Source organism: Tardiphaga sp. 42S5, from assembly GCF_034044155.1.
Lineage (GTDB): Bacteria > Pseudomonadota > Alphaproteobacteria > Rhizobiales > Xanthobacteraceae > Tardiphaga > Tardiphaga robiniae.
The window spans coordinates 2,169,548-2,224,779 of the sequence record NZ_CP139027.1 but is presented as its reverse complement, the minus strand read 5'-3'; the positions used below and the strand labels follow the sequence as shown (position 1 = coordinate 2,224,779).

Here is a 55,232-nt window from a genome sequence, read left to right as displayed (position 1 = left end):
AAGTTTGAAATGGTTAAGCCGCGTCGCCCCGTTGCGGCAGGAAGACCGAACCAAGGAAGCTGTAAACCTCCTCGCCGCGCTGATTAACGGCAACGTTCTTCGACTGCAAGATCCCCCAACCCGGACGCGTCGCGGTCGCGCGCACGGACACGACCTCGCTGCTATAGGTCAGCGTATCGCCGGCGAGAACAGGCCGGGTCCAGCGCAAATCACGAAAACCGGGAGATGGGCCGCCGACTGGAGGCTCTTCGCCACGCGCCTCTGCTTCCGCCTTTGCGCGCTGGCCGTCGGCGACCAGCAACTTCATGCACACCGACGCCACGTGCCAACCCGACGCAGCGAGACCACCGAATAGCGATTTGCGGCCGGCCTCTTCATCGAGATGGAACGGTTGCGGATCGAATTGCCTGGCAAACGCCTTGATCGACTCCGCCGTGAACGTGAACGAGCCGAGCTCGCGGCGCATACCGATTTGGATGTCTTCCAGATAGCGCATGCTGCGACCCTAGTTCCCGGAGGCCGGTTCACGCACCCCGATCATGATCGGGGTGATCATCTCGGAAATCGTCTGCCCCTTGGCATTGCGTGTGCTGAACTTGAATTTAACGATGCCCAAGGTCGGCCGGCTTTGCGATACGCGCGCCTCGACCACTTCGACATCCAGCGTCAGATCGTCGCCGGGGCGAAACGGCGCGAGCCATCGCATCTGATCCACACCCGGCGAGCCCATCGATGCGGTCTTGTGCAGAAACCCGTCATAGATCATCCGCATCATCAGCGAGCACATGTGCCAGCCGGAGCCGGAAAGTCCTTTGAGCATCGATGCGCTTGCGGCAACTTCATCGAGATGCATCGGCTGCGGATCGTATTCTTTCGCATAGGCGATAATCTCGTCGCGCGTAATATGGCGCGGCCCGAAGGTCCCGAAGTGGCCGGGCTTAAAATCTTCAAATGTCAGGGTCATAATGGGGAATGCCGTCGAGGAAGCCTGATTGTGGCCGTTATTTGCAGCAATCTCAACCCGGTCGCTTGCATGGCTTTCCCGCGATCCTGCCCGTCAATGTGGTCGGGCCGGGATATTTGAAGCCGTTTCTCAATGCAATTGAATTTGTCACTCATCTACACGGCGGGGGATTTCACCGATGTTCGAATTTCGGGATCTGTTTCAGTGGGACCGTTTCATCACACCCACAATCATCAAGACGTTCTACTGGCTGGTGATCGCACTGATCATTCTATTCGGCATTTCCGGGATCTTTTCCGGTCTCGCCGCAATGGCCATCAGCCCGTTCGGCGGTTTCGTCCTCGTGATGTCGAGCCTCGCCAGCGTGATCGTCGGCATCATCTTCGCACGTATTGCGGCTGAGTTCGTTCTGATCGTGTTCCGCATCAACGAGCATCTCGGCGCGCTACGGGATCAGGGGCAAAACCTCGGGCAGGATCACGGCCACGGCCAGCAGTACTGAGTGCAGAAAAATACGCCGTCATCCTGAGGTACGAGCCTCGAAGGATGACGGCGTGGATTTCAAGCGCCCTACTTACGTGTTGAACCGGAAATGCAACACGTCGCCGTCAGCGACGACATACTCCTTGCCTTCCAGCCGCAGCTTGCCGCCATCGCGCGCCCCGGCTTCGCCGCCGAGCCTGACATAGTCTTCATAGCCGATCGTTTCCGCGCGAATGAAGCCCTTCTCGAAATCCGTGTGAATCACGGCCGCGGCCTGCGGCGCCTTGGTGCCCTGCGTAATGGTCCAGGCACGGGCTTCCTTGGGGCCGACCGTGAAGTAGGTGATGAGGTGCAGCAGCGAATAGCCTGCACGGATCAGGCGATCGAGGCCCGCTTCTTCGAGCCCGAGCGTATCGAGGAATTCCGCACGTTCGGCACGTGACAGCGTCGCGATTTCGGATTCGATCTTGGCCGAGATGGCGACCGCAACGGCGCCCTCCTTCTCAGCATGTTCTGCAACCCGCTTCGAGTATTCGTTGCCTTCGCCCGCCGCGCCTTCTTCGACGTTGCAGACATAGAGAACAGGCTTGGAGGTCAGCAGGCCGAGCATGCCAAAAGCGCGCTCTTCCTCGGGCTTGCGCTCGAGAAAACGCGTCGGCTTGCCGTCGCGCAGCAGCACCAAAGCGCGCTGGACCAGATCGAGCTGTTCCTTGGCATCCTTGTCGTTGCCCTTGGCCTTCTTGGTCAGGTTGTCGATGCGTTTCTCGCAGGAATCCAGATCCGCGAGCATCAGCTCGGTCTCGATGATCTCGATATCGGCGAGCGGATCGATCTTGCCTTCGACATGGGTGATGTCGTCATCGATGAAGCAACGCACCACATGGGCGACGGCATCGACTTCGCGGATGGTGGCGAGGAACTGGTTGCCGAGGCCTTCGCCCTTCGACGCGCCTTTCACCAGGCCCGCGATGTCCACGAAGGTCAGGCGCGTCGGGATGATCTGCTGCGACTTGCCGATCTCGGACAGCTTGTCGAGCCGCTTGTCCGGCACCGCGACTTCACCGACATTCGGCTCGATGGTGCAGAACGGATAGTTCGCAGCCTGCGCCGCGGCAGTTTCGGTGAGCGCATTGAACAGCGTCGATTTGCCGACATTCGGCAGTCCGACGATCCCGCATTTGAATCCCATGACCCTGTCCTAATTCTTCGACGGCTTCTCAGCGGAGCCGTTGTCGTCCTTCGACGTGAAACCCTTGGCCTGCATCGTCAGATGCACCTTGTTCTGAAACGACGAGTCCTGACCACCGACCAGCAGGCCGACATGGTCCGACACCGCATCGTTGAACGCTTCGAGCTGAGGTCGTTCGGCCTTGGCGAAATCGCTCAGCACGTGATTATGAACCAGCTCCTTGGCACCGGGATGTCCGATGCCGAGGCGCACGCGCCGATAGTCGTTGCCGACATGCGCGGAGATCGAGCGCAAACCGTTATGTCCGGCAATGCCGCCGCCGACCTTCACGCGCACTTTCGCGAATGGCAGTTCGAGCTCGTCATGAAACGCGGCGATGTCGCCGAGTGAAATCTTCAAATAGGCGGACGCTTCCTGCACCGAGCGGCCGGACTCGTTCATGAAGGTCATGGGCTTCAGCAGGATGACGCGCTCACCAGACAGCGTGCCTTCCGAGGTCTCGCCCTGAAAGCGACGGCGCCACGGTCCAAAACCGTGACGCCGCGCGATATCATCGAGAACCATGAACCCGATATTGTGCCGGTTGCCCTGGTATTTGGCACCAGGGTTTCCGAGTCCAACAAAGAGAAGCATGACGCGGAGCTCCGCGCCGGATTACTTCTTCTTCGCCGGAGCGGCGGCAGCGGCCGGAGCCTTTGCACCAGCGGCGGGGGCCTTGGCGCCGGCAGCCGGAGCCTTGGCACCAGCAGCCGCGGGAGCCGCAGCAGCAGCCGCAGGGGTCGCAGCTTCTTCACCGTAGCCCGACGGCGGCACGATGGTGACCAGCGTCAGGTCGGCATCGCGAGCCAGCGTCTTCACGCCCTTCGGCAGAACAACGTCGGTGATGTGCAGCGACGTGCCGATATCGAGCTGGCCGACATCAACTTCGAGGAACTGCGGAATGCTCTCGGCTTCGGCTTCCAGTTCGATCGTGTGGGTCACGATGTTGATGGTGCCGCCACGCTTCACGCCCGGAGCGCCTTCAGCGCCCTTGATGTGCAGCGGAACGCTGACGCGGATGGTCGCGCCTTCGCCGAGGCGGAGGAAGTCGACGTGGAGCGGGAAGTCCTTGACCGGGTCGAGGTGGAAGTCGCGCGGAATCACGCGGTGCTTCTTGCCCTCAAGCTCGATGTCGTAAATCGTGGTGAGGAACCGGCCTGCCAGAATGCGCTGACGCAGTTCGGCATCATTCACCGAAATCGCCACCGGGGGCTTGTTGTCACCATAGATCACTCCGGGCACTCGGCCGGCGCGACGCTCTGCCCGTGCGGCCCCCTTGCCGCCGACCGGACGTGAGGTCGCCTTCAATTCCTTGACGGTCGCCATCGTTTAAGTCCTTGTTTTCTAAAAGTTAAAGGCCGCAATGCGGCCCGTTTTCACGCTGCAGCAAGCCTCCAGGGGTGCGGGGGCTGCGGACGTGGGCGGCTTCTACCGCCGAAACGCCAAAAAGACAAGGAAATGACAGGCTTTTTCTTCGTCGGCGGGCCCCTTCCAGGGGCTTATTTTGGCCGTCTATGCACGGGTAGCCGATGTCCGGCGCGCCGTGCAGGCCACCGCAGGCTTCCACTCAGCCGCCGAGCTTGGCTTCCAGCGCTGCGATCCGAGCCTTCAGCGCTTCGTTCTCCTCGCGGGCGAGCCGGGCCATATCCTTGACCGCCTCGAACTCCTCACGCTTCACGATATCGAGGTCGCGCAGGATCTTCTCAGCCTGGTTGCGCACAACCGTATCGACCTCGCGCTTGACGCCCTGGGCCGCGCCGGCGGCATCATTCATCAGGCGGCCGATCTCGTCGAAGAACCGATTGTTGGTCTGGGTCATGGCAAGAACTCCGGTCGGATGAACAAACACGCGGGATTAAGTTGTAGATCGACAATGGCGATCCCGGCCGCGCAGTTCAAGTATCGCCTGCTTTTGGCGTTCACAACTGCAGAAGTCCCTTAATTCGTCACATGCCAATGCTTTACTGGCGCCATCGGGAGCCGTAAGCCCACCACATGCCATTCCTCACCATCGCCTTCCCCGTTTTCGATCCGGTCGCCATCGCGCTCGGCCCCATCGTTATTCGCTGGTACGCGCTGGCCTATATCGGCGGCATCGTGCTCGGCTGGATCTATGCTCGCGCGCTGATCAAGAGCACGAAACTGTGGGGCGGCCCCTCACCGATCTCGCTGCTGGATTTCGACGACTTCATCCTCTGGGTGACGATCGGCATCATTGTCGGTGGCCGCACGGGCTATGTGCTGTTCTACAATCTCGATTTCTTCATCGCCCACCCCGCCGAGATCTTCGAGCTCTGGAAGGGCGGCATGTCGTTCCATGGCGGCTTCATGGGCTGCGTGGTCGCGGTCTTCGGCTTCTGCTGGAAGCGCGGATTGTCGGTGCTGTCGCTCGGCGACATCACCTGCGCAGTCGGCCCGATCGGCCTGTTGCTCGGACGCCTCGCCAATTTCATCAACAGCGAATTGTGGGGCCGCCACGCCGACGCCAGCGTGCCCTGGGCGATGGTGTTCCCCAATGGCGGGCCGCTGCCGCGCCATCCCAGCCAGCTCTATGAAGCCGGCCTCGAAGGCATCGTACTGTTTCTGATTCTGGCCCTGATGATCCGGGCCGGTGCGCTGAAGCGGCCTGGCCTGATCCTCGGCGCCTTCATCTTTTTTTATGCGCTGGCGCGTATTACGGGAGAATTCTTCCGCGAGCCGGACCCGCAACTCGGATTTCTGTGGGGTGGGCTCACCATGGGCATGCTGCTCTCCGTGCCGATGATATTTGTGGGACTCGTTTTGATGGTGCGCGCCTGGCGAAAGCCACAGGCATCGCTCGAATTGAGCCCAGGCAAGAAGGCCTGATGTGACCGACCAATCGCCGCTGCAGGATGAAATCAAGCGCCTGATCAAGTCCACCGGACCGATGCCGGTGTGGCGCTACATGCAGCTGTGCCTGACCCATCCGCAACACGGCTACTACATTTCCCGCGATCCGCTCGGTCGCGAGGGTGACTTCACCACGTCACCGGAAGTCAGCCAGATGTTCGGCGAGCTGCTCGGCCTGTGGTCGGCTTCCGTCTGGCGGGCCATGGGCGCGCCGCCTTTTGTACACCTGATCGAGCTTGGCCCCGGACGCGGCACCATGATGGCCGACGCGTTACGTGCACTGCGCGTGTTGCCGCCACTGTATCAGGCGCTCAACGTGCATCTCGTCGAAATCAATCCGGTGCTGCGCGAGAAGCAGAAGGCAACGCTATCCGGCGCCCGCAACATCACCTGGCACGACAGTATCGAAACCGTCCCCGCGGGTCCGTCGATCATCCTTGCCAATGAATATTTCGACGTCCTGCCGATCCATCAGGCCGTGAAGCGCGAAGGCGGCTGGCACGAGCGCATGGTGGATATCGACAGCAACGGCCAGCTGATGTTCAGCGCGTCAACTGATCCGCTGCCGCGTTTCGACGTTCTACTGCCGCCGCTGGTGCGCGCAGCCCCTGTCGGCGCGGTGTTCGAATGGCGCCCCGATACCGAGATGATGAAGATTGCCAGCCGTGTGCGCGACGAAGGCGGCGCAGCTCTGATCATCGATTATGGTCATGTCCGCAGCGATGCCGGCGACACCCTGCAGGCCATCGCGCAGCACAGCTATGCCGATCCGCTGAAGAATCCCGGCATGGCCGATATCACCGCGCATGTGGATTTCCAGGCGCTCGGCCGCGCGGCAGAGGATGTCGGCGCACGCGTGCACGGGCCGGTGACGCAGGGCGAATTCCTCAAGCGCCTCGGCATCGAGACGCGCGCGCTGACCTTGATGGCCAAGGCCACGCCGGAAGTTTCCGAAACCGTCTCGGGCGCACTGAAACGCCTGATCGACAGCGGCCGCGGCGGCATGGGCTCGATGTTCAAGGTGGTCGGCATCTCCGATCCCAATATCGACACGCTGGTGGCGCTGAGCGACGACACCGGCATCGAGGCCCCGACATCATGACTTTCACATCACCTTTGCTGTCAGCCATTCCCGGCCTGCGCCACGCGTTCTTCACGCGCGACGGCGGCGTCTCCGAAGGCATCTATGCCGGCCTAAATGGCGGGCTCGGATCAAACGACGATCCCGCACACGTCGCAGAGAACCGCCGGCGCATGGCGGCGGAGATGGGCGTCGCCCCCCTGCACTTCCTCACCGCCTATCAGGTCCATTCGCCCGATGTCGCCGTCGCCACAGCACCGTGGAATGGAGATTCACGGCCGCGCGTCGATGCGATGGTGACGAAGGTCGAGGGCCTGGCGCTCGGCGTCACGACGGCCGATTGCGGACCGGTGCTGTTTGCCGATCCCAAGGCGCGCGTCGTCGGTGCTGCCCATGCCGGCTGGAAGGGCGCCTTCACCGGCGTGCTCGAGGCCACAATCGCAGAGATGGAAAAACTCGGCGCCGACCGCTCCGACATCGTGGTCGCGATTGGTCCGCTGATCCGCCAGCCAAGCTATGAGGTCGGGGCCGAATTCGTCGAGCGTTTCACGCAGGCCGATGCCGGTTTTGCCCGGTTCTTCATTCCCTCGACCCGCGCCGGTCATGCCATGTTCGATCTCGGCGGCTTCATCCGGATGCGGCTGGAGCGCGCCGGCATAGCCATTATCGATGACACCGGCATCGACACCTATCCCGACAACAACCTGTTCAGCTATCGCCGGTCGGTGCATCGGAAAGAACCGGATTACGGCCGCCAGATCCACGCCATCGTGCTCGAAAGCTAACCTGCGCGTTAACGCGCCGTTATCCTTAACGCGGCCGAACTGCCTCAAACTGAACGCGAATTGTCGGGGCGCGGTGACCGTTTCGGTCACCCTGGAAAGACCTGTGGCCGCGCTGCCCTAGACCTTAACGCATTTTAACGATATCGCTCGACCTGTCCGGCGCCGCTTGCGGCAAACGGACGGAAGTCGGGACGCCCTATGCGATTTTCTGCCCTTACGACCGATCGAGCCAGACCACGGCTAATCCAGGCCGCGCTGTCGCTGACCGTAGCGTTTGGGCTTGCCGGCTGCGCTAATGTCCCCAATTCCGGCGGCGCCATGAACGCGCAGGCCAGCCTTTCCACCGCCTCCGGCCCAACGGTCGCATTCGAGTCCATCGACGGGCCGCCGCCGCAGGTCTTCGATCGCATGGTCAACCTTCTGGATAGTGAAGCGCGCCTACGCAACCTTGCGGTTGTATCCCGCAAGGACAGCGCCGCTTTCCGGGTCCGCAGTTATCTCGCTGCCCAGGTTCGCGGCGGTCAGACCTCGATCGCCTGGGTGTGGGATGTCTATGACCGCGACCAGAATCGTGCTTTGCGCCTGAGCGGCGAGGAACAGGCCGGCAAAGGCGGCCGCGACGCCTGGGCCACTGCCGACGACCTTGTCTTGCGGCGGATCGCGCAAGCGGGGCTCACCGGCCTCAACGGAATGATCAACGGCACCACGCCCGGCGAGCAGCCGCCTGCGCCACGTGGCAACGGACCCGCCATCGCCAGTACCGATGAATTGCCCGTGCAGGCCACCGCATTTGCCGAGACGCGCTGACTTCAGTTCACGTTAAGCAGAGGCCGTTTTTACGCAGGAAAACAGCGGCCCACGGGTTGCCAGCGGACGGCCGTCCTTGATATCACCTCGCTCAGCTAGACGAGTTCTTGTGGGTAATCCGATATGCTGAACGTTGTATCCACCAAGCCGCGGGGAGACGCGTCGATGTCGGCCAAGAACGGTTCGATCAAACTGGTCGCCGGTAATTCCAATCCTGTCCTCGCGCAGGAAATCGCGACCTCGCTGAATATCCCGCTGACCAAGGCCAGCGTCCGGCGCTTCGCCGACATGGAAATCTTCGTCGAGATCCAGGAAAACGTCCGCGGCTCCGACGTCTTCATTCTTCAATCCACGTCGTTCCCGACCAACGACCATCTGATGGAATTGCTGATTATCACCGATGCGCTGCGCCGCGCTTCCGCGCGCCGCATCACCGCGGTGATCCCCTATTTCGGCTATGCTCGCCAGGACCGCAAGGCCGGTGGCCGCACCCCGATCTCGGCCAAGCTGGTCGCCAACATGATCACCCATGCCGGCGCCGACCGCGTCATGACGCTCGACCTGCATGCCGGCCAGATCCAGGGCTTCTTCGATATCCCGACCGACAACCTCTATGCCGCGCCGCTGATGGTGCGTGACATCAAGGAGAAGTTCGATCTCGCCAATGTGATGGTGGTTTCGCCCGACGTCGGCGGCGTCGCCCGTGCCCGCGGCCTTGCCAAACGCATCAACGCGCCGCTCGCCATCGTCGACAAGCGCCGCGAACGCCCCGGTGAATCCGAAGTGATGAACGTGATTGGCGACGTCGCCGGCTACACCTGCATCCTGATCGACGACATCGTCGACTCCGGCGGCACGCTGGTGAACGCCGCCGATGCGCTACTCAAATACGGTGCCAAGGACGTCTCCGCCTACCTCACCCATGGCGTGCTGTCCGGCGGCGCCGCCGCGCGCATCGCCAATTCCAAGCTCAAGGAATTGGTGATCACTGACTCGATCCAGCCCACGGAAGCCGTCAGCAAATCGCCGAACATCCGCGTGCTCTCGGTTGCCTCGCTGATCGCCGAAGCGATCGGCCGCACCGCATCGGAAGAGTCGGTATCGAGCCTGTTCGACTAAGGCTCGCGCCTCTACACGATCCCAGCCGCGACCTGACCGCGCAGACGTTCCAGACTGAGCAGCGTCTCGGCGCAGGCGGCGGCAACCTTGAGGCCGCTCTCCGCAAAGTGCTTGCGGAAGAATGCCGCCCGCTCTTCGGTCTCGTGGAAATCCTCCGGCGCCGTCACGGCCGAGAATACAGGGATCTCGGTACGTAGCTGCACATCCATCAGCGCACGGATGACCGTGTCCGCCACAAAGCCGCGGGTGCCGCTGTCGACCACGAGGCCGGCCGCGACGATGGCCGTATAACGCCGCGTCTTGGCCAGCACCTGGACATGCAGCGGGATCTCGAACGAGCCGGGCACTTCAAACAGATCGACCTGCGACGAGCTGATATGGCGCACCTCGATCTCACTCAGAAACGACTCCCAACAGGGCGCAACAATGTCGCGATGCCAGGATGACTGCACGAAGGCGACGCGCTGCGGCTTGGCGAAGCGCGGATGCTGGACTGCGGATGACTCGGAGGTGGTGTCGTTCATGGCCTGATACTTTCGTTACGGCCAAACTATGCCGAAACCGAACCAGCCCAGCAAGGCCGTCCACAGGCTGTATCGGGGCCCAACAGGACTCCTCCGAGGCCGGGAAAGCTTGCGGGCCGCACGGAAGAATCAATAGTTACCACCCAACCGGACTCGCGGCGCGCGAGGGCGCACCGCACAGACTCGCAATCCGGGAATCCGATTCCGGTTTGTTCTCATTGCGGCGAGATGACCTGTGGATGAGGGCCGGTTTGTCTGTGGATGGATTCGTGGTGCCGTTGCGCAGATTCAGCAAATCACATCACTTCAAACTCGCAAGGTCTGGACGAATAGAACTTGCAGCCTGCAGCGACGCTCCGACATTTTCGCGTACCGGCCAGCTGTTTGCATCATCACATTTCAAGAGCAAGGTCGCGACGGCATGTCACTTCTCGAAGGTACTATCGATTCACGGCTCAACCCGCTCGCCGTTGTCGAGGATATTGCCGCCGATCATAACTGGGCCTTCGAGCGCTCCGGCGAAGACGAAGTCACAATTGTTTCTAAAGGTGACTGGATCGATTACCAGCTCTCCTTCACTTGGATGAACGAGATCGAGGCCCTGCATCTGGCTTGCGCCTTCGACATGAAGATTCCACCCGCTCGCCGCGCGGAAGTGCAGCGCCTGATCGCCGCGATCAACGAACAGATGTGGGTCGGTCATTTCGATATCTGGACTCACTCAGGCATGGTGATGTACCGGCAGGCACTGGTGCTGCCCGATGGCCTCACCGCAACGACCGCGCAGTGCGAAGCGATGCTGGTCTCGGCGATCCATTCCTGCGAGCGCTACTATCCGGCATTGCAGTTCGTGGTGTGGGCCGGCAAGACCGCAGCCGAAGCGATGTCTGCTGCGATGTTCGACACTGCCGGCGAAGCATGACCGACGCGCCGGTCATCACCGTGCCGGATGCGCCCGGCGAGGCCGAACGGCTGGTGGTCGCAAATGCGTTGCTGGCCTACAATACCAAGACCGTCGGCCCCAACAATCACCAGCCGCTCTCGATCTTGATCCACGATCCTGCGACCGGCGAGCCGATCGGCGGCATCTGGGGCAAGACCGCGTTCAACTGGTGTTTCGTCGAGCTGTTCGTCGTGCCCGAACAATTGCGCGGCCAGGACATCGGCTCGAAAGTTCTCGCCAAGGCCGAAGAGATCGCGCGGGAACGCGGCTGCATCGGTCTGTGGCTCGATACCTACTGGTTTCAGGCCCGCAGCTTCTACGAGAAGCAGGGCTATGAAGTGTTCGGCGAAATCCCGGACTATCCGCGCGGCGGCCCGCGCTACTTCCTGAAAAAGAATCTCATCTAGACGGGTTCAGGCTGTGCAGCCCGCCCCGCAATGTTATGGTCCCGGCCGTTCTGACAGCTGGGATTTGCGATGACCTCCTCCACGACCTCACGCGCGCTCAACACCATCGACGGCCACATCGTGCTGGCCGGCGCCGGCAAGATGGGCGGCGCGATGCTGACGGGCTGGATCGCCGGCGGCCTCGACCCCAAACGCGCCATCGTGATCGATCCGCATCTCTCCGACGAGATCAAGGCGCTCGCGGCCAAGGGCGTCCGTCTCAATCCGAACGTGAAGGACATCGGCGCCGTCGCCGCACTGGTTCTTGCTGTGAAACCGCAGATGTTCGCCGAGATCGGGCCGACGCTGCGCACAATCGCGGGATCATCCCTCGTGGTCTCGATCATGGCCGGCACCACCATCGCCGGCATCGCCAAAGCCTGCGGCGGCAACGTGGTTCGCGCGATGCCGAATACACCGGCCGCGATCGGCCGCGGCATCACCGTGGCGGTTGCCGCCAGCGACGTATCGCCGGAGCAACGCGGCCTGACTGACGCTCTCTTGCGCGCCACCGGATCAGTGGAATGGGTCGAGGACGAGAGCCTGATCGATGCTGTGACGGCTGTCTCCGGCTCGGGGCCTGCCTATGTGTTTCTGCTAGCCGAAGAAATGGCCCGCGCTGGCATTGCTGCGGGCTTGCCGCCTGAACTCGCGATGAAGCTTGCTCGCGAGACAGTGTCCGGCTCCGGCGAACTCCTGCGCCAATCCGATCTCGACGCGGCGACGCTGCGAAAGAACGTCACCTCGCCCGGCGGGACCACTGCAGCCGCGCTCAGCGTATTGATGGCCGATGATGGTTTCGAGCCGCTGCTGACTCGCGCGATTGCTGCGGCAACGGCGCGGTCGAAAGAACTGGCGAAGTAATTACACCGGCACCCGTACCACCGCCCGCAAACCGCCCATCGGGCTATCCATCAGCGTAATATCGCCGCCATGGGAGCGCGCGATATCGCGAGCGATGGCGAGGCCAAGACCCGTGCCGCCTTCGTCCTGATTGCGCGCGTCGTCGAGCCGCAGGAACGGTTTGAACACTTCCTCGCGCATGTCGGCGGGAATACCAGGGCCGTCGTCGTCCACCGTGACAGTGAGATAGCGATGATCGCGGTGCCCGGTGATGGCGATATCGTTCGCGTGGCGTGCGGCGTTCGAGACGAGATTTCCGAGGCAACGCTTGAATGACGCAGGCTTCACCGTGACGATCGGCAGGCCGTGGAACGTGACCGTTGCCTTGTGGCCGTTGCGCTCGGCATCGCTGCGTAATTCTTCCAGCGCCGCAGCCATGTCTGTCGGCTGCGCCTGTTCGCCGCTGTCGCCGCGCGCAAAAGCAAGATATGCCTCGAGCATGCCCGACATCTCGTCGATATCCTTGCGCATGCCATCGACTTCCGGACCGTCCTCGATCAGCGCCAGTTCGAGCTTGAAGCGCGTCAGGATCGTGCGCAGATCGTGCGAGACGCCGGCCAGCATAGCCGTGCGCTGCTCCATCGCGCGTTCGATACGCGCCTTCATCTCGATAAAGGCATTGGCGGCACGACGGACCTCGCGTGCGCCGCGCGGCCGGAAATTCGGCGCTTCGCGGCCCTTGCCGAAACTTTCGGCGGCGTCAGCGAGTTTGAGGATCGGGCGGATCTGGTTACGCAGGAACAGGATCGCGACGATCAGCAGGATCGAAGACGTCCCCACCATCCAGAACAGGAAGATTTCCGAATTCGATGCATAGGCCGCGCTGCGCTGGGCGAAGATACGCATCACAGCATCATCGAGCTGGATGCGGATTTCCACGAGATTGGAGCGACCGACCGTATCGATCCAGAACGGCCGCGTGATCTGCCGACCGATCTGGACGGACAGCGCCTGATCAAGCAGTGAGAAGAACGGCTTCGGACCGGGCGGCGGCATGTCGCCGAGCGGCAGAAAATCCACCACGAGGCCAAGGCGCTGCTGTGCGATGGCTTTAATCTGCGTGCGGTCCTTATCCTGCGGATAAACCTTGTAGACGTCGATCAGCGTTGCGATGTCCTGCACCACGGCCTGCGACAGGCGGCGCGTCACCGTGTTCCAGTGCCGCTCCATGAAGACAAAGGCGACCACCGACTGCAGCAGCACCATCGGCACGATCATGATCAGCAGCGTGCGGGCATAGAGACCCGTGGGCATCACACTTTTGAAGCGCCGGCCCATCAGACTGTGCGCCGCAGAGACGCGGCCCGCCGCAGAGCGAAGGATGGTGATGCCGGTGTCGAGTGTGGTCATCGTGCAAACTTCATCGAACTATGGCGACGCGACGAGGCGATAGCCGATGCCACGCACGGCCTGCAGAAACAACGGATTGGCCGGATCGGTCTCGATTTTGCGACGCAGGCGATTGATCTGCACGTCCACGGCACGCTCGTTCACGGTGCCACCGCCGCCGGTAAGTTCACCGCGCGGCACGGTCTCGCCGGGCGCCGCGGCCAGCACGCGCAGCATGTCACGCTCGCGGTCGGTGAGATGGATGATCTCGTCGCCCTGGCGTAGTTCGCCACGCGCGAGGTGATATACATAGGGTCCGAACTGCAGCGACTCCGCGCGCTCGACCGGCACCGGCGCACTGCGCTTCAGGATGTTTGCGATGCGCAGCACCAGTTCGCGTGGCTCGAACGGCTTCGCAACATAGTCGTCGGCGCCGATCTGCAATCCCTCGATCCGGCTTTCCGCCTCGTGCCGCGCCGTCAGCATGATGATCGGCACGGCCGAGGATGTGCGAATGAAACGCGCGAGCTCGAAGCCGGTCTCGCCTGGCATCATCACATCGAGGATCAGGAGGTCGAAATGCAGACCGAGCAGCTTGGCGCGTGCTTCCTTGGCGCTCGGCGCCGTGGTGACGCGGTAGCCCTCGCCCGAGAGAAAGCGCGAGAGGAGATCGCGAATACGGCGGTCGTCATCGACCAGCAACAGATGCGGCGCATCGTCGGCCAATGGCACCGGCATACGTTTGGCGGCCTGAGCTAACATCATGTCTTGTTTGTCCTGCCGTCAGTTTTGGCGGATGCCTGGCCCAAGATGACCTGCAGCACCTTGTCGGGATCATTGCGGTCGATCATCGCCGAGAGAAACCTGCCGATCGCTTCAACTTCAACCGGCGTAAAATCCTTGAGCGCGCGGTTGATGCGATCGGTCTGCAAACCAGCGAGCTGCGCAACGAGAGCTTCACCCTTGGCCGTGGCGAAAAGAAGCCGTTGCCGCCGATCGGCCTCGCCGGATTTCTGAACGATATACCCTTCATCGAGCAATTGCTTGAGGACACGGCCCAGCGACTGCTTCGTAATACGCAAGACATCGAGCAGATCGGCAACCTTCAGGCCGGGATAGCGATGCACAAAGTGTACGACCCGGTGATGGGCGCGCCCGAAACCGAACTGATCGAGCACATCGTCGGGATCGCCCACAAAGTCGCGATAGGCAAAGAACAACAGCTCGATGATGTCCCAGCGGGGCGGTTTCGCAGGATCGCCGCTGGATTGCCGCTGGATCGTCTCAAGCGATCGTGACGCCGCGTCCTTGGAATTTACGTCAACCATATTGACATATCTTGGGTTCAATCTTACAAAACTGACCATCGCGACGAAACATTAGAACTCTCGCCGCATGGCCCAATAGGGCCGATCTGAGAACCATACCGGACTTCGGCATGGCGCTAAAGCCTGTCCTCGGTCATCCACCGGGGCCGGAAACGCTTTTGCCGTGGGTCCGCTTGACGTAGAACAACATCGACGCTGCCGCCCCCAGGAGCTGCGCCGTAAGCAGGAGTGAGGTCCATGGGAGTTTCGTTCGATAAAATCGATGGCGCAGCTGTGTTGAAATTCGACATTCAGCCCGCGGCGAACGCGGTGTCCGAGGCGGACCGCGCAGCAAAGCTCAGGGATCCGGGCTTCGGCCGGGTTTTCACCGACCACATGGCTCTGGTCCGCTACAACCAGAAGGACGGTTGGCATGGCGCGCGCATCGAATCCCGCGCGAATTTCCCGCTCGATCCCGCAGCGGCCGTCCTGCATTACGCGCAGGAGATTTTCGAAGGGCTCAAGGCCTATGCGCGTGAAGACGGCGGCGTGAATCTGTTCCGCCCCGATGCCAATGCAAGGCGCTTCCGGAATTCTGCCGATCGTATGGCCATGGCCCCGCTGCCCGAGCCCGTATTTATCGAAGCGATCGAGCAACTCGTGCGCATCGACCGCGCCTGGATTCCATCAGGCGAAGGCAGCCTCTATCTGCGCCCGTTCATGGTCGCGAGCGAGATCTTCCTCGGCGTGAAGCCGTCCGCGGAATACATTTTCGCTGTCATCGCCTCGCCGGTTGGCTCCTATTTCAAGGGCGGCCCCGCCCCGGTCTCGATCTGGGTGTCGGAGAACTACACACGCGCTGCGATCGGCGGCACCGGCGCCGTCAAATGCGGCGGCAACTACGCCGCGAGCCTGCGCGCGCAGGCGGAAGCCAGCGATCACGGATGCGATCAGGTCGTGTTCCTCGATGCGGTCGAGCGCCGCTACATCGAAGAACTCGGCGGCATGAACATTTTCTTCGTGTTCGAAGACGGTTCGCTGCTGACACCGCCGCTCGGCACGATCCTGCCAGGCATCACCCGCGATTCGATTATCGCACTGGCGAAGGATAAGGGCACGCAGGTGCGCGAAGAGGCCTATACGCTCGACCAGTGGCGCGCCGACTCTGCCAGCGGCAAGCTGAAAGAGGCCTTTGCCTGCGGCACTGCGGCAGTCATCTCGCCGATCGGCCAGGTGCGCTCTGCGAGCGGTGATTTTACCATCAATGGCGGCGGCGCTGGCCCCGTCACGATGGGACTGCGCAAACAGCTGGTCGACATTCAGTACGGTCGCGCACCAGATCCGCACAACTGGATCCGCAAGGTTCTGTAAGCGCAGGCGCTTCAAGGCGACAAATGCCGCAGCCTTTCGAGGCTGCGGCACTTTTTTGTTACATCGCCGGTACGAGCCCGAGTTGCTCGCGCCGGGTCCAACGCCAGAGCATGACCGGTGCGACGACCGCCAGACCCGCTGCCAAACCGATCCAGATGCCGACGCCGCCGAAGCCCAGCTTGAATGCGAACAGCAGGCTGAGACCCATGCCAAAACCCCAATAGCCCAATGCGGCAAAGATCATCGGCACGCGCGTATCCTGCAATCCGCGCAGCATCCCTGCAGCTACCGACTGCGCGCCGTCCGCAATCTGAAACACCGCCGCGCAAAACAGAAACGACATTGCCGTATCGATGACGACGGCATTGGCGGGATTGCCCAGATCGATGAAGGCGCCAATCAGGAGACGCGGCGCAGCCAGCAACAACATGCTCATCGACGCCATGAACGCCACCGCAAGGCCAAATGCAGTCCATCCTGCTCGCGTGATGCCATCGCGATCCACGGCGCCTTTGGCCAATCCAACGCGGACAGTTGCCGCCTGGCTCAGTCCCATTGGCACCATGAAGGAGATCGATGCGATCTGGATCGCAATCGCATGCGCCGCGATGGCCGCCGTTCCAAATTGCCCCATCAGGAACACCGCAGCATTAAAGACAGTAATTTCGAATGCGAGCGTCGCGCCGATCGGCAGACCGATGCGCCATAGCTTTGCGAGGCGTGGCCAATCGGTGCGCCACCAGTTGCCGAACAAATGATAACGCCGGAACTTCGGATGCCATGCGACGACGAGCGCAAAGACTGCGAACAGAAAGATGTTCGACAGAGTGGTCGCAAGGCCGGAACCGCGCAGACCCATCTCCGGAAATCCGAGATGGCCGAACACCAGAACCCAGTTTGCAGCAGCATTGAACAGAATGGTGACGCCCGTCACCACCGGTGCCCAGAGTGGGCGTTGCACGGCGGCAACGAATGAGCGCAGCACAATGAAGCCCAGCGCGGGCAGGAAGCCCCATTGCAGCATATGCACGAAGCTCTGGGCGTCGGCAGCGGCCTGCGCCTCCTGACCGAACAGCAACAGGATCGCTTCGGTGTACCAGAGAACGATCCATGCCGGCACCGAGACGATCAGCGCTGTCCACAAACCCTGCCGGAATGTTCGCCGGACATCTCGCACGGCATGCAGCTTGCGACCAATCGCTTCCGCCATCATCGGCGATGTCGCAGTGACGAGGCCGATGGCGAAAATCAGAAACGCGAAATAGAGATTCACGCCCAGCGCCGACGCAGCCAAAGCCTCGGCGCTCACGCGGCCGAGAATGATTACGTCGGTCGTGGTGAGCGCGATCTGTGCCAGATTGGTCAGGATCAGCGGCCAGCCGAGCGCCAGCATCGCTCGCAATTCGGCGAGCCACAGATTGCGCGTTGGCGCTTTCTGATCGACAGCCACCAGCATGACATCCTTCAGTCGATTTGAACGACGCGACGGTGAAAGATGTCGCGTCAAATCCGTCCGACAACAATGTCGGACATTCACACATCAAAATGCGCGTGAAGATGCCGTGATAAACGCTACGGGCGTGTTTGGCCAGATGCCGAACTAGCCGGCGCCGCGACCTTGCAGCGCAGCAGCCGACACCCAGAACACCTCGCCCTCGGAGTCTTCGGTGTCCAGCCAGATCAACGGCAGATCGGGAAAGGCTTCATCGACATTGGCGCGGCCGCGACCGATTTCACACAACAAACCGCCATGTGGATTCAGATGATCGCCAGCCTGTTCAATGATCTTCCTGACGATGTCGAGCCCGTCATCGCCGCCATCGAAAGCCATGGCCGGTTCGGCCAGGCATTCATCCGGCAAATCCGCCATGCCCTGCGCATCGACATAAGGCGGATTGGTGATGATGAGATCGTAGCGGGTATCTCCGAGCGGTTCGAACAGATCGCCCTTGTAAAGCGTCAGTCGCTCATCGAGCCCGTAATCGATGACATTGCGCATGGCGACGGCGAGCGCCGCGGGCGACAGATCGACGGCATCGACCTGCGCGTTGGGGAATGACTGGCTGGCCAGGATCGCAATGCAGCCGGAGCCGGTGCAGAGGTCCAGCACGCTTTCAACGTCCATGGGATCGTCGATCAGCGAGCCGCCTTCACCGTCATCGCCGCTGAAATGAGAATCCAGCAATTCGCCGATGAAAGACCGCGGCACAATGGTGCGCTCGTCCACATAGAACGGTAGGCCGCGCATATAGATCTTGTTGAGCAGATAGGCCGCCGGTTTGCGCGTCGTCACGCGGCGATGAATGATGTCGAGGATCTGCTTGCCTTCGGCCGCAGTTACCCGCGCCATGGCGAAATTCTCGAACTGGTCGGGATGCAGATGCAGAACTTCGCAGACGATGAAGGCGGCTTCGGCCACGGGATCGGTGGTGCCGTGCGCAAAAGAGAGCCGGGCTTCGATGAAACGGCTGGTGGCGTAGCGCACATAGTCGAGCAATGTCGCAAGCTCGCCCGCACCAACCTTCGGCAGAGTCGCCGTTGCGATCTTCTTCACGGAAGTCTTTGCCTTTGCAGAAGCCTTGCTCGCAGATTTCCTGACCACCTTCTTCGCGGTTGTCTTCACAGTCTTCTTTGCCATCAATTTTTATCCCAGCGCGCCGCGGCGTCGTTATCGTCGGTCTTCGCAGCAATCCAGCTGCTGCCACCGGCGGTTTCCTCGCGCTTCCAGAACGGAGCATGCGCCTTGAGGTAATCCATCAGAAACTCGGCGGCCTGAAACGCCGCCTGGCGGTGCGCCGACGCCGTCAGCACCACCATGATATTCTCGCCGGGCAGGATGCGGCCGACGCGGTGAACGATTGTCAATCCCGTGAGCGGCCAGCGGTTCATCGCCTCATCGGCATGGCGCGCGATCTCCGCCTCGGCCATGCCGGGATAGTGCTCCAGCGTCAGCGCCGTGGTTGCGTCGCCGCTGCCCTCGCTGCCACGGCAGATACCACTGAACGTAACGACCGCGCCGATGTCCGTACGGCTTGCCGTCAGCGCCGTGATTTCGCTGGAAACGTCGAAATCGGCATCCTGGATGCGGATGGTCACGTTGGAGGTCATGAGATCAACGCAGTCGTTGTAAAATCAACCGCCGGTCATCGGCGGGAAGAATGCAATCTCGCGGGCGCCAGCAATCACGGTGTCCGGCCGCACATGCGTATGGTCGATGGCGGCACGGATCACCTTCGGCGTTTCGAACGCATAGGCATATTCATCGCCGCGCGTGCTCAGCCATCCGATCAGATCGCCGACCGTGCGCACGGCTGCTGGCGGCTCGACCGTCTCTTCGGCCTTGCCGATGCGCTCGCGCACCCAGGCGAAGTAGACGACCTTCATGCATCCTCCGCAATGAGGTGGTGAATGCCAGCCCTGAAATAGTCGTAGCCCGTGTAAATGGTGACAAGCGCGGAAATCCACAGCAGCAACAGACCGAGCTGCGTGGTGATCGGGATCACCTGATCGCCGGCCTCACCGGCCAGCAGGAAGCCGATGGCGATCAACTGGGCCGTCGTCTTCCACTTCGCCACTCTGGAGACCGGGACGCTGACACGGAGTGCGGCGAGATATTCACGCAGGCCCGAGACCAGAATTTCGCGGCACAGGATCACGATGGCGGCCCACAGGGTCCAGCCATGGATGATGCCATCGGCCGCCAGCATCAGCAGGCAAGAGGCCACCAGCAGCTTGTCGGCGATCGGATCAAGCATCCGGCCGAAGGCCGACTGCTGATTCCAGATCCGGGCGTAATAGCCATCGAGAAAATCCGTGACCGCGGCGCCGATAAAGACGGCCAGCGCGACCCAGCGCAGCCATAGCGGGCCATCCATGATCGACTGCGAATAGATGCAGCCGACCACCACCGGAATGGCGGCAATGCGGGCCATGGTCAGGATATTTGGCAGGGACATCGCGGAATTCGCGGCCCGTCTCGTGGTCACTGTCATCCGTCTTACCAATACTGCCAGAGCGCAGAGGTCAACCGCCAGCGAAGCGGCGCGGCTTAGTTTACCGCAAAACTGCCCCAAGGCATGCGACAGCCAGATTACGTCTCGTCCATCTTTGCGGTCATCTGGCCACCGGCTGGCGGTGAAAAAAGTCGAAAATCTTGCGGGCGCTCTCGGCCGAGATGCCGGGAACCTTGCCGAGGTCGCCTACGGAGGCCCGCTCGATCTCTTTCAGCGTTCCGAAATGGTGCAGGAGTGCCCGCTTGCGGGTTGGGCCGATTCCCGGGATTTCCTGTAATCCGGCCTCGCGGATGTCCTTCTTGCGCAGTGTGCGGTGCGATCCAATGACGAATCGATGCGCTTCGTCGCGCAGCCGCTGGATGAAATACAGCACAGGATCCCGCGGCTCGAGCTTGATGGCATCGCGGCCAGGAATGAACATCGTCTCACGGCCGGCGTCGCGATCCGGCCCCTTGGCCACTGCCATCAGAGTCACATCGGTCAGCTTCAGCTCGTCGAAGATCTCCTTGACCGCATTGAGCTGGCCGCGGCCGCCATCGATGATGACCAGATCTGGCCATAGCGGCACATCATCGTCCTTGGGCTTTGCCACCTCACCTTCAACCGGCGGCGCCAGCAGACGCTTGAAACGGCGCTGCAGCACCTCCTTCATCATCCCGTAGTCGTCACCGGGCGTGAGCCCCTCGGACTTGATGTTGAACTTGCGGTACTGGTTCTTCATGAAGCCATCCGGCCCCGCCACGATCATGGCACCGACCGCGTTGGTGCCCTGGATGTGGCTATTGTCATAGACTTCGATGCGCTTCGGCACGGTGGCCATGCCCGCCATCTTCGACATGCCTTCCAGCAGACGCGTCTGCGTCGCCGTGTCGGCGAGCTTGCGGCCGAGCGCCTCGCGCGCGTTGGTCAGCGCGTGGACGACCAGCTCCTTCTTTTCGCCGCGCTGCGGTGTCAGCACCTCGACCTTGAAACCTGCCTTGACGCCGAGCGCGCTGGCCAGCAGCTCGCTTTCCTCGATGGCATGCGACAGCAACACCATCTTCGGCGGCGGCTTATCCTCGTAGAACTGCGCCAGAAACGAGCCGAGCACTTCCTCCGGCGTGTACGACTTCTCGGCCTTGGGGAAATAGGCGCGGTTGCCCCAGTTCTGGCCGGTGCGGAAGAAGAACACCTCGACGCAGGAATAACCGCCCTCCTGATGGATGGCGAAGACATCGGCCTCTTCCACCGTGCGCGGATTGATGCCTTGCTGGGACTGGATCGCAGACAATGCCGCCAAACGGTCGCGATACAGCGCGGCGCGCTCGAAGGCGAGTTCTTCCGACGCTTTCTCCATTTCGCCGGCCAATAGCTGCTTCACCGCGCGGCTGCGACCGGACAGGAAGTCCGTCGCCTCGCGCACCAGTTCGGTATAGCCGGGGAAATCGATCTCGCTCGTACAAGGACCCGAGCATCGGCGGATTTGATACAGCAGACACGGGCGCGTGCGGCTCTCGAAAAAGGAATCCGTGCACGACCGCACCAGAAACGCGCGCTGCAGTGCCGTGATCGTGCGATTGACGGCGCCCACCGACGCAAACGGTCCGAAATAGCGGCCGGGCCGCGATTGCGCGCCGCGATGTTTCAGAATCTGCGGCGCCCAGTGATCGCCCGAGATCAGAATATACGGAAAGGACTTGTCGTCACGGAGCTGTACGTTGAACCGCGGACGCAGCTGCTTGATGAGATTGGCCTCGAGCAGGAGCGCCTCGGTCTCGGTCGCGGTCGAGATGATTTCCACCACCACGGTCGCCGCGATCATGCGTGCGATGCGCATCACCTGCCCGGTCGGCCTTGCATAGGACGACAACCGCTTCTTCACGTTCTTGGCCTTGCCGACATACAGCACATCGTTGGCCGCATTCAGCATCCGGTAGACGCCCGGCGAGGTCGGGGCATGGCGCACGGCATGTTCGATGGCCGCACGGCCGATCGCCAGCGGGCCCTCGGCGACCACGTCGCCGGAATCGTCATCGCCAGTATCCGGGAGCGCGCCGTCTTCCTCGTCGTCGGCGGTCGCGGGTTCCGGTTCGAGATCGGGTGGCGCCTGCAAGGTGGCCTGGGTGGCCTGCCCGGAACTAGGGCTGTCGGAACCTGGCTCTGCTGCGGGCTCGGATGATGTCTCGTGCAGCGGCTCGGTGGGGTCTTGAATCATGATCCCAATTTAAGCGCTGCAGCGGGTCATCGCCAGCATTCGTGCGACCGGAAATGCCCTCGCAACGGCCGGTTTTCCGGCTGCTCGCGGCAGGCCACAGGATTTTGGCGGCCCGCCCCGGGAAACTCGCGGATTGCCAAAAGTAAGACTCTTTTAACGTCAATACGGCGCCGCAGCGGCCCGTTAAGGACCGCTTAATCTAAAACTCTCGATAAATCGTCTCGATAAAAGATCGAATTCCGTAACCCTAAGGCTTCGTTCGGCAGATCCCGAGCGCGCTCCCATGGGCCGGCAGTAACGCGTATTTTGGAGAGTTGAGATGAGTAAGTTTGCGTTCGCGGCAGTCGCCCTCGTGGCTGCAGGTGCGACAACAGCACATGCGGCGGACATGCCTTACCGGTCGCGCGCCCCCTATACCGTTGCCCAGCCGCTCAATGCCTATAGCTGGGCCGGCCCGTATCTCGGCGCCACTCTCGGTTACGAATGGGGCAGCGTCTCCAACACCGGTGCGAAGCCCTCGGGCATCGCCGGCGGCGTGACGGGCGGTTACAACTGGCAGAGCGGCAACATCGTGTTCGGTCTCGAAGGCGATCTGCAGGGCACTGGCGCAGATGACCGCTTCGCCACCTACAAGTTCTCGAACCCCTGGTTCGGCACCGCGCGCGGCCGCATCGGCTACGCCTTCAACAACGTGCTGCTCTACGGCACCGCTGGTCTCTCCTTCGGCAGCCTCGAAGCCGAGCTCAACGGCCTGCAGCAGTCGCAGACTTCGGTCGGCTGGACCGCGGGTGTCGGCGCCGAAGTCGGCATCTACCAGAACTGGACCGCCAAGATCGAATATCTCTATGTCGATCTGTCCAAGAACACCTACACGCTCACCGGCACCGACAGCGCGCTCAGCTTCGGCACCGTGCGCATCGGCGTGAACTATCACTTCTAAGTCCGGCTCCGGACGCCTCGCGTCCGGACTTCGTCTTCAATACTTCATCTCCAAGTACAAGAAACCATCACCATCCACTCCCGGCCGCGCTGCGGCCGGGATTTTTTTATGGCCAGCTCCCAAGCTGGATCCGCCGCTATCCCGTGATGACCAGATTGACCGCTTTGGGGCCCTTGCCCTTCTTGTCGGGCTCGACCTCGAAGGTGATCCGCTGTCCTTCGATCAGGTCCTTCAGGCCAGCGCGCTCGACTGCGGTAATGTGCACAAACACGTCCCGTCCGCCATCGTCCGGCTTGATGAAGCCGTAGCCACGCTCGCCATTGAAAAACTTGACCGTACCGCTCATGCCCATCGGGTCCCTCCCCGCAATGCTCCGCCGCGGCGCCTGGACACCGCGACCGACCGGACATTCACTCCACGGAAGCTAGGCCTTGTTTCAATATCGATTTGGGCCACGTCACTCCGCCGCAACCATTCGCGGAAGCGGAACGTAAAGCCAGTCATAATGCCAGCAGCTTAATACGGTTCCGCCGGGATTGACTACCGTTTTTGGCGGCGCCGTTTGATAGTTGGAGTTTGCGTAGTTCAGCGCAGGCCGTGCGACGTCAGGGTTTGGCCGTCTCGAGCCGGAAGCGTCCGGCACCGCCAAGGCCAAGTGGCTTCTCAAGTTGCGGCAGGATTTCCTTGAGCTCCGTAGCGAGCTTCCACGGCGGATTGACGATCAAAAGTCCCGTCGAGGTCAGCGGACCATCCGCCGTTTGCGGTGCAACGCTGAATTCGAGGCGCAGACATTTACCGGGCGTGGCGGATGCAGCCGCCGTCGCGGCGACGTGCTGCGCCAGCTCATCGGTGGCGCGGCGGCTCTTGGCGGGATACCACAGCATGTAAATGCCGGTCGCCCATTTGGCATAGACCTGCTCGAACACCGCAGCCATCCGCGCGAACTCGTTCTTGTCTTCATAGGGCGGATCGATCAGCACCACGCCGCGTCGTTCCTTCGGCGGCACATAGGCCGGCAGACCGATCCAGCCATCGATATCGACCACGCGCGCCTGCTCGTCCCTGCGCAGCGCAGAGATCAGCTTCTTCCGCGCCGTGGGCTCGACTTCGCAGCACACCATGCTGTCTTGCGGCCGCATCAAGGCGCGCGCGATCAGCGGCGAGCCGGGATAGGCCTTGAGTTCGCGCGGCGCATTGAACGACCGGACGATGTCGAGATAGGGCGCGACCAGCGGAGTACTGGCTTCGCTGAACCGCGCCTGCAGGGCGCGCGCGATGCCGGTGGTCCATTCGCCGGAGCGCGTGGCTTCATCGCCGGTCAGGTCATAGAGCCCGGCGCCGGCATGACTGTCGATGACGCGGAACGGCGCCGGCTTCTCCTGCAGATGCGTCAGGATGCGGACCAGCACGATATGCTTGATGACATCGGCAAAGTTGCCGGCGTGAAAGGCGTGTCGATAATTCATGCGCCAGCAGTACGCTAGGAATGCCGGTTGAGCTAGCCGCCTCGCATCGGCGGCATCACCACCTGGTCGCGGCGGCAGGCGCGGCGATCGATCTCCTCGCAGGCGCGGAACTGGAGATCCTTGCTCATGCAGACCCGGACCTCGGTCAGGCGGTTACGATCGCAGGTCACGGCGATGGCCGAGTTGCTGAGGCCCGGATTGACCTTGATGAAGGCTTCCTCGATTGCGTCCGGCGCAATCGTCTTGGCCTGCTGCAGATCGAGAAATTCGTCGGGAATTTTGACGCCGGCGCGCGCCTTGCGGATGGCTTCGAAATAGGCGCGCTGGCCGAGGCCGGAGCAGGTGCCGTGCTTGTCCCATTCATTGAAGATCAGGCCGGGCGCCGGCATCAGGTCGAGCATCGACTGCATGATATTGCGTGCCAGCCGCGGGGCCGGACGCTCGCAGTAATTCGGGAAGCCGCGGTCATATTGCGGCCACAGGCCATGAACCACGAAAGAGTAAGGCCGGCCGCCGCATTGCATCTGGGCCGAGCGGTTGTTGCCGCCGCGCTCCTGAGCCGCCTCGCAGAAACTCGGCGACCATGACAGCGACAGCACGTAGAAATCGAATTCGCCCGGCGCATTCTGCCGGCGGTCCTGGGCGGAGGCCGGATAGGCGCTCAGCGCCGCGAGCGCGAGAAACCCAAGCGAAACGACAAATCGAAATGCCTGAAACATGACGCGCCCCACCCCTGAGAAGGGCAAACCTAATCAGGCATCAAGAACAATTCAAGAACAAAATGGGTTGGATCTGCAAACGAAGCTTAGTGCTTCGCTGCCCGGCAGCGCGGGTTATAGGCCCAGTCGCGGTCAAGACCGACGACGCACCATTCCACGCCCTGGCCGTAACCGGCAAAGCCGCCATCCTCGATGATCGAGTAGTGCACCTGGCGCGTCTTGCCATCGGTCAGCATAGCGTCGGCGGTGCAGTAGCGGCGCGGAATGTTGTCGGAGGTCCAAGGGCGGAAGGCGGTCTCGTGAACTCGGCTGAAGCCGGTAATCTGCAGCGCCGAATTCCAGAAGGTGCTTTCCTTGTCCTGGAACTGCGACGAAATCGTCGAGAGACCAGCTTCGCAATCCGCCAGACGGCCCTCGTAGTTCGGCCCGGACAGCCAGAAGTTCAGCTCGAGCAGGTTCGCAGCCTGTGCGCCAGGAGCCAGGGTCATAAGCCCGAGAACGGCGCCGGTAACGGCAGCCAGGACGGCTTTCTTCCAGGATGAAATGAGGTCGTGCATGGGGAATCCGCCGTCTGATGATTGTTCCCGGAACGTGCCGCGAAGCCCGTGCAGGGTCAAGTGCACCGCGGCCACACCCGGCGCACAACTCTGTCAGAACCTGGACGGCGTTCTTTTCAGCGTCGCCGATGCCCTCTAAGGTGCCCATAACGACGATGGAGACGGTGATGCGAATGATTCGGTTGGCGATTTTGGCTGCAGGTCTGAGCGGTGCGATCATGAGCAGCGCGGCCAAGGCCGACTGGGTGCCGCCATTCAAGGGCAATGACACCGGCGGCATCATCTCCACATCCCTGATCAGCCAGACCGACATTCGCGCCCTAGCGATTGATCATTGTGCGCGTTACGGCAAGGTCGTGAAATTCCTGAGCGCCCCGCAGGAATACGGCGCCTACGTCTCATTCGCCTGCCGCTGGGTGCCCTATGGCGCCTCGGATCGGCCGCTCCGCGTTCGCTACTGAACGTTTTGGTTCGCTACTGAACCTTTTCACGCGACACAGCGTCTCATCGGCTTGGGGAGAACCAGGCATGATGCGACGCTGTGTTTCACTGTTGAATATTTCCGTTTTGAGCGCGACTGCGATGTTGTGGGCAATACCCGCCATCGCCGATCCCATCGAGTTGCCGGCACGCAAACCCGGGCTCTGGGAAATGAAGATGCAGGGCAGCGCCGGGATGCCCGGCATGACGATGCAGCACTGCACGGACGAGACCACCGACAAGTTCATGAACACGACCTTCTCGCCGATGGCGAAGGATATGTGTTCGAAGAACGAGATGAAGAAGACCGCGACGGGCTATGTCACGGATTCGGTCTGCAATATCGGCGGCACCACCAGCACGTCGCATGCCGAGATCACCGGCGACTTCAACTCCGCCTATACGATGAAGATCACGTCGCAGAGCACTGGCGGCGCCAAGGCCAATACTGGTGACAGCACCACGCAGCTGGAAGCCAAATGGCTCGGCGCCTGCAAGCCGGACCAGAAGCCCGGTGACATCATGATGCCGGGCGGCATGAAGATGAATGTCAAAGACATGGAGAAGATGAAGGGCATGCACCGGCCGCAATAGAGCCGCGCGCTCGCTGACTGGATGTTTCCCACCGCTGCGTTCCCCGCTATAGATGATGCCAATCATCCCAATGGCGCGTTACGACGCCGGCGACAGGAAACATCAGGAACACGCAATGACCGCATTCACTGCATTGATGGCTGGCATGGCCAAGTCCGGCGATGGCTGGATCGCCCATGTCAGCGACGACTGGCTGCAGGGCCGCACCGTCTATGGCGGGCTGGCCTCCGCGCTGTGCATGCAGGCTGCGCTCAATGAATTCGGCGATGTGCCGCCGCTACGCTCCGCACAGATCGCCTTTATCGGCCCGGCATCGGGGCAGTTGCAGCTGAAGGCAAGCGTACTGCGCAAGGGCAGATCGACGCTGTTCGCGACCGTCGATCTGATCGGCGAAGCGGGCCTGGCGACGCGCGCCATGTTCTGTTTTGGTGCTGCCAGGGAATCCGCCTTCTCGCATGTCGCCGTCGGAACGCCGGAACTGAAAGATCCCGAGACCTGCCCGGATTTCTTCCGCAATGCCCCGGCGACGTTGAGTTTCATACAGCATATCGAGGGCCGTTATGTCGGCGGCTCATTCCCGTTCAGCGGCAGCGACGATCCGCGGATGACGCTGTGGCTGCGGCACCGCGAGCCCGGCATCCAGCCGTCGCTGGTGGCGCTGCTGGCCTTGGCCGACGCGCCGCCGCCGGCAGCTTCCGTCCGATCCACAACGCCCTCGCCGATCAGCACCATGACCTGGTCGATTGACATGCTCACCGACGAGATCGCCACCGACGACGGCTGGTGGCTGATCCGCAATGTCGCCGAGCAGATCGCCGGCGGCTATTCCAGCCAGGCGATGACGCTGTGGAATCGAAACGGCCGGCCCATCATGGCCAGCCGTCAGAACGTCGCGGTGTTTGGATAAAGCTCGCTTTAGCGCAGCGAAACTGCGCTTGTCCCCTCTCCCCCAGCGCGGCAACGCCGCGCTGAAAGATCGCGGTTTACTTCTTCGCCGCGGCGGCGCGCTCGACGAAGGTCTGGCCACCCTTCATCTTGTTGTTGAGCGGCGCCTCGTTGATCTGGATGACGACCGCATCGGCGGTGACGCCGAGGTTCTTCACCAGCGCCTGAGTGATGTCGAGCATCATGCCCTTCTTCTGCTCGTCGGTGCGGCCGGCCGCCAGGTTGATCGTGATCTCAGGCATTGATGTCTCCCGTTGTGATTTCACTCTCGTCATGGCCGGGCTTGTCCCGGCCATCCACGACTTCGTATCGACCGCATCAAACAAGACGTGGATGCCCGGGACAAGCCCGGGCATGACGATCAACTGATGGTCAGACGCTCCACTTCACGCCATGCTTGTCGAGAATCTTGCGGACAGCACTGACGAGATCGGTTTCCGCGATCTCGATCTGTGCTTCGGCCTGCTTCCTGAGATATTCCTCGCGGTCCTTGATCTCGGTGAGCCCGGCGCCCGCAATCAGGTCCTTGATCAGCAGCTTGCCGCCGGCCTTTTCATCCGAGCCCTGAATGATGGCGCAGGGCGAATTGCGCTTGTCGGCATATTTCATCTGCTGGCCAAGCGCATGCTTGGGATTGCCCAGATAAAGCTCGGCGCGGATGCCGGCCTGACGAAGCTGCGCAACCATCGCCTGATAGCCGGCAATCTCGCCGCCGAACACGGTGACAATCACCGGGCCGGGCTGCGGCGTCGTATCGATCTTGCCAAGCAGCGTCAGCGCTGCCTGCAGGCGCGACACGCCGATCGAGAAACCGGTGGCCGGCACCGGCTCGCCGCGGAAACGCGAGACGAGACCGTCGTAACGACCACCGCCGCCGACGGAGCCGAAGCGAACGGGACGGCCCTTTTCGTCTTTGGTTTCGAGGGTGAGTTCAACTTCGTAAACGGGGCCGGTGTAGTATTCGAGGCCGCGGACTGTCTCTGCCGTTACTCGAAAGCGCTTCGATCCATATCCCGCCGACTCCATAAGTGTCAGCATTTTGCGGAGCTCTTTGATGCCCTCGTTGCCAACCTCTGAATCTGAAACGAGTTTAGACCAGTGTGATAGCAGTCGATCGTTTGAGTAGAAAAACGTACCTGGCTTTTCCGGAAGCGAAGTGTACTCCGCCATTTCGGCTCCGGTCTTGATCCACTCGTCGTTGGTAGGCATTTTGTACATACTGGTGTCGGCCCAAGTCTCACCTTCACCTGTAACGAAATCGATGATCAGACCGGCATCTTCTTCCTGAAGACCCGCGCCCTTCGTGAAGTCGCCCTTGCCTTCCTCACCGCCATCCCAGCGGCCGGCGCCGAGCAACTTCTTAATGTCATCAACTGGGAACTTGTCCATCTTATCGATGGCACGCAGTACGATAAGACGTCGAGCAGCATTTTCATCGCCGCCGAGGCCAATGCTCTCCATCACACCGTCGAGCACTTTACGGTTGTTGACCTTCACAACATATTGGGCGCGCTGGATACCCAGCTTCTCCATCGCATCCGCCGCCATCATGCACATCTCGGCATCGGCCGCCGGCGAAGCGGAGCCCACCGTGTCGGCATCGAACTGCATGAACTGGCGGAAGCGGCCGGGGCCGGGCTTCTCGTTGCGATAGACGTAACCGGCTCGATAGCTGCGATACGGCTTCGGCAGCGCGTCCCAATGCTCGGCGACGTAGCGCGCCAATGGCGCGGTCAGGTCGTAGCGCAGCGAGATCCACTGCTCGTCGTCGTCCTGAAACGAGAACACGCCTTCATTGGGCCGGTCCTGGTCCGGCAGGAATTTGCCTAGCGCATCGGTGAATTCCATGGTCGGGGTCTCGACCGGCTCGAAGCCGTAGCGCTCATAGACCTCGCGGATGGTGTCGGTCATGCGCCGGGTGGCGGCGATATCAGCCGGTCCGCGGTCGCCAAGGCCGCGCGGCAGACGCGCGCGCAGTTTCTGGGGTTTTTTGGGTTTGTCAGCCATGAGCGGGGTCGTACCAGCGTGGACAGGAACCGGCAAGCGTAGCGGTGGAAACCCACTCGTCATTCCGGGGCGAGAGCGACGCCGAAGGCGGCGGTCGCGAGCCCGGAATCCCCGCATGTTCATCACTTCTGAACCGGTTGCGAAGGGGCGCTCATCACTTCGAGATTCCGGGTTCGCGCCGTCCCGCTTCGCGGATCGACGCGCCCCGGAATGACAGCAATGGTCGCGGAACCTTCGTCATGCCTCCCCGTTCAATTTCAAATGCCGGCCGCGATACCATTTCAGACATCTGCCGGCGCAGAACGAGGCTTTCAATATGTCACCGCTCGCAAGCGCCCTGCTACAAACAGGGCTGGCGCTCAAGCTCAATCAGGTCAAGCGCGCCACGTCGTCCTATGTCCGTGACCGCAGTGAGCAGACCCAGGGCATCGCGGTCTCTTATGCGGTCGCTGCCGGACTTTATGCTGCCGCAGGCGTCTTTCTGATCGCCACCTTGCTGGTGGGCGCCGCCGCGCTGTTTCGCTGGGTCGAATTGCGCTATGGCCTGTTTCAGGCATTTGGCGCAACCGGCGGACTGCTGCTGGTGCTCGCTGCGCTCTTCGCCATCCTCGCGGCGAGTCGCTTGAAGCGCCCCACGAAACAGTTTCCGAGTCTGGGCAGCCGACTGCGCGTCGCGATCAATGCGAGCCCCGGCAAGCATGAGCAGGTCACATCGGCCGCACCGCATCGCGCGGCCGCACCCAATGAATTCAGGCCGAGCACGCGCCCAGCTCAGCCCCTGCCAAACAATGGCCCCGTCAAAGCCGGCCTCGTTCTGGCCGCGACGCTTGCCGGCTGGGCTTTCGCCCGGCGCCGCAGCCTTGCGCAGCCAGCCCCTGCCCGCAGACCCGCGAGCAAAGCGAACGCCTGATGGCCGTCCGCCGATCCGATACGGACGGTCTGCTGCTTGTCGCAGCGACGACCTTTGCCGTGCTCGCGTTGCAGAGCTTTTTCTCGACACGCAATACCGAGAGGTCCGTGGCGGATGACTCGCAACCGATCGGCGAGACGGACATCCCGCCGCCCCAGACATTCACCCGCGAACTCGCCCAATCCGGCCGCGGCCGCCATTCGTCCAGTCCGCTGCAGATTCCATGGACCGGCTGGAAGGACGTGCTGTGGCGGACCTATGAGCAAATCAATGAGGACCGGTTGCTGGCGATTGCGGCCGGGGTCGTGTTCTTCGGCCTGCTCGCCGTGTTTCCGGCCATCACCGCACTGGTCTCCTGCTACGGGCTGTTCGCCGATGCCTCGACGATCTCCGACAATCTGCAGACGCTGGCGCTGATGCTGCCGGACGGCTCGTTCCAGATCGTGCAGGATCAGATCGCGCGCGTGCTCGCCAATGGCCAGGCCAAACTCGGCCTCACCTTCTTGTTCGGCCTTGCGCTGGCGCTGTGGAGCGCCAATGCCGGCGTAAAGGCCGTGATCGATGCGCTCAATGTCGTCTATGGCGAGCGCGAGAAGCGCAGCTTCATCAAGCTCAATATGCTCTCGCTCACTTTCACCGCCGGTGCCATCGCCGCGCTCCTTCTTATGGTGAGCGCCGTCGTTGCGCTGCCGCTGACGCTGGACCGGATCGGTCTCGCCACCGACAGCAAGACGATCATCAGCCTCTCCCGCTGGCCACTTCTGCTGCTCGTGGTCGTGCTGGCACTCGGCATCCTCTACCGCTTCGGTCCGAGCCGCCCCGGCGCGCGCTGGGAATGGCTCAGCATCGGCACCCTCGTCGCCGCCTTGCTCTGGCTGACCGGCTCGGCCCTGCTGTCTTGGTACCTGTCGAATTTCGGCAATTACAGCGTCACTTACGGCTCGCTCGGCGCCGCCATCGGCCTGATGATGTGGATGTGGATGTCCGCGATCATCGTTCTGTGCGGGGCCGAACTGAATTCCGAGATCGAACACCAGACCGCCGTGGATACCACCGTCGGACCTGGACGGCCGATGGGCGCGCGCGGCGCCGCCATGGCCGATACGCTGGGCCGCGCCAGCACCTGAGGTGCAAAAGCACCAGTGGGCAAGTTCTCCCGGCCCTGCTTTCCGAATCAACAATAATGCTAAGGTTGGCCGGGTACTTAGCGCCGGGAGCGCTCGCGGCCGGACCTTTGTCGTGCCGTGCAGGAGTTTGGATTTGAGGATGTTGCGCGCGTTATGATCCGCATCTCCACGATTTTTGTCGGCATTTGCATGGTGCTGGTCTCAGCCTCGCTTGGCCTGGTGCTATATGCGATCGCCGGCATCAGCGGCTACGAATCTGCCATCGTCGCACTGACTGCGCTCACCGTGATGATCCTCTACAACGCGGTGTCGATGCGCATCAAAGACCGCACCGAATCCACCGGCCAGATCACCGATCTGTCGCGCGGCACCGCCGACCTTGCCCGGCAGGTCGCCGAATTCGGCCGCCGCCTCGCCGTGGTCGAGAGCAAGATCGCATCCGCCGGCACAGCCAATCAGGACCGTATCCAGACCGTCGCCGGCGAGATCGGCGAATTGGGCGCGCTGGTGAAGCAACTCGCCACATCGGTCGCCACCCACGAAGACATGCTGACAGCGATGCCTGCGCCGGCGACTGTTTCGGCGGCGATCGCGCCGCCATCGCCACCGGTCAAACCCGCGACCGCTGCCGATATCCCGCTCGCCGTCGAAGTCGCCGAGGACACCGTGACGCCGACGGCACCTGCGATCATCGTCAGGCCGGAGGCAGCGCCGGCGCGCGACAATGCGCAGTTCACCGCCATGGTGAAGGATGCCATCGCCGACAATCGTATCGACATCTATCTGCAGCCGATGGTCACGCTGCCGCAGCGCAAGGTGCGCTTCTACGAGGCGATGACGCGGCTGCGCGACGACAAGGATCAGGTGATCACCGCCGACGAGTTCATCGGTCCCGCAGAAGCCGCCGGCCTGATGGGCCAGATCGACCACATCGTGCTGCTGCGCTGCATGCAGGTGCTGCGCCGCCTGATGGTGCGCAACAAGGATGTCGGCGTGTTCTGCAACATGGCTGGCGCGACCCTGTCGAATGCCGAGACCTTCGCGCAATGCATCGACTTCCTCGAAGCCAATCGCGCGCTCGCTCCGTCCTTCGTGCTGGAATTCAAGCAGAACGTGTTCCGCAATCTCGGCCCGATCGAGAGCGAGCATCTCGCCGCCCTCGCCCAGCGCGGCTACCGCTTCTCCATCGATCACGTCACGGATTTGCGGATCGAGCCGCGCGACCTCGCCGATCACGGCGTGCGCTTTATCAAGGTACCGGCAGCACTCCTGCTCGACCCCAAGCAGACGTCGAATTCCGACATTCATCCCGCCGATCTCTCCGACCTGCTCGGCCGCTTCGGAATCGATCTGATCGCCGAGCGAATCGAGGGCGAACGGGCCGTGGTCGACCTGCTCGACTTCGACGTCCGGTTCGGGCAAGGCTTCCTGTTCGCGGCGCCCCGCCCGCTCCGGCCGGAAACGCCGGCCAATGGCGGTGCGCCAAATCCCGCTATCAAGGAACCCGCCAGGGCATCTACGGACCCCAATGGCCCAGTGAGATCCGCCCCAACCACGCCTCCGCGGCCTGAGCCGCCGCGCTCCACCGGCAATGCCGCGCTGGCACGCCGCGCCACCGGCCCGAACTGAACGGCCCTCAATCCAATGACCACACTACGTTTCGCCGAGCGCTTGCGCGACCTCACCGGACATGTCGACGTCGTCCTCAGCGACATCTGGGGCGTCGTCCATAACGGCCTCGAATCTTTCCCCGAAGCCTGCGAGGCGTTGCATACGTTTCGCGCCAAGGGCGGCACGGTGATCATGATCACCAATGCGCCGCGCCCCGCCGACTCCGTGCAGCGGCAGCTCCGGAAGCTCGGCGTCGCTGACGACACCTATGACGCCATCGTCTCGTCCGGCGACCTCACGCGCAATTTCGTCGCGGGCCGGCCGGGTCAGGCGATGTATCTGATCGGGCCGGATCGCGACAGTTCGATCCATCGCGGCCTCGATGTGAAGCTCACCCAGCTCGAACAGGCCGACTACATCGTCTGCAGCGGATTGTTCGACGACGAGACCGAATCCGCCGACGACTATCGCGACATGATGAGCCAGGCGCTGGCGCGCAAGCTGACGCTCGTATGCGCCAATCCCGACATCATCGTCGAGCGCGGTGACCGCTTGATCTATTGCGCCGGTGCGGTCGCCGAACTCTATCGCGAGATGGGCGGCGAGGTGATCTTCTACGGCAAGCCGCATCGGCCGATCTACGATCAGGCCATGGCGCTGGCCAAGGCGAAGCGCGGCAAGGACACGGCGCTGGATCGCGTGCTGGCGATCGGCGATTCCGTGCGCACCGACCTCACCGGCGCGCATGCCTATGGCATCGACCTGCTGTTCGTCACCCGCGGCATCCATGCCGGCGATTTCGAAGGCATCGAACAGATGGGCGCCTCGGAAGTGAAGGAACTGTTCGGCCATCCACCGAAGGCGCTGATGCGCGAATTGAAGTGGTGAGCTGAAACATAGAATGGGATGACGCTCTCGGTCGTCATGGCCGGATGGCGCGAAGCGAGCTTCGCAATAATCCCAGGCTTCTCCCCACGTCATGGCCGGGCTTGACCCGGCCATCCACCTTGTCTTGTGCGACGGTGTGCGGGCCAAGCTGGATCCCCGGGTCAAGCCCGGGGATGACACCTGTAGGTGCGGCGCCTCCATCGCAGATTCAAATTTCAAACAGCCACCGCTCTTCAGACATGCGTCATCGCCCCCATTATTTGCGGCGCGGGGGCGCCGTCGTCCTTTGCATTCCCTGCCCCCTGTGAGAGGGCGTGCGGAACGCCGGGTGCCCGTTGCACCCTTGGGCCTGATGCGATGCGGTCTTCCGCAATTTAGAGTGCATCACGACTTTCGGAGGCGCCGAGCAAGTGCCCGACGTTCCGCCTGCGGTGTTTTTTCGGTTGCTTGCACTTTGCCTCGACGAACGCTCCGATCGCGAATTAAAGTCCCAAGGCGATGGGAAGGGAGCCTCAAGCGACTGAGCCGAACGCGTTTTGACTTGGTCGTCCGTCACACTGTCCAGGGGTCTTTCCATCCGAAGGTCGGCCGTCTCCTTGCCAGTGGCAGTGCTGGCGCAGATCCGTCCTGCCCGAAGACAGACGTCACCCATGAACCGCGTAACGCCGCATCTCCGGCGTCCACCGCATCCCACCCCGCGAACGTGACGATCGCGATCGCCCCTCTCGATGGGGCAGGACGAAGGGGAATATAAACCTGATAGGGATGCTGTCAATGAGAGATAGGAAAAAATGTTCGGGTACCCTACACTGTCATTCCGGGGCGCGAGGAGGCGCCGAAGGCGGCGTATCGCGAACCCGGAATCCCGACATGTTCAGCGCAAAACACTCTGAGATTCCGGGTTCGCACTTCAGCGGCTCTGCCGCTTGCGTGCGCCCCGGAATGACGAGTGTGGATCGAGATTCCCCGCCACTCGAATTGGAGTGGCTGAAGTTCGCCTGCGCGTGACGTCGTCGCATTCCAACGCCCCGGAATGACCGGGCGAGCCGAAACGCAAAATGCCCGGCACGAGGCCGGGCATTGCGAAACTCAAAAGCTCTGACGAAAGAAGTTCGTCGGTTACGCCGGGACGGTGTCCGGGAACACGGCTTCGATCTTGGTCTTCAGCGTCGCCGCGTTGAACGGCTTGACGATGTAGTTGTTCACGCCGGCCTTCTTGGCGGCAATCACGTTCTCGGTCTTGGATTCTGCCGTGATCATGATGAACGGGGTCTGCGACAGGTTCGGGTCGGCGCGGACTTCCTTGAGCAGGTCGTAGCCCGTCATCGGCTCCATGTTCCAGTCGGAAATCACCAGGCCATACTTCTTGGTACGCATCTTTTCCAGCGCCATCGAACCATCGCTGGCATCGTCGATGTGTTCGAAACCAAGCTGCTTCAGAAGATTGCGAATGATGCGGATCATGGTGTTGTAATCGTCCACCACCAGCACCGTCATCGACAAATCAACCGCCATCTTCATTCCCCCTGAGGCACGATACGCAAATGCAAAAAATGATATTTGCCGTCAGGCAAACCGTTCCAACCGGGATTGGCGAGTATTGCTGTCCGCGGCCCGGAGCCAGAATTAGCAGGGTGGGTTAAATTTCCAGTTAACCGCCCCATGGCGCGAAATTCGTCAAATTCGAGAAGAAAGCCGATTTTACCTTCGCTTGACTTCGACGTGGTGGGCGCGCCACGGTCCCTCACCCGCCAAAACCACCAACGAATCCAATCATGACGACTGCTTTCAGCGTGATCCGCGACACAACGCCCGCCAATGCCATCCCGCGCGGATGCGTCGTGGCAATGGGTAATTTCGACGGCGTCCATCTCGGCCACCGCGCCGTCATCGGTGCTGCGTTACGCATGGCGGAACTGCATAAAACAAGCGCTTTGGCGGTGACCTTCGAGCCGCATCCGCGCAGTTTCTTCAGCCCGAACACGCCGCAGTTCCGGCTCTCCGACGAAGCCGCCAAGCTGCGCCTGCTGGCGGGAACCGGCCTCGCCGGCGCCGTCGTGATGACCTTCGACAAGGGACGCGCCAGCACCACGGCGCAAGACTTCATTCACCACGATCTCATTGAGCGTCTCGGCATCAGCGGCATCGCCGTCGGCTACGACTTTCATTTCGGCAAAGGCCGCGTCGGTTCGCCCAGCCTGCTGGCCAACGAAGCGCCGCGCCTCGGCATCGAGGTCGACATCCAGCCGCATGTCGATATCGATGAGCGCCCGGTGTCTTCGACGGCCATCCGCATGGCCTTGGCCGAGGGCCAGGTGACCGAGGCCACGGAGATGCTGAACGGGCCGTGGTTCATCACCGGCGAAGTGATCCACGGCAAGAAGCTCGGCCGCGACCTTGGCTATCCCACCGCCAATATCCGCCTGAATAACAATTGCGGCCTCAAGCACGGCATCTACGCCGTGCGGGTCGGCCGCGGAAACGAGCGCTTCGACGGCGTTGCATCCTTTGGCCGCCGCCCGACCTTCGATAACGGCGCGCCTTTGCTCGAAGTCTTCCTGTTCGACTTCAAGGGCGACCTTTACGGCCAGGCACTGGACGTCGCCTTCATTGCCTTCATCCGCGATGAAATGAAATTCGAGGGCATCGAACCCCTGATCCGCCAGATGGACGACGACAGCGCCAGGGCGCGGGCCGCGCTGGCGGCTGCGCCGGATGCGTTTCCGAAACTGGGAGACATCGACTGACCAGGACCGAAAAGCATAAAATGCTCGCCGGCGAACTCTATCGCCCCGGCAGCCCCGAACTGGTCGCTGACGAGAAGGCCAACAAGGCCTGGCTCGCGAAATACAACGCGCAGCTGGACCGGCCTGTCGCCGAACGACGGACACTGCTTGCCGAGCATTTCGGCAGAGTCGGCGCCGACTGCGTGATCCGACCGCCGTTCTTCTGCGACTACGGCTACAACATCCATCTCGGCGACAACGTTTTCCTGAATTTCAACTGCGTGATCCTGGACATCGTCGCGGTCTCCATCGGCGACCGGACGCAAATCGGCCCGGCCGTGCAGATCTACGCTGCCGACCATCCGCGGGACGCAGAAACGAGGCGCAGCGGGCTGGAATTCGGCCGGCCGGTCAAAATCGGTGCCGATGTCTGGATCGGCGGCGGGGCCATTATCGTGCCCGGTGTCACCATCGGTGACGGCGCCGTGATCGGAGCCGGCAGTGTCGTGACCCGGGACGTTCCGGACGGCGCCACCGTGGCCGGCAATCCGGCCCGGGTGATTGGCAAACGGGGCTAATCCGACCCTTTGCGATCGTCTCCCCGGCTGCTATTGAGTGCCGGATGTCTGCACGGCGCCCCATCATAAGCATTATCGGCCCGGCTTCCGCCTGAGCTTCGCTCGGCGCAAGACCGGGACCGTCCAGTTTCATCGCGTTTTCACGCGTTTCAGCGCCATTCGAGCAAGCCAGAGCCATTATGTCCGACAAGCCCGCCAAATCTGATACCCACGACTATTCCAAGACCCTCTATTTGCCGCAGACCGAATTTCCGATGCGCGCCGGTCTGCCGACCAGCGAGCCGAAAATGCTGGCGCGCTGGAACGAGATCGACCTCTACGGCAAGCTGCGCGAGACCGCCAAGGGCAAGCCGAAATTCGTGCTGCATGACGGCCCGCCCTACGCCAATGGCAACATCCATATCGGGCATGCGCTCAACAAGATCCTCAAGGACGTGGTGACCAAGAGCCAGCAGATGCTGGGCTTCGACAGCAACTACGTGCCGGGCTGGGACTGTCACGGCCTGCCGATCGAGTGGAAGATCGAGGAAGAGAACTACCGCTCCAAGGGCAAGGTCAAGCCGAACTTCAAGGACGGCGCGGCGATGATCGCGTTCCGCCAGGAATGCCGTGCCTATGCCAACAAGTGGCTCGACATCCAGCGCGAGGAATTCAAGCGACTCGGCATCATCGGCGACTGGGCCGGCCGCTACGCCACCATGGACTATTTCGCCGAAGCGCAGATCGCCCGCGAGCTGATGAAGTTCGCGGCCAACGGCACGCTGTATCGCGGATCGAAGCCTGTGATGTGGAGCGTGGTCGAGAAGACCGCGCTGGCCGAAGCGGAAGTCGAATATGAGGACTACACGTCGGATGCGGTATGGGTGAAATTCCCGGTCGCCGCCGAATTCGGCCGGCTCGCCAAGGCCGCGGTGGTGATCTGGACCACCACGCCCTGGACGCTGCCGGCCAACCGCGCCATCTCGTTCTCCAGCAAGATCGCCTATGGCCTCTATGAGGTCACCGAGGCGCCGGAGGATAACTGGCTGAAGACCGGCGACCTGCTGATCCTCGCCGACGCGCTGGCCGAAAGCGTGTTCAAGCAGGCGCGCGTGACGTCCTGGAAGAAGAGCAGCGAGCTGTCCTCCGACATCCTCGAGGATCTGGAATGCCGTCATCCGCTCAAGGGTCTCGCCGGCGGCTATGACTTCATCGTACCGCTGCTCGACGGCGATCACGTCACCGACGATACCGGCACCGGCTTCGTGCATACCGCGCCAAGCCATGGCCGCGACGACTTTGATATCTGGACGTCGAATGGCCGCCAGCTCACCGAGCGCGGCATCGCGACGACGATCCCCTACACCGTCGATGAGAACGGCGCGCTGACCGAACAGGCGCCGGGCTTCGCTGGCACCCGCGTAATCAACGACAAGGGCGAGAAGGGCGACGCCAACGAGGCCGTCATCAAGGCGCTGGTCGAGCGCGGCATGCTGGTGGCGCGTGCGCGCCTGAAGCATCAGTATCCGCATTCCTGGCGCTCGAAGAAGCCGGTCATCTATCGCAACACGCCGCAATGGTTCATCGCGATGGACAAGGACATTTTGGAAGTGAACGCTCCCGGCAAGCCGGGAGCTATGGCGGACGACGGCAAGGCGAAGCCCGGCGACACGCTGCGTCACCGTGCCCTCGAAGCCATCAAGGTCACGCAATGGGTGCCGGCCACCGGCCAGAACCGCATCAACGGCATGATCAACACCAAGCCCGACTGGGTGATCTCGCGCCAGCGCGCCTGGGGCGTGCCGATCGCGGTATTCGTGCGCGAGAAAGGCGACGGCTCCGCAGAGATCCTGCAGGACGAGGCCGTCAACAAGCGCATTTCCGACGCCTTCGAGAAGGAAGGCGCCGACGCGTGGTATGCCGAAGGCGCGCGTGAACATTTCCTCGGCTCGCTTGCCAATGAGGAGTGGAAGAAGGTCGACGACATCTGCGATGTCTGGTTCGACTCGGGCTCCACACACGCCTTCGTGCTCGAAGACCCCGTGCACTTCCCCGGCCTTGCCGGCATCAAGCGCAAGGTTGAGGGCGGTGCGGACACCGTCATGTATCTGGAAGGCTCCGACCAGCATCGCGGCTGGTTCCAGTCGTCACTGCTGGAGAGCAGCGGTACCCGCGGCCGCGCACCGTTCGACGTCGTGCTGACCCACGGCTTCACGCTCGACGAAAACGGCCGCAAGATGTCGAAATCGATCGGCAACACCATCGAGCCGCAGAAGATCATCAAGGACTCCGGCGCCGACATCCTGCGCCTGTGGGTGTGCGCCACCGATTATGCCGACGACCAGCGCATCGGCCCGGAGATCATCAAGAACACCATCGAGACCTATCGCAAGCTGCGCAACAGCGTGCGCTGGATGCTCGGCAGCCTCGCGCATTTCCACGACGAGGAGCGTGTCAGGGCCGACGACATGCCGGAGCTCGAGCGGCTGATGCTGCATCGTCTCTCGGAAGTCGATGCGGTGGTGCGGCAGGCCTATGTCGATTTCGACTACAAGACGGTGGTGGCCACGCTCGCCGCCTTCATGAACACCGAACTGTCGGCCTTCTATTTCGACATCCGCAAGGACACGCTGTATTGCGACGCGCCGTCGTCGGTGACACGCAAGGCGTCGCTGACCGTGATCGATTACCTGTTCCGTTCGATCGTGACCTGGTTCGCACCCATTCTGAGCTTCACCGCCGAGGAAGCATGGCTGTCGCGCTATGGCAGCGGCTCCGCGTCGGTGCATCTCGAAACGTTCCAGAAGACGCTGCCGGCATGGCGTAACGAGGCGCTCGCCGCGAAGTGGGAGACCATCCGCAATGTGCGCCGCGTTGTCACCGGCGCGCTGGAAGTCGAGCGCGCCGCCAAGAACATCGGCTCGTCGCTGGAAGCCTCGCCGCTGATCCATGTCACCGACAAGGCGATCTTCGCCATTCTGGCCGACGTCGATCTGGCCGAAATCTGCATCACCTCGAATGCGATGCTGACCAATGCCGAAGCGCCCGCAGGCGCCTTCGCGCTGAACGACGTGCCCGGCGTAGCCGTTGTGGTCGAAAAGGCTGTCGGCACCAAATGTGCGCGGTCGTGGAAGATCCTGCCGACGGTCGGTGAGGACAAGGAGTATCCCGACGTCACCCCGCGCGATGCGCAGGCGCTGCGGGAATGGAAGGCGCTGGGAGTGGCTGTTTGAAACCAGCCGTCCGCTCCGGGCTGATCGCAGCCATCGCCGTCCTGATCCTCGATCAGGCGACGAAGCTGTGGCTGCTCTATGGCTTCGATCTCGGCCATCGCGGCCTGGTCAGGATCACGCCGTTCTTCGATCTCGTCCTGGCCTGGAATACCGGCATCAGCTACGGCTGGTTCTCCGATTCCGGCCCCACCGGTCAGGTCGTGCTGGTGGCCATCAAGGCGATCGCGGTGGTGGCGCTGGCCGTCTGGATGGCGAAATCGGAGACCAGACTGGCCACGATCGGGCTGGGACTGATCATCGGGGGCGCGATCGGCAATGCCATCGACCGGTTCGCCTATGGCGCCGTGGTCGATTTCGCCCTCCTGCACGTGGAAATCGCCGGCAAGACCTACAACTGGTACGTGTTTAACCTTGCCGATGTCGCCATTGTTGCCGGTGTAGCGGCCCTGCTGTATGACTCTTTCTTCACGGTACCCGCCGCAAAAGCGCCCTGATCCCAGCCGATACGCAAGGCCAAGGGCGATACCAGCGGAACCGCACCAGGATTCTTCGGATTCTTGCCGATCCGCCAGATATTTGAACAGGATGAACACGATGCGCGAGACCGAAACCGGTTGGGCTCTGCACACTTCATCGGGCGCCTGGATGCGCGCCCTGCGCCTCACCGCCGTTGCCCTCAGCGTTGGTCTCGTGATGTCCGCAGGCGCCGCACGCGCCCAGGATGCCGAGGAAGAAGACCAGCCGTTCGAGCAGAAGGTTATCAAGCAGATCATGACCGGTCTCGGCGGTACCAACATGGAAAACACCGGGATCGATTATCGTGAGCGCTCGCCGCTGGTGGTGCCGCCGAAGATCGACCTGCCGCCACCGGATGCCAAGGGCCCCGCGCCTGTCGCGAACTGGCCGAAGGATCCCGACGTGCAGCAGCGCCGCGCAGCCGCCGCCAACGCCAAGACCGGACGTCCGGAAGAAGTGCTGGAAGCCGCGCGCCCGTTGACCCCGCGCGAGATGGCGCCAAAGCGCGCACGTGGCGCCTCGTCCGCCGTGGACAATTCCTCGCCAGGCGATCCGAACAAGAACATCGTGCTGAGCCCGAAGCAGCTCGGCTATGAAGGCGGACTGTTCAAGAACATGTTCGGCAGCAACAAGGGTGAGACCGCCGAATTCAAGGGCGAGCCGACACGCGAGTCGCTGACCCAGCCGCCAGCCGGTTACCAGACGCCTGCCTCGGGCTATGCCTATGGCACCGGGCCGAAGGAAACCATGAAGAACGATTACAACATCAACCCGATGACGGGTAAGTTCTGATCGCAGCGCTCCCTTTGCGCCGCCATTCCAAAGACGTCCTTTCACTGCGATCAGCCTGCACGCGCGGATATGTCCCGCGCGATGGCTTGGTCACGCCTTTTCCCATGCTTTGGAGCTGCTAGCCCCGCCATGACCTCTTCATTCCGACTTGCCGTACGATCCGTCGCAGTCGTCGCTTTGCTGCTGGCTCCCGCCCTCGCCATATCGGGCGCCCGCGCGCAGACGGTGACGGCGAAGCCGCCAACCACGTTCAAGCTCGATAACGGCATGCAGGTCGTGGTGATCGAGGATCACCGCACGCCCGTGGTCACCCAGATGATCTGGTACAAGGTCGGCTCCGCCGACGAGACGCCGGGCAAGTCAGGCTTGGCGCATTTCCTCGAACATCTGATGTTCAAGGGCACAGCGAAACATCCGGTCGGTGAATTCTCGCAGACCGTGCAGCGCGTCGGCGGCGAGGAGAACGCTTTCACCTCGACCGACTATACCGGCTACTACCAGCGCATCAGCAAGGACCAGCTCGGCAAGATGATGGAATTCGAGGCCGATCGCATGACCGGCCTGGTGCTGAAGGACGAGAACGTGCTGCCCGAGCGCGACGTCGTGCTGGAAGAATACAACATGCGCGTCGCCAACAGCCCGGATGCAAGGCTGTCCGAGCAGATCATGGCCGCGCTCTATCTCAACCATCCCTATGGCCGCCCGATCATCGGCTGGCATCAGGAAATCGAGAAGCTCGACCGCGAGGATGCGCTCGCCTTCTACAAGCGCTTCTACGCTCCCAACAATGCGACGCTGATCATTGCCGGCGATGTCGACCCGCAGGAGATCCGCCCGATGGTGGAGCGCACCTATGGCGTGGTCCCGGCGCAGCCGGCGATCCCCGAACGCCGCATGCGCCCACAGGAGCCAACGCCCGCCGCGCCGCGCACGGTGACGCTCGCCGATCCGCGTGTCGAACAGACAAGCCTGCGCCGCTACTATCTGGTGCCATCGGCCACCACCGCTGCGGCCGGCGAGAGCCAGGCGCTCGATGTACTCGGCCAGTTGATCGGCGGCGGCGCGAACTCATATCTCTACCGCGCCCTCGTCATCGACAAGCAGCTCGCGATCAATGCCGGTGCCAGCTACCAGGGCACCGCGCTCGACAGCGCACAGTTCATGATTTCAGCCTCGCCGAAGCCGGGCGCCGAATTCGCCGATATCGAAAAGACCATCGACGCTGTCATCGCCGACCTCGCGACCAACCCGGTGCCGGCTGCCGACCTCGAACGCGTCAAGACGCAGCTTGTCGCCGAGGCCACCTATGCGCAGGACAGCCAGGCCTCACTGGCGCGCTGGTACGGCGCGGCACTCACCACGGGCCTCAGCGTCGAGGACATCCGTAGCTGGCCCGACCGCATTAAGGCGGTCACCGCCGAACAGGTGCGCGCAGCCGCGCAGACCTGGCTCGACAAGAAGCGCTCGGTCACCGGCTATCTGATCAAGGATACATCTGCGCCGAAGCGCGAGGAGAAGCGGTCGTGAGCATCATCTTCAACGCCGGCCGCCTCGGCATTGCCGTCGCCACCGCCTTCTCACTCGTCACACTGACGGTGACGCCATCTTTCGCCGCCGCCAAGGTGCAGCGGCTCGTGACGCCGGGCGGCATCGAAGCCTGGTTCGTGCAGGATGCAACCGTTCCCCTGATCGCGATGGAATATGCGTTCGGTGGCGGTGCGGCACAGGATCCGAAGGATAAATCCGGCACTGCCAACATGGTGGCCAGCCTGATGGACGAAGGCGCGGGCGATCTCGATTCCACGACCTTCCGCGATCGCATGGAACGCCGCGCCATCGAGCTCAACTTCAACGCCCAGCGCGATTACCTGCGTGGCTCGCTGCGCATGCTCAAGGAGCATCGCGACGAGGCATTCGACCTCGCCCGCCTCGCTTTGACGTCGCCACGCTTCGATGCCCCCGATGTCGAGCGCATCCGCGCGCAGATCATGTCCGGCCTGCGCCGCGAAACCTCGAACCCGAATTCGCTGGCGACGCGCAAGTTTCTGCAGGTGGCATTCGGCGACCATCCCTATAGCCGACCGTCCAACGGCAGCCTGACCGACGTGCCGACCATCAATGTCGATGACATCAAGGCCTACAAGCAACGCATCGTCGCGAAGGACACGCTGAAGATTGCCGTGGTCGGCGACGTCGATTCCGATACGCTCGCGACATTGCTGGACAAGACCTTCGGTGGCCTGCCCGCCAAGGCCACGCTGACGCCGATCCCGGAAGTCACAGCGGCCAAGCCGCCGCAGAAGGAATCCGTGACGCTGGACGTGCCGCAGACGGTCATCACCTTCGGCAGCCCCGGCGTCAAACGCGACGACCCGAACTTCATGGCTGCCTATATCGTCAATCACATCCTCGGCGGCGGCACGCTGTCGTCGCGGCTGTATCACGAAGTACGCGAGAAGCGCGGCCTGGTCTATTCCGTCAGTGGCTCGCTGCTGTGGATGCAGCATTCCGGCATCTATATCGGCAGCACCGCGACTCGCGCCGACCGCGCCACCGAGACGGTCGATACCGTGACCAGCGAAGTGAAACGCATGGCCGAGCAGGGTCCGACCCAGCGCGAGCTGGATGAGGCCAAGTCCTATCTCAAGGGTTCGCAGATGCTGGCGCTCGACACCTCGTCGAAACTGGCCGGCGCACTGCTGCAATACCAGCTCGACAGACTGCCGATTGATTACATCGAGAAGCGCAATGCCGTGGTCGATGCCGTGACGCTGGACCAGGCCAAGGCGGCGGCGAAGAAGCTGTGGGCGGATGGCCTGCTGACCGTCGTCGTCGGACGCGCGCCGCAGGCGGCCGCAGCGCCGGTAGCCCCGGCGCCTAAGGCCAACTGAGGCGCCGACGTGCGGATCGCGGTGATCGGTGCCGGCGCGGTTGGCTGCTACTACGGCGCCAAGCTGCTGCGCGCCGGCCATGACGTGACATTGGTCGGACGCCAGATCCATGTCGATGCCATCAATGCACGCGGCCTTCGGTTCGAGAGCGCCGAGTTCGACGGGTTCATTCCGGCGAAGGCGGTGACGCAGAGCACCGATCTCGCGCCGCCGGACCTCGTTCTGTTCGCCGTGAAGTCTGGCGATACCGACAGTTCGGCAGCCGCGCTCAAACCTGTGCTCAAAGCCAATTCCATCGTGCTGAGCCTGCAGAACGGCGTGGACAATCCGCAGCGCCTGCGCGCCATCCTCAGCCAGCCGGTGATCGCTGCAGCGGTCTATGTGGCCGCCGAGATGCCGGGTCCAGGCCACATCAAGCACAACGGACGCGGCGAACTGATCATTGGCGCATCGCCCGAAAGCGAAAGGCTGGCGAAGCTGCTGTCCGATGCGGGCGTGCCGACCACCGTCGCCAGCGATATCGACACGGTGCAGTGGTCGAAGCTCATCAACAACTGCGCCTATAATGCATTATCGGCCGTGGCTGGCATCGCCTATGGCGACATGTTCAAGGTCCAGGGCGTGCCTGACATCGTCACCAATGCCGTCGTGGAATGCATGGCGGTGGCGCGCGCCTGCGGCGTGTCGCTGCCCGCCGACCTCCTGGACAAGACCCTCGCCCTCGCCGCCAGCATGCCGCTCCAGCAATCCTCGACATCGCAGGATCTCGCGCGTGGCAAGCCGTCGGAGATCGACTTCCTCAACGGCTTCATTGTCCGCAAGGGCCGGGAGCATGGGATTCCGACGCCGACGAACCATGCGCTGCAGGTCATGGTGAAGCTGGTCGAACGCAGCGGATCGCGGCGGTCCTAGCGGCGCTTCACTGGCTTCGGTGGATCCCAGAGCCGGAAGCCGCCTTTGAACGCATTCGCGTTGTCGCCGCGCCGGGTCTTGTGCGGGAGTTTGTCGAGCATCTCCACATTGCCACCGCCGAGCACCGTATAGTCGGGCTCCAGCGCAGCCGTCAGATCAGCAACGACATCAGCCACGCGCTGCCGCCACTTCTTCTTGCCCAGCTGCTTCAGGCCGGCTGCGCCGACATAATCCTCGAATGTCTTGTGACGATAGGGCAGATGACCGAGCTCCATCGGCTCGGACAGACCATCGATGATCATGGCCGCACCCAGTCCGGTGCCGAGGCCGAGAAACAGCATCCGGCCGCCATCATAGCTGCCGACCGCTTGCATCATGGCGTCGTTCACAAGCTTCGTGGGCTTGCGGAATGCCCGTTCGAAATCGAAACCCTTCCAGCCCGTGCCGAGATTGTGTGGCTCCTTGAGCGGACGATTGCCGGCCACCGGGCCGGGATAGCCGGCTGAGACGACGTCATAGCGCCAGTCTTTGGTCAGCGCCTTGACCTTGCGCACCATTTCCTTCGCGGACAGGTCCGGACCGGATTCGAATTCGCGTTTGATCCCTTCACGGCTGGTCATCACCTTCACATGGGTACCGCCGATATCGATGGTGAGAATATTGCGGGGGGTCTTGGTCATGAGACGTCCGGATTGACTGATGGTGCAACGATAAGCCTCGGCAGGGCGCCAGTTCCAGCATTGCCGTTATGTCCCGGGCATATCTTTGCGATCTGCGATCAAGCGCACGGGGCACCAAGCAAAACGCGGTATCCTGTGCTACGGAGACAGAATGCTGCTCCGGATCACGCGCTCCATTGCCATCGACGAAGACGATATTGATATCGTCTTCGTCCGCGCGTCCGGACCTGGCGGGCAGAACGTCAACAAGGTCTCCACCGCCGCGCAATTGCGCTTCGACAGCCGCAAGCTGGCGCTGCCGGAGGACACCGCGATCCGCCTGCGCACCCTCGCCGGCCAGCGCATGACCAAGGACGGCGTGATCGTGATCCACGCCCAGCGCTTCCGCACCCAGGAGCGCAACAAGGCCGACGCCATCGAGCGGCTGGTCGAACTGATGCAGGAAGCCGCCTTCCGGCAAGCGCCGCGGCGGGCCACCAAGCCCACGCTCGGCTCAAAAATGCGCCGCCTCGACGGCAAGAAGCGCCGCAGCGACGTCAAGGCCGGCCGCGGCGGCCGCTTCGACGACTGAGCGGCGCCCCACACAACAAGCCAGACCACTTTTTCCAGGAATTTCCCGATGGCCAAACCCGTTCATTCCATGATCCGCGTGCTCGACGAAGTACGCGCACTGGATTTCTACAAACGCGCTTTCGGGCTCGAGATTGCCGAGCGCATCGCATTTCCTGACTTTGCGCTGATCTATCTGCGCCATCCCTCCTCGCCCTTCGAGCTCGAACTGACGGTGAATTTCGATCGAACCGAGCCTTATGTGCTGGGCGACGGTTACGGCCATCTCGCGGTTGTCGTGGACGACGTGGCGGCGGAACATGCCCGCTTCGGGCGCGAACATCTCGCCCCCGGACCGCTGCGCGACTTCAAGCATGAGGGCCGCACGCTGGCGCAATTCTTCTTCGCCACCGACCCCGACGGCTACAAGATCGAGGTGATCCAGAAAGGCGGCCGATTCGCTTAAAGCGTTTTCGAGCGAAGTGGATACCGGTTCGCGTCCAGAAAACGCGTCAAAACAAAAAGCCAGAACCGGGGAAAAGCGGGCTGCGGCGGGGACATCGGGCGCCCGGGGCCATAGAATGGCGCTTGAGGTTCCCTACATAATCCCGACCCATCACCACGCCCCGAGATCCATGCCCGTTCGCCAGCTCCCAGAAACCATCGTCAACCGCATCGCCGCCGGCGAGGTGGTGGAGCGGCCGGCCAGCGTGGTGAAGGAGCTGGTGGAGAATGCCATCGATGCCGGCGCCTCCCGGGTCGAGATCTTCACCGATGGCGGCGGACGGCGAAAGATTGCCATCACCGACGACGGCGGCGGCATGACCCATGCCGATCTCACGCTTGCCGTGGATCGCCACGCCACCTCGAAGCTCGATGACGAGGACCTGCTGCAGATCCGCACGCTTGGCTTTCGCGGCGAGGCGCTGCCCTCCATCGGGTCTGTCGCGCGGCTGAGCATCACCACACGCCACGCGTCGGAACCGCATGCCTGGTCGCGTACCGTCGATGGCGGCGAGAAATCGCCGATCGCGCCCGCCGCGCTGTCGCAGGGCACCCGCGTTGAGGTCAGCGATCTGTTCTACGCGACGCCTGCCCGGCTGAAATTTCTCAAGACCGACCGCACCGAAGCCGAAGCGATCCGCGAAGTCGTCCGCCGCCTCGCAATGGCGCGGCCGGATATCGCCTTCACCATGGCCGGCGAAGAACGCGCACCGGTGACATGGGCGGCGGCCCTGCCCGGTCCGGCCGGACAGTTGACGCGGCTTGGCGATATTCTCGGACCCGAGTTTCGTCTCAGCGCCATTGAAGTTCGCAGCGAACGCGAAGGCGTGGTGGTTGAAGGTTTCGCCGCGGCGCCATCGCTGACCCGCGCCAATGCGCTTGGACAGTATCTGTTCGTCAATGGCCGTCCGGTCCGCGACAAGCTGATCATCGGCGCGGTGCGCGCGGCCTATTCCGATTATTTGCCGCGCGACCGCCATCCGATCGTCGCGCTGTTCGTCACGCTCGACCCGCAGGAGGTCGATGCCAATGTGCATCCGGCCAAGACCGAAGTGCGTTTCCGCAATGCCGGGCTGGTGCGCGGGCTGATCGTGCATGCTTTGAAAGAAGGCCTGGCTCGCGAAGGACGCCGCACCGCGGCCAATAGCGACGGCGCCGTGCTGGACTCGTTCCGCCCCAACTTCGCCCCGAATTTTGCGCCGCGCCCGAATGCGAACTGGGACTGGCAGCGCTCGCCGGCCTATCCGGTCAATCCAATGCCGGGCTTCGATGGTTCGGCGGCGTTTGCCGAACGCAGCCAGGCGGCATTCGATGTCGGCACGCCCACGGCCGATGTGCGTTTTGAAGAGACGCCGCAGACCGATCTGGTCGACCGGCCGCTCGGTGCCGCGCGTGCGCAGGTGCATGAGAACTACATCATCGCGCAGACCCGCGACGGCATGATCGTGGTCGATCAGCACGCCGCGCATGAACGTATCGTCTATGAGCGGCTGAAGGCATCGCTGGCCTCCAATGGCGTGCAGCGACAGATCCTGCTGATCCCCGAGATCGTCGAAATGGACGAGGCCATCGTGGAGAAACTGTTCGATCGCGCCGAGGAACTCGCAAGCTATGGCCTCGCCATCGACAGTTTCGGCCCCGGCGCCATCGCCGTGCGCGAGACGCCGTCGCTGCTCGGCAAGACCAATGCGGCATCGCTGCTGCGCGATCTCGCCGAACACATGGCCGAGTGGGACGAAGCCCTGCCGCTGGAGCGCCGGCTGCTGCATGTGGCCGCGACCATGGCCTGCCACGGCTCGGTGCGCTCAGGCCGACGGCTGCGGCCTGAGGAAATGAACGCGCTGCTGCGCGAGATGGAAGACACGCCGAATTCCGGCCAGTGCAATCACGGCCGGCCGACTTATGTCGAGCTGAAGCTCAGCGATATCGAGAAGCTGTTCGGGCGACGATAGACCCCTCAGCCGTCATTGCGAGCGCAGCGAAGCAATCCAGAGCCGCAAGCGAAGACTGGATTGCTTCGTCGCTTCGCTCCTCGCAATGACGTGGACGGGCTGGCGCTCGACTCACGTATATTTCGGATCGCGTTCCAACAGCTCGATCGACACGCCCTGCGGCGCGCGAATGAAGCAGATGCGCAGGCCGGGCTTCAGCGTATGCGGCTCCTTGGTGAACTCCACGCCCTTGGCCTTCAGCGAGGCAGCCACCGCATCGATGTCCTTCACCTTCAGGCCGAAATGGTCGAGGCCCTGATAGGGCGTGACCGGCGGCGGGTTGACGCCCATCTCCGGCGTCACAGGTGCCAGGAAGATCATGCCGCCGCCGAGCCTGATATCGATGCGGCCAGGCGCGCGCAGGATCTCGGCACCGAGCATATCGGCAAACCACTGCGCGGTCGCTTCGGTGTCCGGCGTGCGGATATGGACGTGATCCCAAGTGTATTCGATCGCAGACATCGGCGGCTCCTTTTGACGTCTTCTTACAAAGATCGCAGAAACGTAAACTCGGTATCGTCATAGGCACGGCGCTCGAGTTCTTCGAATCCGTCGGGTGCCGTAAAGGCAGCATCCTTCGCCTCTTCCACCACCAGCAGAGCACCCGGCGTCAGCCAGCCACCATCGCGCAGCGAGGCCAGCGCCTTATCGGCAAGCTTCATGCGATAGGGTGGATCGAGGAACACCAGCGAGAACGGCTCAACCGGATGGGCGGGGCCGAGATCGGCGGCATCGCGGCGATAGACTTTCGTGACACCGCCGAGACCGAGCGCCTCGACATTGTTGCGGAGCAGCGCGCGCGCCTCGGAGCCGTTATCGACGAACAGCGTGAACTTGGCGCCGCGCGACACCGCCTCGATGCCGAGCGCACCAGTGCCGGCAAACAGATCGAGCACGCGCGCGTCCGCGATCGGACTCTCGTAAGCGTGGATCAGGATGTTGAATAACGACTCGCGCAGTCGATCCGCCGTGGGGCGGATCGACTGCGTCGTGGGCGACGCGATGTTGCGGCCCTTCAGCCGGCCACCGACGACACGCATCAGATGCCTCGCAATGAATACTGCGCCGCTGCCGCGGGCGCTGTGAACTCCCCTCCCCCTTGCGGGGAGGGGGCGGGGGTGGGGGTGCCCCACGGTAAGGCCTTCGCTCGTGGACCCCCCTCCCCGACCCTCCCCCGCAAGGGGGGAGGGAGCAGAGCGGCCGTCGCTTCAATCAACATAGCGCCGCGCATTACGCGTCCCGCGGCTTCAGATCGCGCTTGCCGTGATAGCCGCGCTTCGGCTTCTTCGGCGGACCGCCGAAGGTGGCCGCGTCCTCGTTGCGGGCACGCGACTCTTCCGAGCCGGCGCGCTGCACGAGAATGCGACGGCCCTTGCGGTCTTCCACCGTGGAGCGCTTCAGCACCGGCTTCTTGACGATCACCGGGTCGAGCGACACATCGCCCTTGCTCGGCAACTGCCGGCCGAAATCGGCGCCCGAGGCATCCGCGATCTTCTCGCCGAGCTGCTCGCGCAGCACGCGGGTCTTCACCTCGTCGACCTGGCCTTCCTCGATCTCGCCGAGCTGGAATGGACCGTAGGAAATGCGGATCAGCCGGTTCACCTCGAGACCGAGATGCGCCAGCACGTTGCGCACTTCGCGGTTCTTGCCTTCGCGGATCGCGAACACGATCCAGACATTGGCGCTCTTGTCGCGCTCCAGCGTCGCATCGATCGAGCCGTATTTGACGCCGTCGACCTCGACGCCGTTCTTGAGCTCGTTGAGCTGCGCCTGGGTGACTTCGCCATGGGCACGCACGCGATAGCGCCGCAACCAGCCGGTCTCCGGCAGTTCGAGCGTGCGCGCGAGGCCGCCGTCATTGGTGAGCAACAGCAGGCCTTCGGTGTTGAAGTCGAGCCGGCCGATGGAGATCAGGCGCGGCAGGCCCTCTGGCAGATGATCGAACACCGTCGGCCGTCCCTCGGGATCGGCATGGGTCGTCATCAGGCCGCGCGGCTTGTGATACAGGAACAAGCGCGTGCGCTCCGGCGCCGGCAACGGCTTGCCATCGACGGTAATCACGTCATTGGTGCTGACGTCCAGCGCCGGCGAGTTGATGACGCGGCCATTGACGGCAACACGGCCCTGCGTGACCCATTCCTCGGCATCGCGGCGCGAGCACAGGCCCGCGCGCGACACGACCTTGGCGATACGCTCGCCGGCCTTCTTGGCCGCGGGAACGCGCGCCGGGCGGCGCGCTTCCGGATCGCGCTCGCGATATTCGCCGCGACCACCGAAGGCGGGACGCTTCGCAAAGATTCTGCTGTCGTCCTCATTCTCGCGACGCGGACGCTCATCACCGTCGCGAGCCTCGCTGCGACCATGCTCCTGCCAGTCGGTGCGGCCACGCGGCTCGCGCGGGCGATCGAAGCTCGGGCGATCTTCACGCGGACGTGAGAAACGCGGACGTTCGCTGTCGCTGCGCTCCGGACGATCTTCACGCGGGCGTTCGAATTTCGGCCTGTCGAATTTCGGACGATCGAAATTGCGCGCGCCGTCGCGCGGCGGACGCGCGCTGCGGCTACCGCGATCATCCGACCCGCCTTCGCGCTTCTGCCAGGGCTTCTGCTCGCTGCGATCGGGGCCGCGCTCGACATCGCGTCCACCACGATCATTGCGATCGGGACGATCGCCAAAGCTCTTGCGCGGACCGCCACGATCCGGCGCGCCACGGGAGAATTTCTTGTCACCGCCAAACTTCTTCTCGGCGCTGAAGGGGCGGTCGCCGCGCGGACGATCGCCGTCGCGTGAGGGGCGCGGGCTGAACGGACGATCGCCTTGCGGGCGATCAAAGCGCGGACGCGGACGGTCACCATCGCCGCCGCGAAACCCTTCGCCGCGCGGCGTGTAGGGGCGTTTCTCACCGCCACCGTCGCGCGGCGCGTAGGGCTTCCGCTCGCCGAACTTCTTGTCGGAGAAACGTCCGGCCGGACGCGCATCGCCGCGGTCGCCACGCGGGGCGCGGTCATCCCTGTTGAAATTCGGACGGTCGCCGCGCGGTGCCTCTCCGCGCGGGCTGTAGGGACGCTTGTCGCCGCCACCGGCGCGCGGTGCATAGGGCCGCTTCTCGCGGTCACCGAAATCCTTGCGCGGACCGCGATCGGGGCGATCACCACCGCCGCTGCGCGCGGGACGGTCGTCGCGGTTGAAGCGAGCCGGACGCGGCGCATCGCCATAGTCGCGGCGCGGCGCGCGGTCGTCATCGCGTTTGCCGGCGTAGGGCTTGGCGCCAAAAGACTTGCCGCCAGAAGGCTTGCCACCGAAAGATCGCTTCTCACCGCCGCCAGCACCGGGCGGCTTCGGGGTGTATGTGCCGTCGCGCTTGGCGAATTTCTTGTCGGGTCCACGTGCGGCGCCGGAGCGGCCTCCTTTTGAAGGACCTTGGCCGGCTCCGCCTTTGCCACCGGGTGGCCGGCCGCGCGAGGGGCCGTTGTTTTTGTCGTTGTCGCGGGGCATGAAGGGTCTCACTGCAGCGGAAGCTGAATTGGGTTGAGCGGTGCGGACAGGGTTCGCGGGCCGAAAATGCGCGCTCATTGGGGCGCATTCTCACGCAAAACCAGTATCCACTTTTGCTGAATGCAACTCCGTAGCAGAGTTTTGCGCAGGAAACGAGCCGTTGACCGCACCTTCTTTCATGGATCTGGCGCTGAAAGCGGCCGAAAACGCCGGAAATGCCGGCGAAGTCCCCATCGGCTGCGTCATCGTAGGGAATAACGAGGTGATCGCCACGGCCGGCAACCGCACCCTCCGGGACCGCGACCCGACCGCCCATGCCGAAGTCCTGGCGATCCGGGAGGCCGCCGCCAGGCTCGGCAGCGAGCGGCTGGTCGACTGCGACCTGTATGTGACCCTGGAGCCCTGCACCATGTGCGCGGGCGCAATCTCCTTTGCCCGGATCCGGCGGCTGTATTACGGCGCAGCTGATCCCAAGGGCGGCGGGGTCGATTCCGGCGTGCGCTTCTTCGCTTCGCCGACCTGCCACCACGCGCCGGAGGTCTACCCGTCCGTGGGCGAAACCCAGTCCGCCGCGCTGTTACGAGAGTTTTTTAGAGCGCGGCGCTGAGGCTTTGCTGACAGCCAAGTCAACGGGAACGCGGGTCACTTCGTGCCCGTCTTCGTGGATGACGCAGATATGGCGCTCACGGTCCTGATGCGTCGCCGGCCGGGCGCTGACTTCGTCGGCGATCACATAAGCCTGTGCAATCGCTTCGGCGTCACTGCGCAGCTCCCGACCAGCGTGGTCGCGCTGCGTCGTGCCGTTCTTGAGGTCGAAATAATAGTGCGCCATGGGTACCTCACAGCCCCATCAACGCGTTCCACAACCTTCGGTTCCCCGACAGGATCACCCGAATACCGTTACTTGCCTTTGCGTTCCCGCGCCACCGCCTGCCAGCCGATATCGCGCCGACAGAAACCTTCGGGCCAGTTGATCAGGCCGATGGCTTCATAGGCACGGCGCTGGGCCTCAGCGACGGTCTTGGCGGACGCCGTCACGTTGAGGACGCGGCCACCATTGGCGAGAATCCAGTCGCCGGACGCCTTGGTGCCGGCGTGAAATACCTCGACGCCCTCGATCTTCTCGGCGCGGTCGAGGCCGGCGATCCGGGTGCCCTTTTCATAATCGCCGGGATAGCCCTTGGCGGCCATGACCACGGTGAGTGCGGGATCAGGGAACCAGCGCAGGTCGAAATTCTTGAGCTGCCCGTCGCAGGAGGCGATCAGGGCCGGCAGCAAATCCGACATCAGCCGGACCATCAGCACCTGGGTCTCGGGATCGCCGAAGCGCGCGTTGTATTCGATCAGCTTCGGGCCTTCGTCCGTGATCATCAGGCCGGCGAACAACACGCCCTTGTAGGGATTGCCCATCGCGCTCATGGCGCGCAGCGTCGGCAGGATGATCTCGTTCATGGTGCGATCGCGGATCGCATCGGTAAACACAGGTGCCGGAGAATAGGCACCCATGCCGCCGGTGTTCGGCCCCTTGTCGCCGTCGAAGGCGCGCTTGTGATCCTGCGCCGCGACCAGCGGCAGTGCATGCTCGCCGTCGCACAGCACGAAGAACGAGGCTTCCTCGCCGGTCATGAATTCCTCGACCACTGCTTCCGCACCGGCTGCGCCGAAGCCGCCGCCCAGCATCATGTCGATGGCGTCTTCCGCTTCCTTCAGTGTCATCGCAACGACCACGCCCTTGCCGGCGGCAAGACCATCGGCCTTGATCACGATCGGCGCG

59 protein-coding genes (1 of these 59 cut by a window edge) are annotated in these 55,232 nt (G+C 62.8%); 30 read left to right on the top strand and 29 right to left on the bottom strand.

Features of this window, described 5'->3' with window-relative positions; translation table 11 throughout:
- Window positions 1–13 precede the first annotated feature (13 nt).
- Together SFY93_RS10380 and SFY93_RS10375 are read right to left on the bottom strand one after the other, a co-directional pair.
- Window positions 14–496: a MaoC family dehydratase gene (locus SFY93_RS10380; protein ID WP_320447013.1), complete on the bottom strand. Its 483-nt coding sequence runs from the start codon at window positions 494–496 to the stop codon at window positions 14–16.
- Window positions 497–505: 9 nt separating this feature from the next.
- Window positions 506–964, bottom strand: coding sequence for a MaoC family dehydratase (locus SFY93_RS10375; protein ID WP_089261787.1), 459 nt, complete (start codon window positions 962–964; stop codon window positions 506–508).
- Window positions 965–1,142: 178 nt separating this feature from the next.
- Between SFY93_RS10375 and SFY93_RS10370 the strand changes: the two genes are divergently transcribed.
- The gene (locus tag SFY93_RS10370; protein WP_068731168.1) at window positions 1,143–1,466 is read left to right on the top strand and encodes a DUF4282 domain-containing protein; all 324 of its coding nucleotides are present in this window, start codon (window positions 1,143–1,145) and stop codon (window positions 1,464–1,466) included.
- Between the two features lie 72 nt (window positions 1,467–1,538).
- On the opposite strand, the gene ychF is transcribed toward SFY93_RS10370, so the two are convergent.
- The 4 genes from ychF to SFY93_RS10350 form a co-directional block, all read right to left on the bottom strand.
- Window positions 1,539–2,636, bottom strand: coding sequence for a redox-regulated ATPase YchF (gene ychF, locus SFY93_RS10365; protein ID WP_231077932.1), 1,098 nt, complete (start codon window positions 2,634–2,636; stop codon window positions 1,539–1,541).
- Between the two features lie 9 nt (window positions 2,637–2,645).
- Window positions 2,646–3,269 (bottom strand): aminoacyl-tRNA hydrolase, encoded by a 624-nt coding sequence (gene pth / locus SFY93_RS10360; protein ID WP_320447012.1) that lies wholly within the window; start codon window positions 3,267–3,269, stop codon window positions 2,646–2,648.
- Window positions 3,270–3,290: 21 nt separating this feature from the next.
- Window positions 3,291–4,001: a 50S ribosomal protein L25/general stress protein Ctc gene (locus SFY93_RS10355; RefSeq protein ID WP_068731165.1), complete on the bottom strand. Its 711-nt coding sequence runs from the start codon at window positions 3,999–4,001 to the stop codon at window positions 3,291–3,293.
- A gap of 241 nt (window positions 4,002–4,242) precedes the next feature.
- On the bottom strand, window positions 4,243–4,494 hold the full coding sequence (locus SFY93_RS10350) for an accessory factor UbiK family protein (RefSeq protein ID WP_089261793.1): 252 nt from the start codon (window positions 4,492–4,494) through the stop codon (window positions 4,243–4,245).
- A 176-nt stretch (window positions 4,495–4,670) separates the two neighbouring features.
- Here SFY93_RS10350 and lgt point away from each other — a divergent pair, with 176 nt between their 5' ends.
- From lgt to SFY93_RS10325, 5 genes are all read left to right on the top strand, one after another.
- Entirely contained in the window at window positions 4,671–5,522 is an 852-nt protein-coding gene (gene lgt, locus SFY93_RS10345) for a prolipoprotein diacylglyceryl transferase (RefSeq protein WP_309947251.1), read from the top strand.
- Between the two features lies 1 nt (window position 5,523).
- Window positions 5,524–6,648: a class I SAM-dependent methyltransferase gene (locus tag SFY93_RS10340; RefSeq protein WP_309947250.1), complete on the top strand. Its 1,125-nt coding sequence runs from the start codon at window positions 5,524–5,526 to the stop codon at window positions 6,646–6,648.
- On the top strand, window positions 6,645–7,412 hold the full coding sequence (gene pgeF, locus SFY93_RS10335) for a peptidoglycan editing factor PgeF (RefSeq protein ID WP_320447011.1): 768 nt from the start codon (window positions 6,645–6,647) through the stop codon (window positions 7,410–7,412). Before SFY93_RS10340 ends, pgeF begins: the two co-directional genes overlap by 4 nt.
- A 198-nt stretch (window positions 7,413–7,610) precedes the next feature.
- Complete coding sequence (locus SFY93_RS10330) at window positions 7,611–8,219, top strand: hypothetical protein (RefSeq protein ID WP_320447010.1); 609 nt, start codon at window positions 7,611–7,613, stop codon at window positions 8,217–8,219.
- A gap of 165 nt (window positions 8,220–8,384) precedes the next feature.
- The gene (locus SFY93_RS10325; RefSeq protein ID WP_089263589.1) at window positions 8,385–9,338 is read left to right on the top strand and encodes a ribose-phosphate pyrophosphokinase; all 954 of its coding nucleotides are present in this window, start codon (window positions 8,385–8,387) and stop codon (window positions 9,336–9,338) included.
- An 11-nt stretch (window positions 9,339–9,349) separates the two neighbouring features.
- Here the strand turns inward: SFY93_RS10325 and SFY93_RS10320 are convergent, their stop codons facing one another.
- A complete protein-coding gene (locus tag SFY93_RS10320; protein ID WP_320447009.1) occupies window positions 9,350–9,862 on the bottom strand; it encodes a 6,7-dimethyl-8-ribityllumazine synthase in 513 nt (170 codons plus the stop codon).
- Window positions 9,863–10,283: 421 nt separating this feature from the next.
- Between SFY93_RS10320 and SFY93_RS10315 the strand changes: the two genes are divergently transcribed.
- The 3 genes from SFY93_RS10315 to proC all read left to right on the top strand — a co-directional run bounded on the left by SFY93_RS10315 (window position 10,284) and on the right by proC (window position 12,115).
- Window positions 10,284–10,784, top strand: coding sequence for a type III secretion system chaperone family protein (locus SFY93_RS10315; protein ID WP_089261805.1), 501 nt, complete (start codon window positions 10,284–10,286; stop codon window positions 10,782–10,784).
- Complete coding sequence (locus SFY93_RS10310; protein ID WP_320447008.1) at window positions 10,781–11,212, top strand: GNAT family N-acetyltransferase; 432 nt, start codon at window positions 10,781–10,783, stop codon at window positions 11,210–11,212. Before SFY93_RS10315 ends, SFY93_RS10310 begins: the two co-directional genes overlap by 4 nt.
- A gap of 69 nt (window positions 11,213–11,281) precedes the next feature.
- Window positions 11,282–12,115 carry a pyrroline-5-carboxylate reductase gene (gene proC, locus SFY93_RS10305; protein WP_320447007.1) on the top strand — a complete coding sequence of 278 codons (834 nt, stop codon included), beginning with the start codon at window positions 11,282–11,284 and terminating at the stop codon, window positions 12,113–12,115.
- On the opposite strand, the gene SFY93_RS10300 is transcribed toward proC, so the two are convergent.
- From SFY93_RS10300 to SFY93_RS10290, 3 genes are read right to left on the bottom strand one after another with little or no spacing between them, the layout of a single operon-like run.
- Complete coding sequence (locus tag SFY93_RS10300; protein WP_320447006.1) at window positions 12,116–13,504, bottom strand: ATP-binding protein; 1,389 nt, start codon at window positions 13,502–13,504, stop codon at window positions 12,116–12,118. It lies immediately after the preceding gene.
- 18 nt (window positions 13,505–13,522) lie between these two features.
- The gene (locus SFY93_RS10295) at window positions 13,523–14,248 is read right to left on the bottom strand and encodes a response regulator (RefSeq protein WP_089261813.1); all 726 of its coding nucleotides are present in this window, start codon (window positions 14,246–14,248) and stop codon (window positions 13,523–13,525) included.
- Complete coding sequence (locus SFY93_RS10290) at window positions 14,245–14,811, bottom strand: MarR family winged helix-turn-helix transcriptional regulator (protein ID WP_068731153.1); 567 nt, start codon at window positions 14,809–14,811, stop codon at window positions 14,245–14,247. The genes SFY93_RS10295 and SFY93_RS10290 overlap by 4 nt, the downstream gene beginning before the upstream one ends.
- A gap of 237 nt (window positions 14,812–15,048) precedes the next feature.
- On the opposite strand from SFY93_RS10290, the gene SFY93_RS10285 reads away from it, so the two are divergent.
- Window positions 15,049–16,161: a branched-chain amino acid aminotransferase gene (locus SFY93_RS10285; protein WP_320447005.1), complete on the top strand. Its 1,113-nt coding sequence runs from the start codon at window positions 15,049–15,051 to the stop codon at window positions 16,159–16,161.
- Between the two features lie 58 nt (window positions 16,162–16,219).
- On the opposite strand, the gene SFY93_RS10280 is transcribed toward SFY93_RS10285, so the two are convergent.
- The 6 genes from SFY93_RS10280 to uvrC all read right to left on the bottom strand — a co-directional run bounded on the left by SFY93_RS10280 (window position 16,220) and on the right by uvrC (window position 22,368).
- Window positions 16,220–17,617, bottom strand: a complete 1,398-nt coding sequence (locus SFY93_RS10280) for an MATE family efflux transporter (protein ID WP_320447004.1) — start codon at window positions 17,615–17,617, stop codon at window positions 16,220–16,222.
- Between the two features lie 144 nt (window positions 17,618–17,761).
- Window positions 17,762–18,799 (bottom strand): 50S ribosomal protein L3 N(5)-glutamine methyltransferase, encoded by a 1,038-nt coding sequence (gene prmB, locus SFY93_RS10275; protein ID WP_320447003.1) that lies wholly within the window; start codon window positions 18,797–18,799, stop codon window positions 17,762–17,764.
- Window positions 18,799–19,269 (bottom strand): molybdenum cofactor biosynthesis protein MoaE, encoded by a 471-nt coding sequence (locus SFY93_RS10270; RefSeq protein WP_320447002.1) that lies wholly within the window; start codon window positions 19,267–19,269, stop codon window positions 18,799–18,801. Before SFY93_RS10270 ends, prmB begins: the two co-directional genes overlap by 1 nt.
- A 24-nt stretch (window positions 19,270–19,293) precedes the next feature.
- The gene (gene moaD / locus SFY93_RS10265; RefSeq protein WP_068731149.1) at window positions 19,294–19,545 is read right to left on the bottom strand and encodes a molybdopterin converting factor subunit 1; all 252 of its coding nucleotides are present in this window, start codon (window positions 19,543–19,545) and stop codon (window positions 19,294–19,296) included.
- Window positions 19,542–20,153, bottom strand: a complete 612-nt coding sequence (gene pgsA / locus SFY93_RS10260) for a CDP-diacylglycerol--glycerol-3-phosphate 3-phosphatidyltransferase (protein ID WP_089261825.1) — start codon at window positions 20,151–20,153, stop codon at window positions 19,542–19,544. Before pgsA ends, moaD begins: the two co-directional genes overlap by 4 nt.
- Window positions 20,154–20,274: 121 nt before the next feature.
- The gene (uvrC, locus tag SFY93_RS10255; RefSeq protein ID WP_320447001.1) at window positions 20,275–22,368 is read right to left on the bottom strand and encodes an excinuclease ABC subunit UvrC; all 2,094 of its coding nucleotides are present in this window, start codon (window positions 22,366–22,368) and stop codon (window positions 20,275–20,277) included.
- 319 nt (window positions 22,369–22,687) lie between these two features.
- Between uvrC and SFY93_RS10250 the strand changes: the two genes are divergently transcribed.
- Entirely contained in the window at window positions 22,688–23,308 is a 621-nt protein-coding gene (locus SFY93_RS10250; RefSeq protein ID WP_068731146.1) for an outer membrane protein, read from the top strand.
- A gap of 136 nt (window positions 23,309–23,444) precedes the next feature.
- Here the strand turns inward: SFY93_RS10250 and SFY93_RS10245 are convergent, their stop codons facing one another.
- From SFY93_RS10245 to SFY93_RS10230, 4 genes are all read right to left on the bottom strand, one after another.
- On the bottom strand, window positions 23,445–23,660 hold the full coding sequence (locus tag SFY93_RS10245; RefSeq protein WP_068731145.1) for a cold-shock protein: 216 nt from the start codon (window positions 23,658–23,660) through the stop codon (window positions 23,445–23,447).
- Between the two features lie 253 nt (window positions 23,661–23,913).
- Window positions 23,914–24,774, bottom strand: coding sequence for a 23S rRNA (adenine(2030)-N(6))-methyltransferase RlmJ (locus tag SFY93_RS10240; protein WP_320447000.1), 861 nt, complete (start codon window positions 24,772–24,774; stop codon window positions 23,914–23,916).
- Between the two features lie 32 nt (window positions 24,775–24,806).
- Entirely contained in the window at window positions 24,807–25,493 is a 687-nt protein-coding gene (locus SFY93_RS10235; protein ID WP_175367614.1) for a ribonuclease T2 family protein, read from the bottom strand.
- An 86-nt stretch (window positions 25,494–25,579) separates the two neighbouring features.
- A complete protein-coding gene (locus SFY93_RS10230) occupies window positions 25,580–26,050 on the bottom strand; it encodes a hypothetical protein (RefSeq protein WP_320446999.1) in 471 nt (156 codons plus the stop codon).
- Window positions 26,051–26,217: 167 nt separating this feature from the next.
- Between SFY93_RS10230 and SFY93_RS10225 the strand changes: the two genes are divergently transcribed.
- The 3 genes from SFY93_RS10225 (at window position 26,218) to SFY93_RS10215 (ending at window position 28,031) form a co-directional block, all read left to right on the top strand.
- Window positions 26,218–26,511: a hypothetical protein gene (locus tag SFY93_RS10225; protein ID WP_068731365.1), complete on the top strand. Its 294-nt coding sequence runs from the start codon at window positions 26,218–26,220 to the stop codon at window positions 26,509–26,511.
- Between the two features lie 67 nt (window positions 26,512–26,578).
- Window positions 26,579–27,124, top strand: coding sequence for a DUF3617 domain-containing protein (locus SFY93_RS10220; protein WP_320446998.1), 546 nt, complete (start codon window positions 26,579–26,581; stop codon window positions 27,122–27,124).
- 115 nt (window positions 27,125–27,239) lie between these two features.
- Window positions 27,240–28,031: a thioesterase family protein gene (locus tag SFY93_RS10215; RefSeq protein WP_320446997.1), complete on the top strand. Its 792-nt coding sequence runs from the start codon at window positions 27,240–27,242 to the stop codon at window positions 28,029–28,031.
- 76 nt (window positions 28,032–28,107) lie between these two features.
- On the opposite strand, the gene SFY93_RS10210 is transcribed toward SFY93_RS10215, so the two are convergent.
- Together SFY93_RS10210 and SFY93_RS10205 are read right to left on the bottom strand one after the other, a co-directional pair.
- Window positions 28,108–28,311, bottom strand: coding sequence for a tautomerase family protein (locus SFY93_RS10210; protein WP_068731140.1), 204 nt, complete (start codon window positions 28,309–28,311; stop codon window positions 28,108–28,110).
- 130 nt (window positions 28,312–28,441) lie between these two features.
- Window positions 28,442–30,076 (bottom strand): histidine--tRNA ligase, encoded by a 1,635-nt coding sequence (locus tag SFY93_RS10205; RefSeq protein ID WP_320446996.1) that lies wholly within the window; start codon window positions 30,074–30,076, stop codon window positions 28,442–28,444.
- Window positions 30,077–30,392: 316 nt separating this feature from the next.
- Between SFY93_RS10205 and SFY93_RS10200 the strand changes: the two genes are divergently transcribed.
- From SFY93_RS10200 to SFY93_RS10185, 4 genes are all read left to right on the top strand, one after another.
- The gene (locus SFY93_RS10200) at window positions 30,393–30,986 is read left to right on the top strand and encodes a phage holin family protein (RefSeq protein WP_320446995.1); all 594 of its coding nucleotides are present in this window, start codon (window positions 30,393–30,395) and stop codon (window positions 30,984–30,986) included.
- A complete protein-coding gene (locus tag SFY93_RS10195) occupies window positions 30,986–32,113 on the top strand; it encodes a YihY/virulence factor BrkB family protein (RefSeq protein ID WP_320446994.1) in 1,128 nt (375 codons plus the stop codon). Before SFY93_RS10200 ends, SFY93_RS10195 begins: the two co-directional genes overlap by 1 nt.
- A gap of 153 nt (window positions 32,114–32,266) precedes the next feature.
- Window positions 32,267–33,742, top strand: a complete 1,476-nt coding sequence (locus SFY93_RS10190; protein WP_320446993.1) for an EAL domain-containing protein — start codon at window positions 32,267–32,269, stop codon at window positions 33,740–33,742.
- 15 nt (window positions 33,743–33,757) lie between these two features.
- Window positions 33,758–34,612: a TIGR01459 family HAD-type hydrolase gene (locus tag SFY93_RS10185; RefSeq protein WP_320446992.1), complete on the top strand. Its 855-nt coding sequence runs from the start codon at window positions 33,758–33,760 to the stop codon at window positions 34,610–34,612.
- A 1,119-nt stretch (window positions 34,613–35,731) separates the two neighbouring features.
- Here the strand turns inward: SFY93_RS10185 and SFY93_RS10180 are convergent.
- On the bottom strand, window positions 35,732–36,127 hold the full coding sequence (locus SFY93_RS10180) for a response regulator (protein ID WP_089263591.1): 396 nt from the start codon (window positions 36,125–36,127) through the stop codon (window positions 35,732–35,734).
- A 260-nt stretch (window positions 36,128–36,387) separates the two neighbouring features.
- Here SFY93_RS10180 and SFY93_RS10175 point away from each other — a divergent pair, with 260 nt between their 5' ends.
- The 8 genes from SFY93_RS10175 (at window position 36,388) to SFY93_RS10140 (ending at window position 46,239) form a co-directional block, all read left to right on the top strand.
- On the top strand, window positions 36,388–37,359 hold the full coding sequence (locus SFY93_RS10175) for a bifunctional riboflavin kinase/FAD synthetase (RefSeq protein WP_320446991.1): 972 nt from the start codon (window positions 36,388–36,390) through the stop codon (window positions 37,357–37,359).
- Window positions 37,356–37,916 carry a sugar O-acetyltransferase gene (locus tag SFY93_RS10170; RefSeq protein WP_320447739.1) on the top strand — a complete coding sequence of 187 codons (561 nt, stop codon included), beginning with the start codon at window positions 37,356–37,358 and terminating at the stop codon, window positions 37,914–37,916. The genes SFY93_RS10175 and SFY93_RS10170 overlap by 4 nt, the downstream gene beginning before the upstream one ends.
- A 179-nt stretch (window positions 37,917–38,095) precedes the next feature.
- Window positions 38,096–41,128 (top strand): isoleucine--tRNA ligase, encoded by a 3,033-nt coding sequence (gene ileS, locus SFY93_RS10165; RefSeq protein ID WP_320446990.1) that lies wholly within the window; start codon window positions 38,096–38,098, stop codon window positions 41,126–41,128.
- Window positions 41,101–41,622: a signal peptidase II gene (lspA, locus tag SFY93_RS10160; protein ID WP_320446989.1), complete on the top strand. Its 522-nt coding sequence runs from the start codon at window positions 41,101–41,103 to the stop codon at window positions 41,620–41,622. Before ileS ends, lspA begins: the two co-directional genes overlap by 28 nt.
- A 100-nt stretch (window positions 41,623–41,722) precedes the next feature.
- A complete protein-coding gene (locus tag SFY93_RS10155) occupies window positions 41,723–42,436 on the top strand; it encodes a hypothetical protein (protein WP_089263592.1) in 714 nt (237 codons plus the stop codon).
- A 129-nt stretch (window positions 42,437–42,565) separates the two neighbouring features.
- The gene (locus SFY93_RS10150) at window positions 42,566–43,963 is read left to right on the top strand and encodes a M16 family metallopeptidase (protein WP_320446988.1); all 1,398 of its coding nucleotides are present in this window, start codon (window positions 42,566–42,568) and stop codon (window positions 43,961–43,963) included.
- Window positions 43,964–43,992: 29 nt separating this feature from the next.
- The gene (locus SFY93_RS10145; RefSeq protein WP_414717139.1) at window positions 43,993–45,327 is read left to right on the top strand and encodes a M16 family metallopeptidase; all 1,335 of its coding nucleotides are present in this window, start codon (window positions 43,993–43,995) and stop codon (window positions 45,325–45,327) included.
- A gap of 9 nt (window positions 45,328–45,336) precedes the next feature.
- On the top strand, window positions 45,337–46,239 hold the full coding sequence (locus SFY93_RS10140; protein WP_320446987.1) for a ketopantoate reductase family protein: 903 nt from the start codon (window positions 45,337–45,339) through the stop codon (window positions 46,237–46,239).
- Here the strand turns inward: SFY93_RS10140 and SFY93_RS10135 are convergent.
- Entirely contained in the window at window positions 46,236–46,919 is a 684-nt protein-coding gene (locus tag SFY93_RS10135; protein ID WP_320446986.1) for an ROK family protein, read from the bottom strand. The genes SFY93_RS10140 and SFY93_RS10135 overlap by 4 nt on opposite strands.
- A 154-nt stretch (window positions 46,920–47,073) precedes the next feature.
- Between SFY93_RS10135 and arfB the strand changes: the two genes are divergently transcribed.
- From arfB to mutL, 3 genes are all read left to right on the top strand, one after another.
- A complete protein-coding gene (gene arfB / locus SFY93_RS10130; protein WP_089263593.1) occupies window positions 47,074–47,490 on the top strand; it encodes an alternative ribosome rescue aminoacyl-tRNA hydrolase ArfB in 417 nt (138 codons plus the stop codon).
- Window positions 47,491–47,538: 48 nt separating this feature from the next.
- Window positions 47,539–47,934, top strand: a complete 396-nt coding sequence (locus tag SFY93_RS10125; RefSeq protein WP_320446985.1) for a VOC family protein — start codon at window positions 47,539–47,541, stop codon at window positions 47,932–47,934.
- 169 nt (window positions 47,935–48,103) lie between these two features.
- Window positions 48,104–49,924 carry a DNA mismatch repair endonuclease MutL gene (gene mutL, locus SFY93_RS10120; RefSeq protein ID WP_320446984.1) on the top strand — a complete coding sequence of 607 codons (1,821 nt, stop codon included), beginning with the start codon at window positions 48,104–48,106 and terminating at the stop codon, window positions 49,922–49,924.
- A gap of 111 nt (window positions 49,925–50,035) precedes the next feature.
- Here the strand turns inward: mutL and SFY93_RS10115 are convergent, their stop codons facing one another.
- The 3 genes from SFY93_RS10115 to SFY93_RS10105 form a co-directional block, all read right to left on the bottom strand.
- Window positions 50,036–50,425: a VOC family protein gene (locus tag SFY93_RS10115; RefSeq protein ID WP_089261869.1), complete on the bottom strand. Its 390-nt coding sequence runs from the start codon at window positions 50,423–50,425 to the stop codon at window positions 50,036–50,038.
- 23 nt (window positions 50,426–50,448) lie between these two features.
- On the bottom strand, window positions 50,449–51,003 hold the full coding sequence (rsmD, locus tag SFY93_RS10110) for a 16S rRNA (guanine(966)-N(2))-methyltransferase RsmD (protein WP_320446983.1): 555 nt from the start codon (window positions 51,001–51,003) through the stop codon (window positions 50,449–50,451).
- A 190-nt stretch (window positions 51,004–51,193) separates the two neighbouring features.
- On the bottom strand, window positions 51,194–53,458 hold the full coding sequence (locus SFY93_RS10105; protein ID WP_320446982.1) for a pseudouridine synthase: 2,265 nt from the start codon (window positions 53,456–53,458) through the stop codon (window positions 51,194–51,196).
- Window positions 53,459–53,636: 178 nt separating this feature from the next.
- Between SFY93_RS10105 and SFY93_RS10100 the strand changes: the two genes are divergently transcribed.
- Window positions 53,637–54,065, top strand: a complete 429-nt coding sequence (locus SFY93_RS10100; RefSeq protein ID WP_068733659.1) for a nucleoside deaminase — start codon at window positions 53,637–53,639, stop codon at window positions 54,063–54,065.
- Here the strand turns inward: SFY93_RS10100 and SFY93_RS10095 are convergent.
- Window positions 54,036–54,290, bottom strand: a complete 255-nt coding sequence (locus SFY93_RS10095) for a DUF6894 family protein (protein WP_320446981.1) — start codon at window positions 54,288–54,290, stop codon at window positions 54,036–54,038. The genes SFY93_RS10100 and SFY93_RS10095 overlap by 30 nt on opposite strands.
- Window positions 54,291–54,358: 68 nt before the next feature.
- A protein-coding gene (gene purD, locus SFY93_RS10090; RefSeq protein ID WP_320446980.1) for a phosphoribosylamine--glycine ligase crosses the window boundary here: on the bottom strand, window positions 54,359–55,232 show its 3' portion. 410 nt of this gene lie beyond the right edge of the window; only the last 874 of its 1,284 coding nucleotides appear in the window; its start codon lies off the right edge, out of view; its stop codon occupies window positions 54,359–54,361.

Coding starts and splice junctions, on each gene's coding strand:
- SFY93_RS10380 (WP_320447013.1), bottom strand. CDS start 496: ATGCGCTATCTGGAAGACATCCAAATCGGTATGCGCCGCGAGCTCGGC.
- SFY93_RS10375 (WP_089261787.1), bottom strand. CDS start 964: ATGACCCTGACATTTGAAGATTTTAAGCCCGGCCACTTCGGGACCTTC.
- SFY93_RS10370 (WP_068731168.1), top strand. CDS start 1,143: ATGTTCGAATTTCGGGATCTGTTTCAGTGGGACCGTTTCATCACACCC.
- ychF (WP_231077932.1), bottom strand. CDS start 2,636: ATGGGATTCAAATGCGGGATCGTCGGACTGCCGAATGTCGGCAAATCG.
- pth (WP_320447012.1), bottom strand. CDS start 3,269: ATGCTTCTCTTTGTTGGACTCGGAAACCCTGGTGCCAAATACCAGGGC.
- SFY93_RS10355 (WP_068731165.1), bottom strand. CDS start 4,001: ATGGCGACCGTCAAGGAATTGAAGGCGACCTCACGTCCGGTCGGCGGC.
- SFY93_RS10350 (WP_089261793.1), bottom strand. CDS start 4,494: ATGACCCAGACCAACAATCGGTTCTTCGACGAGATCGGCCGCCTGATG.
- lgt (WP_309947251.1), top strand. CDS start 4,671: ATGCCATTCCTCACCATCGCCTTCCCCGTTTTCGATCCGGTCGCCATC.
- pgeF (WP_320447011.1), top strand. CDS start 6,645: ATGACTTTCACATCACCTTTGCTGTCAGCCATTCCCGGCCTGCGCCAC.
- SFY93_RS10330 (WP_320447010.1), top strand. CDS start 7,611: ATGCGATTTTCTGCCCTTACGACCGATCGAGCCAGACCACGGCTAATC.
- SFY93_RS10325 (WP_089263589.1), top strand. CDS start 8,385: ATGTCGGCCAAGAACGGTTCGATCAAACTGGTCGCCGGTAATTCCAAT.
- SFY93_RS10320 (WP_320447009.1), bottom strand. CDS start 9,862: ATGAACGACACCACCTCCGAGTCATCCGCAGTCCAGCATCCGCGCTTC.
- SFY93_RS10315 (WP_089261805.1), top strand. CDS start 10,284: ATGTCACTTCTCGAAGGTACTATCGATTCACGGCTCAACCCGCTCGCC.
- SFY93_RS10310 (WP_320447008.1), top strand. CDS start 10,781: ATGACCGACGCGCCGGTCATCACCGTGCCGGATGCGCCCGGCGAGGCC.
- proC (WP_320447007.1), top strand. CDS start 11,282: ATGACCTCCTCCACGACCTCACGCGCGCTCAACACCATCGACGGCCAC.
- SFY93_RS10300 (WP_320447006.1), bottom strand. CDS start 13,504: ATGACCACACTCGACACCGGCATCACCATCCTTCGCTCTGCGGCGGGC.
- SFY93_RS10295 (WP_089261813.1), bottom strand. CDS start 14,248: ATGATGTTAGCTCAGGCCGCCAAACGTATGCCGGTGCCATTGGCCGAC.
- SFY93_RS10290 (WP_068731153.1), bottom strand. CDS start 14,811: ATGGTTGACGTAAATTCCAAGGACGCGGCGTCACGATCGCTTGAGACG.
- SFY93_RS10285 (WP_320447005.1), top strand. CDS start 15,049: ATGGGAGTTTCGTTCGATAAAATCGATGGCGCAGCTGTGTTGAAATTC.
- SFY93_RS10280 (WP_320447004.1), bottom strand. CDS start 17,617: ATGCTGGTGGCTGTCGATCAGAAAGCGCCAACGCGCAATCTGTGGCTC.
- prmB (WP_320447003.1), bottom strand. CDS start 18,799: ATGGCAAAGAAGACTGTGAAGACAACCGCGAAGAAGGTGGTCAGGAAA.
- SFY93_RS10270 (WP_320447002.1), bottom strand. CDS start 19,269: ATGACCTCCAACGTGACCATCCGCATCCAGGATGCCGATTTCGACGTT.
- moaD (WP_068731149.1), bottom strand. CDS start 19,545: ATGAAGGTCGTCTACTTCGCCTGGGTGCGCGAGCGCATCGGCAAGGCC.
- pgsA (WP_089261825.1), bottom strand. CDS start 20,153: ATGACAGTGACCACGAGACGGGCCGCGAATTCCGCGATGTCCCTGCCA.
- uvrC (WP_320447001.1), bottom strand. CDS start 22,368: ATGATTCAAGACCCCACCGAGCCGCTGCACGAGACATCATCCGAGCCC.
- SFY93_RS10250 (WP_068731146.1), top strand. CDS start 22,688: ATGAGTAAGTTTGCGTTCGCGGCAGTCGCCCTCGTGGCTGCAGGTGCG.
- SFY93_RS10245 (WP_068731145.1), bottom strand. CDS start 23,660: ATGGGCATGAGCGGTACGGTCAAGTTTTTCAATGGCGAGCGTGGCTAC.
- SFY93_RS10240 (WP_320447000.1), bottom strand. CDS start 24,774: ATGAATTATCGACACGCCTTTCACGCCGGCAACTTTGCCGATGTCATC.
- SFY93_RS10235 (WP_175367614.1), bottom strand. CDS start 25,493: ATGTTTCAGGCATTTCGATTTGTCGTTTCGCTTGGGTTTCTCGCGCTC.
- SFY93_RS10230 (WP_320446999.1), bottom strand. CDS start 26,050: ATGCACGACCTCATTTCATCCTGGAAGAAAGCCGTCCTGGCTGCCGTT.
- SFY93_RS10225 (WP_068731365.1), top strand. CDS start 26,218: ATGCGAATGATTCGGTTGGCGATTTTGGCTGCAGGTCTGAGCGGTGCG.
- SFY93_RS10220 (WP_320446998.1), top strand. CDS start 26,579: ATGATGCGACGCTGTGTTTCACTGTTGAATATTTCCGTTTTGAGCGCG.
- SFY93_RS10215 (WP_320446997.1), top strand. CDS start 27,240: ATGACCGCATTCACTGCATTGATGGCTGGCATGGCCAAGTCCGGCGAT.
- SFY93_RS10210 (WP_068731140.1), bottom strand. CDS start 28,311: ATGCCTGAGATCACGATCAACCTGGCGGCCGGCCGCACCGACGAGCAG.
- SFY93_RS10205 (WP_320446996.1), bottom strand. CDS start 30,076: ATGGCTGACAAACCCAAAAAACCCCAGAAACTGCGCGCGCGTCTGCCG.
- SFY93_RS10200 (WP_320446995.1), top strand. CDS start 30,393: ATGTCACCGCTCGCAAGCGCCCTGCTACAAACAGGGCTGGCGCTCAAG.
- SFY93_RS10195 (WP_320446994.1), top strand. CDS start 30,986: ATGGCCGTCCGCCGATCCGATACGGACGGTCTGCTGCTTGTCGCAGCG.
- SFY93_RS10190 (WP_320446993.1), top strand. CDS start 32,267: ATGATCCGCATCTCCACGATTTTTGTCGGCATTTGCATGGTGCTGGTC.
- SFY93_RS10185 (WP_320446992.1), top strand. CDS start 33,758: ATGACCACACTACGTTTCGCCGAGCGCTTGCGCGACCTCACCGGACAT.
- SFY93_RS10180 (WP_089263591.1), bottom strand. CDS start 36,127: ATGGCGGTTGATTTGTCGATGACGGTGCTGGTGGTGGACGATTACAAC.
- SFY93_RS10175 (WP_320446991.1), top strand. CDS start 36,388: ATGACGACTGCTTTCAGCGTGATCCGCGACACAACGCCCGCCAATGCC.
- ileS (WP_320446990.1), top strand. CDS start 38,096: ATGTCCGACAAGCCCGCCAAATCTGATACCCACGACTATTCCAAGACC.
- lspA (WP_320446989.1), top strand. CDS start 41,101: ATGGAAGGCGCTGGGAGTGGCTGTTTGAAACCAGCCGTCCGCTCCGGG.
- SFY93_RS10155 (WP_089263592.1), top strand. CDS start 41,723: ATGCGCGAGACCGAAACCGGTTGGGCTCTGCACACTTCATCGGGCGCC.
- SFY93_RS10150 (WP_320446988.1), top strand. CDS start 42,566: ATGACCTCTTCATTCCGACTTGCCGTACGATCCGTCGCAGTCGTCGCT.
- SFY93_RS10135 (WP_320446986.1), bottom strand. CDS start 46,919: ATGACCAAGACCCCCCGCAATATTCTCACCATCGATATCGGCGGTACC.
- SFY93_RS10125 (WP_320446985.1), top strand. CDS start 47,539: ATGGCCAAACCCGTTCATTCCATGATCCGCGTGCTCGACGAAGTACGC.
- mutL (WP_320446984.1), top strand. CDS start 48,104: ATGCCCGTTCGCCAGCTCCCAGAAACCATCGTCAACCGCATCGCCGCC.
- SFY93_RS10115 (WP_089261869.1), bottom strand. CDS start 50,425: ATGTCTGCGATCGAATACACTTGGGATCACGTCCATATCCGCACGCCG.
- rsmD (WP_320446983.1), bottom strand. CDS start 51,003: ATGCGTGTCGTCGGTGGCCGGCTGAAGGGCCGCAACATCGCGTCGCCC.
- SFY93_RS10105 (WP_320446982.1), bottom strand. CDS start 53,458: ATGCCCCGCGACAACGACAAAAACAACGGCCCCTCGCGCGGCCGGCCA.
- SFY93_RS10100 (WP_068733659.1), top strand. CDS start 53,637: ATGGATCTGGCGCTGAAAGCGGCCGAAAACGCCGGAAATGCCGGCGAA.
- SFY93_RS10095 (WP_320446981.1), bottom strand. CDS start 54,290: ATGGCGCACTATTATTTCGACCTCAAGAACGGCACGACGCAGCGCGAC.